This window comes from Rhizobium mulingense (genome assembly GCF_029194105.1).
GTDB lineage: Bacteria > Pseudomonadota > Alphaproteobacteria > Rhizobiales > Rhizobiaceae > Rhizobium > Rhizobium mulingense.
This window is the reverse complement of sequence record NZ_JARFVE010000015.1, coordinates 1-56,037: the sequence shown is the minus strand read 5'-3', so window position 1 is coordinate 56,037 and position 56,037 is coordinate 1. Positions and strand designations below refer to the sequence as shown.

At 61.8% G+C, this 56,037-nt stretch carries 58 protein-coding genes and 2 pseudogenes (1 of these 60 only partly in view); 34 read left to right on the top strand and 26 right to left on the bottom strand.

The genetic code is table 11. The features are described 5' to 3' along the window. Window positions 1-213 carry the 5' portion of a response regulator transcription factor gene (locus PYR71_RS26895; protein WP_275621559.1) on the bottom strand. It extends 705 nt beyond the left edge of the window, so the window shows 213 of its 918 coding nt (coding positions 1-213); its start codon is at window positions 211-213; its stop codon lies beyond the left edge, outside the window. After that, a complete protein-coding gene (locus PYR71_RS26890) occupies window positions 206-3,589 on the bottom strand; it encodes a hybrid sensor histidine kinase/response regulator (RefSeq protein ID WP_275621558.1) in 3,384 nt (1,127 codons plus the stop codon). The genes PYR71_RS26895 and PYR71_RS26890 overlap by 8 nt, the downstream gene beginning before the upstream one ends. Before the next feature lie 178 nt (window positions 3,590-3,767). Here PYR71_RS26890 and PYR71_RS26885 point away from each other — a divergent pair. From PYR71_RS26885 to ureG, 18 genes and pseudogenes are all read left to right on the top strand, one after another. Continuing rightward, window positions 3,768-5,673 (top strand): annotated as a pseudogene (locus PYR71_RS26885) (acid phosphatase). A 185-nt stretch (window positions 5,674-5,858) separates the two neighbouring features. Beyond that, window positions 5,859-7,151 (top strand): urea ABC transporter substrate-binding protein, encoded by a 1,293-nt coding sequence (gene urtA, locus PYR71_RS26880; RefSeq protein ID WP_275621557.1) that lies wholly within the window; start codon window positions 5,859-5,861, stop codon window positions 7,149-7,151. A gap of 116 nt (window positions 7,152-7,267) precedes the next feature. Then, a complete protein-coding gene (gene urtB, locus PYR71_RS26875; RefSeq protein ID WP_275621556.1) occupies window positions 7,268-8,920 on the top strand; it encodes an urea ABC transporter permease subunit UrtB in 1,653 nt (550 codons plus the stop codon). Next, the gene (urtC, locus tag PYR71_RS26870; RefSeq protein ID WP_183911982.1) at window positions 8,917-10,080 is read left to right on the top strand and encodes an urea ABC transporter permease subunit UrtC; all 1,164 of its coding nucleotides are present in this window, start codon (window positions 8,917-8,919) and stop codon (window positions 10,078-10,080) included. The genes urtB and urtC overlap by 4 nt, the downstream gene beginning before the upstream one ends. Before the next feature lie 5 nt (window positions 10,081-10,085). After that, window positions 10,086-10,841, top strand: coding sequence for an urea ABC transporter ATP-binding protein UrtD (urtD, locus tag PYR71_RS26865; protein WP_275621555.1), 756 nt, complete (start codon window positions 10,086-10,088; stop codon window positions 10,839-10,841). A 75-nt stretch (window positions 10,842-10,916) separates the two neighbouring features. Continuing rightward, window positions 10,917-11,435, top strand: coding sequence for a hypothetical protein (locus PYR71_RS26860; RefSeq protein ID WP_323115750.1), 519 nt, complete (start codon window positions 10,917-10,919; stop codon window positions 11,433-11,435). Between the two features lie 18 nt (window positions 11,436-11,453). After that, a complete protein-coding gene (gene urtE / locus PYR71_RS26855) occupies window positions 11,454-12,149 on the top strand; it encodes an urea ABC transporter ATP-binding subunit UrtE (RefSeq protein ID WP_275621553.1) in 696 nt (231 codons plus the stop codon). Window positions 12,150-12,297: 148 nt separating this feature from the next. Then, on the top strand, window positions 12,298-13,119 hold the full coding sequence (locus tag PYR71_RS26850) for an urease accessory protein UreD (RefSeq protein WP_275621552.1): 822 nt from the start codon (window positions 12,298-12,300) through the stop codon (window positions 13,117-13,119). Between the two features lie 28 nt (window positions 13,120-13,147). Next, window positions 13,148-13,450, top strand: coding sequence for an urease subunit gamma (locus PYR71_RS26845; RefSeq protein ID WP_003561955.1), 303 nt, complete (start codon window positions 13,148-13,150; stop codon window positions 13,448-13,450). Between the two features lie 9 nt (window positions 13,451-13,459). Then, entirely contained in the window at window positions 13,460-13,711 is a 252-nt protein-coding gene (locus tag PYR71_RS26840; protein ID WP_183911990.1) for a DUF1272 domain-containing protein, read from the top strand. Window positions 13,712-13,722: 11 nt separating this feature from the next. Continuing rightward, on the top strand, window positions 13,723-14,028 hold the full coding sequence (locus PYR71_RS26835; protein WP_183911992.1) for an urease subunit beta: 306 nt from the start codon (window positions 13,723-13,725) through the stop codon (window positions 14,026-14,028). 12 nt (window positions 14,029-14,040) lie between these two features. Then, window positions 14,041-14,448 carry a lysozyme inhibitor LprI family protein gene (locus tag PYR71_RS26830; protein ID WP_275621551.1) on the top strand — a complete coding sequence of 136 codons (408 nt, stop codon included), beginning with the start codon at window positions 14,041-14,043 and terminating at the stop codon, window positions 14,446-14,448. Window positions 14,449-14,464: 16 nt separating this feature from the next. Further along, window positions 14,465-15,088 (top strand): Urease operon accessory protein, encoded by a 624-nt coding sequence (locus PYR71_RS26825; protein WP_275621620.1) that lies wholly within the window; start codon window positions 14,465-14,467, stop codon window positions 15,086-15,088. A gap of 3 nt (window positions 15,089-15,091) precedes the next feature. After that, window positions 15,092-16,804 carry an urease subunit alpha gene (ureC, locus tag PYR71_RS26820; protein WP_183911996.1) on the top strand — a complete coding sequence of 571 codons (1,713 nt, stop codon included), beginning with the start codon at window positions 15,092-15,094 and terminating at the stop codon, window positions 16,802-16,804. Between the two features lie 33 nt (window positions 16,805-16,837). Further along, entirely contained in the window at window positions 16,838-17,509 is a 672-nt protein-coding gene (locus PYR71_RS26815; protein ID WP_275621550.1) for a TIGR02117 family protein, read from the top strand. Window positions 17,510-17,649: 140 nt separating this feature from the next. Further along, window positions 17,650-18,243 (top strand): urease accessory protein UreE, encoded by a 594-nt coding sequence (locus PYR71_RS26810; RefSeq protein WP_275621549.1) that lies wholly within the window; start codon window positions 17,650-17,652, stop codon window positions 18,241-18,243. A 6-nt stretch (window positions 18,244-18,249) separates the two neighbouring features. Then, a complete protein-coding gene (locus PYR71_RS26805; protein WP_275621548.1) occupies window positions 18,250-18,921 on the top strand; it encodes an urease accessory protein UreF in 672 nt (223 codons plus the stop codon). An 89-nt stretch (window positions 18,922-19,010) separates the two neighbouring features. Then, entirely contained in the window at window positions 19,011-19,622 is a 612-nt protein-coding gene (gene ureG, locus PYR71_RS26800) for an urease accessory protein UreG (protein WP_183912004.1), read from the top strand. 106 nt (window positions 19,623-19,728) lie between these two features. Here the strand turns inward: ureG and PYR71_RS26795 are convergent, their stop codons facing one another. The 6 genes from PYR71_RS26795 to PYR71_RS26770 form a co-directional block, all read right to left on the bottom strand. Further along, entirely contained in the window at window positions 19,729-23,058 is a 3,330-nt protein-coding gene (locus tag PYR71_RS26795) for an efflux RND transporter permease subunit (RefSeq protein WP_275621547.1), read from the bottom strand. A 12-nt stretch (window positions 23,059-23,070) separates the two neighbouring features. Beyond that, window positions 23,071-24,261 (bottom strand): efflux RND transporter periplasmic adaptor subunit, encoded by a 1,191-nt coding sequence (locus tag PYR71_RS26790; RefSeq protein ID WP_275621546.1) that lies wholly within the window; start codon window positions 24,259-24,261, stop codon window positions 23,071-23,073. Between the two features lie 395 nt (window positions 24,262-24,656). After that, window positions 24,657-25,628, bottom strand: a complete 972-nt coding sequence (locus PYR71_RS26785; protein ID WP_275621545.1) for an ABC transporter substrate-binding protein — start codon at window positions 25,626-25,628, stop codon at window positions 24,657-24,659. A gap of 59 nt (window positions 25,629-25,687) precedes the next feature. Further along, window positions 25,688-26,815 carry an ABC transporter permease gene (locus PYR71_RS26780; protein ID WP_275621544.1) on the bottom strand — a complete coding sequence of 376 codons (1,128 nt, stop codon included), beginning with the start codon at window positions 26,813-26,815 and terminating at the stop codon, window positions 25,688-25,690. After that, window positions 26,812-27,741 carry an ABC transporter permease gene (locus PYR71_RS26775; protein ID WP_183912014.1) on the bottom strand — a complete coding sequence of 310 codons (930 nt, stop codon included), beginning with the start codon at window positions 27,739-27,741 and terminating at the stop codon, window positions 26,812-26,814. The genes PYR71_RS26780 and PYR71_RS26775 overlap by 4 nt, the downstream gene beginning before the upstream one ends. Before the next feature lie 66 nt (window positions 27,742-27,807). Further along, complete coding sequence (locus PYR71_RS26770) at window positions 27,808-28,593, bottom strand: ABC transporter ATP-binding protein (RefSeq protein ID WP_275621543.1); 786 nt, start codon at window positions 28,591-28,593, stop codon at window positions 27,808-27,810. A 94-nt stretch (window positions 28,594-28,687) separates the two neighbouring features. On the opposite strand from PYR71_RS26770, the gene PYR71_RS26765 reads away from it, so the two are divergent. Then, entirely contained in the window at window positions 28,688-29,101 is a 414-nt protein-coding gene (locus PYR71_RS26765) for a cupin domain-containing protein (RefSeq protein WP_183912018.1), read from the top strand. A 58-nt stretch (window positions 29,102-29,159) separates the two neighbouring features. Here the strand turns inward: PYR71_RS26765 and hydA are convergent, their stop codons facing one another. The 3 genes from hydA to PYR71_RS26750 are packed head-to-tail and all read right to left on the bottom strand — an operon-like array spanning window position 29,160 to window position 32,454. Further along, window positions 29,160-30,614, bottom strand: a complete 1,455-nt coding sequence (gene hydA, locus PYR71_RS26760) for a dihydropyrimidinase (RefSeq protein WP_275621542.1) — start codon at window positions 30,612-30,614, stop codon at window positions 29,160-29,162. Next, window positions 30,611-31,201, bottom strand: a complete 591-nt coding sequence (locus PYR71_RS26755) for an endonuclease domain-containing protein (RefSeq protein WP_275621541.1) — start codon at window positions 31,199-31,201, stop codon at window positions 30,611-30,613. The genes hydA and PYR71_RS26755 overlap by 4 nt, the downstream gene beginning before the upstream one ends. Next, window positions 31,201-32,454, bottom strand: coding sequence for a Zn-dependent hydrolase (locus PYR71_RS26750; RefSeq protein ID WP_275621540.1), 1,254 nt, complete (start codon window positions 32,452-32,454; stop codon window positions 31,201-31,203). The genes PYR71_RS26755 and PYR71_RS26750 overlap by 1 nt, the downstream gene beginning before the upstream one ends. 270 nt (window positions 32,455-32,724) lie before the next feature. Between PYR71_RS26750 and PYR71_RS26745 the strand changes: the two genes are divergently transcribed. Next, window positions 32,725-33,402 (top strand): TetR family transcriptional regulator C-terminal domain-containing protein, encoded by a 678-nt coding sequence (locus tag PYR71_RS26745; protein WP_275621539.1) that lies wholly within the window; start codon window positions 32,725-32,727, stop codon window positions 33,400-33,402. A gap of 133 nt (window positions 33,403-33,535) precedes the next feature. Here PYR71_RS26745 and PYR71_RS26740 read toward each other — a convergent pair whose 3' ends face one another. Next, entirely contained in the window at window positions 33,536-34,435 is a 900-nt protein-coding gene (locus tag PYR71_RS26740) for a LysR family transcriptional regulator (protein WP_183912028.1), read from the bottom strand. Window positions 34,436-34,537: 102 nt separating this feature from the next. Between PYR71_RS26740 and PYR71_RS26735 the strand changes: the two genes are divergently transcribed. Beyond that, window positions 34,538-35,560: a zinc-dependent alcohol dehydrogenase family protein gene (locus tag PYR71_RS26735; RefSeq protein WP_275621538.1), complete on the top strand. Its 1,023-nt coding sequence runs from the start codon at window positions 34,538-34,540 to the stop codon at window positions 35,558-35,560. A 39-nt stretch (window positions 35,561-35,599) separates the two neighbouring features. Here PYR71_RS26735 and PYR71_RS26730 read toward each other — a convergent pair whose 3' ends face one another. Beyond that, window positions 35,600-36,010, bottom strand: a complete 411-nt coding sequence (locus PYR71_RS26730) for a rhodanese-like domain-containing protein (protein WP_275621537.1) — start codon at window positions 36,008-36,010, stop codon at window positions 35,600-35,602. Between the two features lie 72 nt (window positions 36,011-36,082). Between PYR71_RS26730 and ftrA the strand changes: the two genes are divergently transcribed. The 3 genes from ftrA (at window position 36,083) to PYR71_RS26715 (ending at window position 38,903) form a co-directional block, all read left to right on the top strand. Next, complete coding sequence (gene ftrA / locus PYR71_RS26725; protein WP_275621536.1) at window positions 36,083-37,084, top strand: transcriptional regulator FtrA; 1,002 nt, start codon at window positions 36,083-36,085, stop codon at window positions 37,082-37,084. Window positions 37,085-37,230: 146 nt separating this feature from the next. Beyond that, window positions 37,231-37,743: a hypothetical protein gene (locus tag PYR71_RS26720; RefSeq protein ID WP_275621535.1), complete on the top strand. Its 513-nt coding sequence runs from the start codon at window positions 37,231-37,233 to the stop codon at window positions 37,741-37,743. Window positions 37,744-38,468: 725 nt separating this feature from the next. Beyond that, window positions 38,469-38,903 (top strand): DUF6766 family protein, encoded by a 435-nt coding sequence (locus PYR71_RS26715; protein WP_275621534.1) that lies wholly within the window; start codon window positions 38,469-38,471, stop codon window positions 38,901-38,903. Between the two features lie 93 nt (window positions 38,904-38,996). Here the strand turns inward: PYR71_RS26715 and preA are convergent, their stop codons facing one another. The 4 genes from preA to PYR71_RS26695 all read right to left on the bottom strand — a co-directional run bounded on the left by preA (window position 38,997) and on the right by PYR71_RS26695 (window position 44,081). Next, window positions 38,997-40,310, bottom strand: a complete 1,314-nt coding sequence (gene preA, locus PYR71_RS26710) for an NAD-dependent dihydropyrimidine dehydrogenase subunit PreA (RefSeq protein WP_275621533.1) — start codon at window positions 40,308-40,310, stop codon at window positions 38,997-38,999. A 15-nt stretch (window positions 40,311-40,325) separates the two neighbouring features. Further along, a complete protein-coding gene (locus tag PYR71_RS26705; protein WP_275621532.1) occupies window positions 40,326-41,687 on the bottom strand; it encodes an NAD(P)-dependent oxidoreductase in 1,362 nt (453 codons plus the stop codon). 412 nt (window positions 41,688-42,099) lie between these two features. Beyond that, a complete protein-coding gene (locus PYR71_RS26700; RefSeq protein WP_275621619.1) occupies window positions 42,100-43,095 on the bottom strand; it encodes a sensor histidine kinase in 996 nt (331 codons plus the stop codon). Window positions 43,096-43,286: 191 nt separating this feature from the next. Then, a complete protein-coding gene (locus PYR71_RS26695) occupies window positions 43,287-44,081 on the bottom strand; it encodes a response regulator (protein WP_020922074.1) in 795 nt (264 codons plus the stop codon). A gap of 256 nt (window positions 44,082-44,337) precedes the next feature. Here PYR71_RS26695 and PYR71_RS26690 point away from each other — a divergent pair, with 256 nt between their 5' ends. Together PYR71_RS26690 and PYR71_RS26685 are read left to right on the top strand one after the other, a co-directional pair. Beyond that, complete coding sequence (locus PYR71_RS26690; RefSeq protein ID WP_183912043.1) at window positions 44,338-44,544, top strand: NepR family anti-sigma factor; 207 nt, start codon at window positions 44,338-44,340, stop codon at window positions 44,542-44,544. A gap of 10 nt (window positions 44,545-44,554) precedes the next feature. Continuing rightward, window positions 44,555-45,112 (top strand): RNA polymerase sigma factor, encoded by a 558-nt coding sequence (locus tag PYR71_RS26685; RefSeq protein WP_275621531.1) that lies wholly within the window; start codon window positions 44,555-44,557, stop codon window positions 45,110-45,112. A 288-nt stretch (window positions 45,113-45,400) separates the two neighbouring features. Here the strand turns inward: PYR71_RS26685 and PYR71_RS26680 are convergent, their stop codons facing one another. From PYR71_RS26680 to hemP, 7 genes are all read right to left on the bottom strand, one after another. Continuing rightward, the gene (locus tag PYR71_RS26680; protein WP_183912044.1) at window positions 45,401-45,799 is read right to left on the bottom strand and encodes a hypothetical protein; all 399 of its coding nucleotides are present in this window, start codon (window positions 45,797-45,799) and stop codon (window positions 45,401-45,403) included. 9 nt (window positions 45,800-45,808) lie between these two features. After that, complete coding sequence (locus PYR71_RS26675; RefSeq protein ID WP_275621530.1) at window positions 45,809-46,153, bottom strand: hypothetical protein; 345 nt, start codon at window positions 46,151-46,153, stop codon at window positions 45,809-45,811. A 148-nt stretch (window positions 46,154-46,301) separates the two neighbouring features. Then, the gene (locus tag PYR71_RS26670) at window positions 46,302-47,096 is read right to left on the bottom strand and encodes a heme ABC transporter ATP-binding protein (protein WP_183913827.1); all 795 of its coding nucleotides are present in this window, start codon (window positions 47,094-47,096) and stop codon (window positions 46,302-46,304) included. Between the two features lie 23 nt (window positions 47,097-47,119). Beyond that, window positions 47,120-48,232 carry a FecCD family ABC transporter permease gene (locus tag PYR71_RS26665; RefSeq protein WP_275621529.1) on the bottom strand — a complete coding sequence of 371 codons (1,113 nt, stop codon included), beginning with the start codon at window positions 48,230-48,232 and terminating at the stop codon, window positions 47,120-47,122. 2 nt (window positions 48,233-48,234) lie between these two features. Then, a complete protein-coding gene (locus tag PYR71_RS26660; RefSeq protein ID WP_275621528.1) occupies window positions 48,235-49,164 on the bottom strand; it encodes a heme/hemin ABC transporter substrate-binding protein in 930 nt (309 codons plus the stop codon). An 11-nt stretch (window positions 49,165-49,175) separates the two neighbouring features. Next, a complete protein-coding gene (locus tag PYR71_RS26655; RefSeq protein ID WP_275621527.1) occupies window positions 49,176-50,225 on the bottom strand; it encodes a hemin-degrading factor in 1,050 nt (349 codons plus the stop codon). A 20-nt stretch (window positions 50,226-50,245) separates the two neighbouring features. Beyond that, entirely contained in the window at window positions 50,246-50,428 is a 183-nt protein-coding gene (hemP, locus tag PYR71_RS26650; RefSeq protein WP_275621526.1) for a hemin uptake protein HemP, read from the bottom strand. Window positions 50,429-50,603: 175 nt separating this feature from the next. Between hemP and PYR71_RS26645 the strand changes: the two genes are divergently transcribed. From PYR71_RS26645 to hmuQ, 5 genes are all read left to right on the top strand, one after another. Then, a complete protein-coding gene (locus tag PYR71_RS26645; RefSeq protein ID WP_183912054.1) occupies window positions 50,604-51,029 on the top strand; it encodes a hypothetical protein in 426 nt (141 codons plus the stop codon). Between the two features lie 57 nt (window positions 51,030-51,086). After that, a complete protein-coding gene (locus PYR71_RS26640) occupies window positions 51,087-52,412 on the top strand; it encodes a cell envelope integrity TolA family protein (RefSeq protein ID WP_275621525.1) in 1,326 nt (441 codons plus the stop codon). A 107-nt stretch (window positions 52,413-52,519) separates the two neighbouring features. Beyond that, entirely contained in the window at window positions 52,520-52,927 is a 408-nt protein-coding gene (locus PYR71_RS26635; protein WP_275621524.1) for a DUF2325 domain-containing protein, read from the top strand. Beyond that, window positions 52,924-53,196: a hypothetical protein gene (locus tag PYR71_RS26630; protein ID WP_183912058.1), complete on the top strand. Its 273-nt coding sequence runs from the start codon at window positions 52,924-52,926 to the stop codon at window positions 53,194-53,196. The genes PYR71_RS26635 and PYR71_RS26630 overlap by 4 nt, the downstream gene beginning before the upstream one ends. Before the next feature lie 9 nt (window positions 53,197-53,205). Next, window positions 53,206-53,520 carry a heme-degrading protein HmuQ gene (gene hmuQ, locus PYR71_RS26625; RefSeq protein WP_183912060.1) on the top strand — a complete coding sequence of 105 codons (315 nt, stop codon included), beginning with the start codon at window positions 53,206-53,208 and terminating at the stop codon, window positions 53,518-53,520. A gap of 206 nt (window positions 53,521-53,726) precedes the next feature. On the opposite strand, the gene PYR71_RS26620 is transcribed toward hmuQ, so the two are convergent. Then, window positions 53,727-54,098: a DUF423 domain-containing protein gene (locus PYR71_RS26620; protein WP_275621523.1), complete on the bottom strand. Its 372-nt coding sequence runs from the start codon at window positions 54,096-54,098 to the stop codon at window positions 53,727-53,729. After that, window positions 54,095-54,490 (bottom strand): group II truncated hemoglobin, encoded by a 396-nt coding sequence (locus PYR71_RS26615; RefSeq protein WP_275621522.1) that lies wholly within the window; start codon window positions 54,488-54,490, stop codon window positions 54,095-54,097. Before PYR71_RS26615 ends, PYR71_RS26620 begins: the two co-directional genes overlap by 4 nt. Window positions 54,491-54,652: 162 nt before the next feature. Here PYR71_RS26615 and PYR71_RS26610 point away from each other — a divergent pair, with 162 nt between their 5' ends. The 3 genes and pseudogenes from PYR71_RS26610 to PYR71_RS26600 form a co-directional block, all read left to right on the top strand. Further along, complete coding sequence (locus tag PYR71_RS26610) at window positions 54,653-55,216, top strand: TetR/AcrR family transcriptional regulator (protein WP_275621521.1); 564 nt, start codon at window positions 54,653-54,655, stop codon at window positions 55,214-55,216. A 17-nt stretch (window positions 55,217-55,233) separates the two neighbouring features. Further along, window positions 55,234-55,575 (top strand): SMR family transporter, encoded by a 342-nt coding sequence (locus PYR71_RS26605; RefSeq protein ID WP_275621520.1) that lies wholly within the window; start codon window positions 55,234-55,236, stop codon window positions 55,573-55,575. 193 nt (window positions 55,576-55,768) lie between these two features. Beyond that, window positions 55,769-56,037 (top strand): annotated as a pseudogene (locus tag PYR71_RS26600) (ThuA domain-containing protein); the annotation flags it as partial.

Sequence of the window (56,037 nt, the reverse complement as noted above, 5' to 3'; positions counted from 1 at the left end):
GCAGGTCTCGAAGCCATCCATGGCGGGCATGACGGCGTCGAGCAGGATGAGATCGGGCGTGATGCGCTCGACGATGCCAAGGGCTGCCGCGCCGGAGGTGGCGATCAGCACGGAGAAGCCGGATTGTTCGAGCGCATCGGTCAGGAACCCGAGCGCTTCGGGCGAGTCATCGACAAGCAGAACGATGTCGCGGGGGAGGGCCGGCTCAGCCAATGGATTCCACCTTTTCGTCGAAGTCGTGCAGGAAGGTCATGAAGCCGGCCATATCGAAGGCGGCGACATAGGCGCGAAGCTCCTCCGTGAATGGCCGATTTGCCTCCAGCTTGGCAAGGTCCGAAAGCTTGGCTTCGATGCCTCTGATATAGCCGATCTCCCCGAGCCGCAGCAATTCCTGCACATGGGCCGGGCCAGGACTGAGTATCGGCGCTTCGGTTTTTTCCACAATGGCGTGGGCGTCGTCGGCATAGATCCATTTCAGGCCGAGATGGAGGGCGAGTTTGTCGCGCAGCTGGCGGATATCGACCGGCTTGCCGATCGTATCATTGTGGCTGTCGTCGCTGTCGCTCAGAACGGCGGCATCGCCTATATTGGCCGAAAGCATTACCATCGGCGCCGTCTGGCCGGCCTCGCGCAGGCGCGAGACGAGCTGCCAGCCGTTCATGCCGGGCATCAGGATATCGACGAGGAAGAGATCCGGCATGATGCCGTCGATCAGCGTCAGGCATTCGGTGCCGCCTGCCGCGGTCAGGACAATGAAATCGAGAGGGGCCAGGATTTCGCGCATCATCTCGCGGTGATCCTCATTGTCGTCGACCACAACCACAGTGCGGCGCGAACCGTCATAACCGATGATGCGCTTTTCCTGCGGCGGGGCGGCAGCGCGCATGACGGCCGACAGCATCAGCCGCACGCGAAAGGTCGAACCCACGTCCCTCACGCTCGAGACCGAAATCTCGCCGCCGAGCGTGTTGGTCAGAAGCCGGGTGATGGTGAGACCGAGCCCGAGACCCGGCATCGGCCGCACGCTTTCGGCCTCGCCGCGCTGGAAGGGTTCGTAGATGCGGGGCAGGTCTTTCTCGGTGATGCCGCGGCCGGTATCGGCAACGGTGAAGGTCGCCACCTGGCTGCGATAGCCGACATCGAAGGTGACGCTGCCTTCGTCGGTGAACTTGATGGCATTGGAGAGCAGGTTGACGAGGATCTGGCGCAGCCGTTTTTCGTCCGTGCGGACGAATTGCGGCAGGGACGGCGAGCGATCGTGAGCGAAGGCAAGCCCCTTTGCCTGCGCCTGCGGACGGAACATCTCGACGATCTGGTCGAGGAAATCCTGGATGTTGATCTCGTTCGAGTAGACCTGCAGGCGGCCGGCCTCGATCTTCGAAATGTCGAGCAGGCCGTCGATCAACCCGGAAAGATGCTCGGCGCTGCGGCGGATGACCTTGATCGAGGATTGGCGCGGCGGAGGAATGGTTTCGTCGCGCTCGAGGATCTGGGCATAGCCGAGCACGGCATTCAACGGCGTGCGAAGCTCATGGCTGAGGCCGACGACATAGCGGCTCTTGGCGCGGTTGGCGGCCTCGGCCATCTCCTTGGCGTTCTGCAAGGCGGCATCGGTCTTCTTGTGGGCGGCGATTTCCTTGAGCAGCAAGGTGTTCTGGCGCGACGATTCCTCCTCGGCGACGACGCGGCTATCATGGGCGAGCACGTAGAACCAGCAGACGACGCCCGATATCACCGAAAAGACGAAGAAGACGACCAGGATGGTGCGGTTGACCACTTCGGCCGTCTCGGGGGAGGCGGCGGCGACCTGATGGGCAATCATCGCCAGGATCGCGCCGATGGCGGCCAATGCCAGAACGACGGCGATGCCGTAGCGGCCGAGGCGCGTCGCCAGTTTGCCCAGGATGGTTTCCGGCAGCAGAACCTTGGCGACGGCGCCGACCTGCGCGTTGAAGCGGGCGGTCGGCTTGCACATGTCGTGGCAGCGGCTGTCGAGCGAGCAGCAGAGCGAACAGATCGGCGCGGCATAGGCCGGGCACCACGCCATATCCTCCGGCTCGAAAGGGTGCTCGCAGACGGAGCAGGTGATGTTCGTCAGGTTCTTCCAGCTCTGGCGCGGCTTGCGGGCGAGATAGAACTTGCCTTTCGTCGCCCAGGCGAGTGCCGGCGAGGCGACGAGCGCGACGACGAGCGTGATATAGGGGGCAAGTGAGGCGGCGAGCGGGCCGAAGGCGCCGAAATGAGCGATCAGCGACACCGTTGCCGACAGCGCCATGGCGCCGATGCCGACCGGATTGATGTCGTAGAGGTGAGCACGCTTGAACTCGATGCCGGGGGGAGCGAGCCCCAGGGGCTTGTTGATGAAAAGATCGGCGAAGATCGTGCAGAGCCAGGCCATGGCGACGATCGAGAAGATGCCGAGCGTCTCCTCCAGCAGCCGGTAGATGCCAAGTTCCATCAGCAAGAGGGCGATCGCAACGTTGAAGACCAGCCAGATGACGCGGCCGGGGTGGCTGTGGGTCAACCGCGAGAAGAAGTTCGACCAGGCGAGCGAGCCGGCGTAGGCGTTCATCACGTTGATCTTCAACTGCGAGACGACGACAAAGGCCACCATTAACAACAGCGCGGCATTATGCCAGGGGACCATGTAGCCGAAGGCGGTCAGATACATCTGCGCCGGGTCGGCGGCGCGATCGACCGGCACGCCCGAGGCCAGCGTCAGCACGACCAAGAAGGAACCGGCAAGCAGCTTCGGTGCGCCAATGACAACCCAGCCGGGTCCGGCAAGGAAGACGGCGAGGCGATGGCGCCACTTGCCCCGCGGCTCCGGCGGCAGGAAGCGCAGGAAGTCGGCCTGTTCGCCGATCTGCGACATCAGGGCGAGGATAACGGCGGAGGCGGCGCCGAACTCCACCAGATCGAAATCGGCGACGGTGCCGGGCGGGCCCGAGGCATGTCGGATGCCGGCAAAGGCGCGCCAGAGATCGAATTTCTCCCAGTCCATGAAGGCGATGAAGAGGAAGGGCAGGATATTCAGCACGATCCAGAAGGGCTGGGTCATCAGCTGGAACTTGCTGATCAGCCGCACGCCGTGCGTCACCAGCGGGATCACCATGACGGCGCTGACGACATAGCCGATCCAGAGGGGAATGCCGAGCGCCAGTTCCAACGCGCCGGACATGATCGAGGCCTCGATCGCAAACAGCATGAAGGTGAAGCCCGCATAGATCAGCGAGGTGATGGTCGAGCCGATGTAGCCGAAACCGGCGCCACGCGTCAGCAGATCGATATCGACGCCGTGGCGGATAGCGTATCGGCTGATCGGCAGACCGATCGCCAGCATGGCGAGCGAGGCGACGATGATGGCGTAGAAGGCGTTGGTGGTGCCGTAGGAGAGGGTGATGGCGCCGCCGATCGCCTCGAGCGCCAGGAAGGAGATCGCGCCGATCGCCGTCTGTGCGATGCGCTGGGAGGAGAAATGGCGGGCGCTCTTTGCGGTAAAGCGCAGCGCGTAATCTTCCAGCGTCTGGTTGGCGACCCAGCGATTATACTCGCGTCTTACCGGAATGATGCGTTGGCGTGCTGCCATGTCTTCCTTCCGGCATTCCGGTTGGCCTATCGTTTCAAAACAGTGTTGGCAGGATAGATGAGAAAGGCAAGGGGCGGAGCACTGGCAGATTCACGGAACCGCCATATTTTTGAAGCCGGTCTGTCACACAAGCCCTCTAACTCTCCCGCCATTCGTTCAACCATTTCAGGTATCACCCATGTCTGTTTCAAGCCTTTTCCGCCTGAGCACCGCCCTCGTCTGCCTTGTTTCGATCGTCCCGCCGCTTGCCGTCGCCGAGCAGGACACGGCGGCGAAAGCGCCTTATGTCGAGACCGGAAACACCAACAAACGCGGTGATGCCTGCTTCTCGACGGTGGACACCAATGCCGCCGTTCATCTCCTCTCCGGGTTCCTCGAAATCTGGACCCCGCGCACGCCTTTCGTCGATGCCGGTGTCGAAGCCCCGGCCAAGGACAATTGCCGGGCGGTCGCCAAGACGGATTGGGACGGCATTCCCTTCAGCAAGACCGACGGCCAGATCATTAACAAGCTCGTCCATGACGCCAACATCGCCTATGTCGTCAAGGCGACGCGGGCGCGGACGGCCGAGCAGGCAGTTGCCGCCTATCTCGACGACCGACGCGGCAAGAACGCCAGCATCGTCGACGGCCTCGGCCCGCTGACGGAAGCCTGGAAGGCCGGCTCCAAGCAGACTACCACGATCACCGAGGTGGCGGCCGACGCGACGACGGTCAAATATGACGACAAGGGCAACAACCGCGGCGCCGGCAGCAAGCCGGACACCGAAAACAAGACCGACGCCAACCCGGACATGGGGCTTGCGATCGACTTCATCAACGCCGCAAGCGCTGACGGCTCGACGGAACCCGCCAAGCGCTATTTCAAATATGGCCGCCCCTACCGCTGGAGCCAGGACGTGTCGGTTGTCCCGACCCTGGTGCCCGCCAAGAGCGGCAAGCCGGTCGAGGATGGCGGTTTCCCGAGCGGGCATACGGCGGAAGCCTGGCGGGATGCGCTCGCCATGGCCTATCTCGTACCGCAGCGCTTTCAGGAAAATGATCGCCCGCGCCAGCGAACTGGGTGAGGATCGCATCCTTTCCGGCATGCATTCTCCGCTCGACGTGATGGGCGGCCGCATGCTCGGCACCGCGACGGTCGTCTACAATCTGAACAAGACCGGCAATGCTGCGCTGAAGCGCGACGCTTACGCCCAGGCGCAATCGTGGCTGATCGCCAAATCAGGCGTTGCCGATGCGGGTGCGCTCGAAGTCGCCGCTCATAGAGTGCCGCTCGCCGCGGACCGCTTTGCCGATCACGACGCCAATCGCGCTAACGTGCTGCAGCGTCTGAGCTACGGCCTGCCGGCGATCCATGCGACCGATCAGCCGGCCCGCGTGCCGCAGGGCGCCGAAGCGCTGCTCGAAACGCGTCTGCCCTATCTTAACGGCGAACAGCGCCGCGAGGTTCTGAGGACGACGGAAATCGCTTCCGGCTATCCGCTCCTCGACGACGCGGAAGGTTACGGCCGCCTCAACCTGTTTACTGCCGCCGACGGTTATGGTGCCTTCGACCAGGATGTGACCGTGACGATGGATGCGGCCAAGGGCGGCTTCAGTGCATTCGACACCTGGCGCAACGACATCGGCGGCAAGGGCAGGCTGGTGAAGAGCGGCAGCGGCATCCTCGGCCTGTCAGGCGCCAACAGCTATGCGGGCGGCACCGTTCTGGAAGAAGGCGTGCTGGTCGCCGGTTCCTCGTCGGCCTTCGGCACCGGCGGGCTGACGGTGAATGGCGGTTCGCTGGTTCTGGCCGCCGCCAAGCCGCTGATCGTGGGCGGCGATTATCAACAGATCGCCAAAGCTGCGGCAAAGCTTGCACTCGGCGCGAACGGTGCCGGCACCCTTGCAGTCAACGGCAAGGCGGAACTCGCCGGCGATCTCGACGTGACTCTCTCCGACGGCTTCACCCCGACGCCCGGAACGAAAATCGAGATCCTGAAAGCGGGCAACGTCACCGGCAGCTTCGGCAAGTTCACTATTTCCGGCCATAAGGCGAGCCTCTCCTACGGCCCGACATCGGTTATGCTGACGATCGACGGCTGATTTCCGTCTCACAGATGGAGGGCGTCCTCGGCTGCGGGGATGCCCTTGCTTCCCGCCTGCCCATTTACCCCCTGCGTCTACGTCATTTTGCGTATGTGTTTTTGCGATGCGGCACCCGATAGTCCCCGCGGCAACAGTTAACTCCGTTTCCGGCCTGTTGCGGAACAAGAGAGGGGATCAACCAAATGAATCTCAAATCCATTATCACCGGTGCTGCACTCGGCACCGTCATGGCGGCGTCGGCCACGTTAAATGGCGCGGTCGCTGCCGATGACACCATCAAGGTCGGCGTGCTGCATTCGCTCTCCGGCACGATGGCGATTTCCGAAACCACGCTGAAAGACGCCATGCTGATGCTCATCGACGAGCAGAACAAGAAGGGCGGTCTTCTCGGCAAGAAACTCGAGGCCGTCGTCGTCGATCCGGCTTCCGATTGGCCGCTGTTTGCGGAAAAGGCCCGCGAGCTGATCCAGAAGGATAAGGTTGCCGCCGTCTTCGGTTGCTGGACGTCCTCGTCGCGCAAGTCGGTTCTGCCGGTGTTCGAAGAGCTGAATTCGCTGCTCTTCTACCCCGTGCAGTATGAAGGCGAAGAATCCTCGCGCAACATCTTCTACACCGGTGCTGCTCCGAACCAGCAGGCAATTCCGGCCGTCGACTACCTGATGGAAAAAGAAGGCGTCAAGCGTTTCGTGCTCGAAGGCACCGACTACGTCTATCCGCGCACGACCAACAAGATTCTCGAGGCATACCTGATTTCGAAGGGTATTCCGAAGGAAGACATCATGACCAACTACACGCCGTTCGGCTTCTCCGACTGGCAGACCGAAGTTGCCAAGATCAAGGAATTCGGTTCGGCCGGCAAGAAGACCGCCGTCGTCTCGACGATCAACGGCGACGCCAACGTTCCGTTCTACAAGGAACTGGGAAACAAGGGCATCAAGGCGACCGACATTCCCGTCGTCGCCTTCTCGGTCGGTGAAGAAGAACTTGCCGGTCTCGACACGAAGCCGCTTGTCGGCCATCTCGCTGCCTGGAACTATTTCGAGTCAGTCGAAAGCCCGGCCAACAAGAAGTTCATCAAGGACTGGCACGCTTACACCAAGAACGACAAGCGCGTGACGAACGACCCGATGGAAGCCGCCTATATCGGCTTCAACGCGTGGGTTAAGGCCGTCCAGGCTGCCGGCACGACCGATACCGACAAGGTTCTCGACTCCATCATCGGCGTCAGCGTACCAAACCTCTCCGGCGGTTATGCGACCGTCATGCCGAACCATCACATCACCAAGCCGGTGCTGATCGGTGAAATCCAGGCCAACGGCCAGTTCGAAATCGTCCAGCAGACGCCCGCCGTCGTCGGCGACGAATGGTCCGATTACCTGCCTGATTCCAAGGACCTGATCTCCGATTGGCGTAAGCCGATGTCCTGCGGCAACTTCAACGTTGCCACAGGCAAGTGCGGCGGCAAGGGTTCCTGAGTACGACCCCCAATCAGATGATTGCTTGAAGACTTCCGTCCGGGTTCGATCCCGGGCGGAAGCTCCGTCCCAGCGATTACGCCGCGAGGCCAACACTATCCAGGGCGAGAAAGCCGATGTATCGCGCTATAAAGATTTTCCTCTTCACGCTCTGCCTGACATTCGCGGGCCTGACATTTTCCGGCCCCGCATTTCTGGGCTTGGCAACATCGAGCGAAGTTCGGGCAGAGGACGATATCCACGTCCTCATCGATGCGCTCGGCGTCGGCGACTTCCCGGAACGCGAGGCGGCCATCAAGGCGCTGGTCGCATCCAAGGACCCGCATGTCAGCCAGATCCTGCAGCACTTGAGCGACGGCCTTCTCTACGTCAATTCCGATGGCGGCCCGGTGCTTCTCCAAGGCGGCACCGATGACGAGCCGACCTATTCCGATCCGATCACCGGCGAAGCCGCTGCCGATGTCGATCCTGACATGATGACCAAGGTCAAGATCAACAATGCACTTCGCGGCGTCATCAGCGCCGCCACCAGCCAGCTGACGCTGATGAGCCCGGACCGTTCGGCGCGTCTTGCCGCGGCACAGGGCCTGCTGAAAGACGCCGATCCCGCCAATCTCGATCTTCTGAATGCGGCGCTTGCGGCTGAAAACGACGCCGAGATCAAGAATATGATGGAAGCAGCGCGCGCAGTGCTGCTGCTGAAGACGGATGCGAGCGTCGAAGACAAGAAGGCTGCGATCGATACGATCGCGGCTCGCGGCAATCGTGATGCACTGAACATCCTCACGACCACACTCGAAACCGCGCCTGATGACCTGAAGCCAGCGATCCAGGCAGATATCAGCACCATCAATCGCAGCCTGGCGATGTGGGATATCGTCCAGAACGTCTGGTACGGATTGTCGCTCGGCTCGGTGCTCCTGCTTGCGGCGATCGGCCTTGCAATCACCTTTGGCGTTATGGGCGTGATCAACATGGCACATGGCGAAATGGTGATGATCGGCGCCTATGCAACCTATGTGGTGCAGGAAACGATTACCTCGGCCTATCCCTCGCTTGCCGATTATTCGCTGGCCTTTGCGGTGCCGGTCGCCTTCGTCTTCACCGGCCTCGTCGGACTCGTAATCGAGCGCGCCGTCATCCGCTATCTCTACGGCCGGCCGCTCGAAACACTGCTCGCCACCTGGGGTGTGTCGCTGATCCTGCAGCAGGCCGTGCGCAGCATCTTCGGCCCCACGAACCGCGAGGTTCGCAATCCGACCTGGATGTCCGGCGTTTTCGATCTCGGCGGGCTCTCCATCACCTGGAACCGATTGTGGATCATCGTCTTTTCGATGGTTGTCTTCGTGGCGCTGCTTCTGCTGCTCAAGCGGTCAGCTTTCGGTCTGCAGATGCGCGCCGTCACGCAGAACCGCCGCATGGCATCGTCGATGGGCATCCGCACCGGTTGGGTGGACGCCTTCACCTTCGCGCTCGGTTCGGGAATTGCCGGTATTGCCGGCGTGGCGCTCAGCCAGATCGACAACGTCTCGCCAAATCTCGGTCAATCCTACATCATCGACAGCTTCATGGTCGTCGTCTTCGGCGGTGTCGGCAATCTCTGGGGCACACTGGTCGGCGCCTTGTCGCTCGGCGTCGTCAACAAGTTCCTCGAGCCCTTCGCCGGCGCCGTGCTCGGCAAAATCCTGGTGCTCGTCCTCATCATTCTTTTCATCCAGAAGCGTCCGCGCGGGCTCTTCGCACTCAAAGGAAGGGCGGTGGAAGCATGATAACGGCCTTCCTTCTCCGGTCTCTCGATCGCAGGATTTCGGTCGCCGTGGCGCTGCTGCTGGCGATCGCCATCCTCGTGCCGATCTTGAACCTTGCGACCGGCCCGAGCCACCCGCTGCACATCCCGACCTACATCATGGCGCTGTTCGGCAAGTATCTGACCTATGCGCTGCTGGCGCTGGCGCTCGATCTCGTCTGGGGTTTCTGCGGCATCCTCTCGCTCGGCCACGGCGCCTTCTTCGCGCTCGGCGGTTATGCGATGGGTATGTATCTGATGCGCCAGATCGGCTCGCGCGGCGTCTATGGCGATCCTGTTCTGCCCGACTTCATGGTGTTCCTGAACTGGAAGGAGCTGCCCTGGTTCTGGTACGGTTTCGACCAGTTCTGGTTCGCGGCGCTGATGGTGCTGGCCGTGCCGGGCCTGCTCGCCTTCGTCTTCGGCTGGTTCGCCTTCCGCTCCCGCGTCAACGGCGTTTACCTCTCGATCATCACCCAGGCGATGACCTATGCTCTGTTGCTTGCCTTCTTCCGCAATGACATGGGGTTCGGCGGCAATAACGGCATGACCGACTTCAAGGATATCCTCGGCTTCAACATTCAGGCGGACGGCACGCGCGCCAGCCTCTTTTCCGCGACGGCGATCTTCCTGGCGCTGTCGCTGACGATCGCCTCGGCAATCGTGCGATCGAAGTTCGGCAAGGTGCTGGTCGGCGTGCGCGATGCCGAAAGCCGCACCCGCTTCCTCGGCTACCGCGTCGAGCATTTCAAGCTCTTCACCTTCGTCGTCTCGGCGATGATGGCGGGCATAGCAGGCGCGCTCTACGTGCCGCAAGTCGGCATCATCAATCCCGGCGAATTCGCACCGGCCAATTCCATCGAAGTCGTCATCTGGACGGCGGTCGGCGGGCGAGGGACGCTGATTGGGCCGATCATCGGTGCGATCCTGGTCAATGGCGGCAAGACGATCTTCACCGGCCTCTTTCCGGAATTCTGGCTGTTTGCGCTCGGCGGTCTTTTCGTCGCCGTCACGTTGTTCCTGCCGAAGGGCGTCGTCGGCACGGTTTCGCACTATTTCGCCAAGCGGAAAAGTGTTGCCGAGGCTGCGCCGCCGGCGGTGCAGGAAGATGGCGTCGAGCCGAAAATCCAGGCAGCGGAGTGAAGGTCATGATCCCCGACGTCAAACCCACCAGCGTGCTTTATCTCAGCGGCGTCTCCGTTTCCTTCGATGGTTTCAAGGCGCTGAATTCGCTGTCGATCGTCATCGAACCGGGCGAGCTTCGCGCCATCATCGGCCCGAATGGCGCCGGCAAGACGACGATGATGGATATCATCACCGGCAAGACAAGGCCCGACGAGGGCGAGGTGTTTTTCAACGGCACGATCGATCTCACCAAGAAGGACGAAGCCGATATTGCCCAGCTCGGCATCGGCCGCAAATTTCAGAAGCCGACGGTCTTCGAAAGCCACACGGTCTGGGACAATCTGGAGCTGGCGCTGAACCGCCGCCGCTCGGTCTTTTCGACGCTGTTCTACCGGCTTGCAGGTGAGGACAAGGCGCGGATCGAAGAAATTCTCGAAACGGTGCGGCTGACCCACCGGCGCGACGAGCTGGCAGCCAATCTTTCGCACGGGCAGAAGCAGTGGTTGGAGATCGGCATGCTGCTCGCGCAGGAACCGAAGTTGCTGCTCGTTGACGAGCCCGTTGCCGGCATGACGGATGCGGAGACGGCGGAAACGGCGATCCTCCTCAAGGACATCGCCAAGACCCGTTCGGTCGTTGTCGTCGAACACGATATGGGCTTCATCCGCGACCTCCGCGTCAAGGTGACATGCCTTGCCGAAGGCTCGGTGCTGGCGGAGGGCTCAATCGATTTCGTAAGCTCCGATCCGAAAGTGATCGAGAACTATCTGGGGCGGTGACGAATGCAACTACAGGCTTGAACCCGATGAGAGAACAAGCTCTAAAACGAGCGGGGTTTATCGTGGGGTTTCAACATGGCTTTTCTCGGTATTCTGGTCATGGCGATCAGCGGCGCGGCTGTCTGGTACTGGCGCTTGAAAATGATGCGTGAGGCGGGAAGCGAGATCATCGATTCCGTCGAGCGTATGCGGGGGGCCTTTAAACGCGGAAAGTTGCGCAAGCAGGCCGAGGCAGCGCCACTGGCCTCGATCGCCGATCCGGTGATTGCGGCGGTGGCCTTCTTCTTCTGCCTTGCCAAGGAAAAGCCGATCCATCTCGACGCGGCGAAGGATGTCGTCCGCAACCGCATGAAAGGCATCATCCGTCCGGGCGATATGGAAGAGGTGCTGGTTTTCGGGGAGTGGGCGTCTAAGAACGTCACCAGTCCCGAAGATCCGATCCGCCGGTTCCGGGATATCTGGCTAAAGGCGCTCGACATGCAGGAGCGTCAGCAACTGATCGGCATTGCCGAGGACGTGGCCGCCGCTGGCGGCGAGAGGACGAAAGAACAGGAGTACGCCTTGCAGATGCTGAGGCGCACGCTGATGAACTGATGGGGAATGGGTGAACGGATGCTGACAGTCGAAAACGCAAATCTGCACTATGGCGCGGCGCAGGCGCTGCGCGGCATCTCGATCAAAGCGGAGATGGGCAAGATCACCTGCGTGCTGGGGCGCAACGGCGTCGGCAAGAGTTCGCTTCTGCGCGCGGTCACCGGCCAGCATCCGCTGTCGGCCGGAACCGTCACCTTCAACGATACCAGGTTGAACGGCCTGCCGCCTTTCGCCCGCGCCAAGCAAGGCATCGGCTACGTGCCACAGGGGCGGGAGATTTTCCCGTTGTTGACGGTCAAGGAAAATCTCGAAACCGGCTTTGCCCCGCTTGGCCGGAGCGACCGCAACATACCCGATGATATCTTCAGCCTCTTCCCGGTGCTGAAGTCGATGTTGTCGCGTCGCGGCGGCGATCTCTCTGGCGGGCAGCAGCAACAGCTGGCGATCGGCCGCGCCATGGTGACGCGGCCGAGGATCCTCGTGCTCGACGAGCCGACTGAGGGCATCCAGCCGTCGATCATCAAGGATATCGGCCGGGCAATCCGTTATCTGCGTGATTCCACCGGCATGGCGATCCTGCTCGTCGAACAATATCTCGATTTCTGCCGGGAGCTTGCCGACTACGTTTACATCATGGATCGCGGCGAGATCGTGCATGAAGGACTTGCCGAGACGCTGGACACGCCGGAGGCTCGCCGTCATTTGACCGTTTGACCGGCAGATGCCGTATTTTGCAGCAGCGAGCACGACGTTTTCAGGCCTTCGCCCGTCGCCAAGAGGTCTGTTCGGGACGGCATGGGAATTGCTTTGCTTCCGTCACCCGTGCGATCGAATGAACCGGTAGCGCGACCGAAAGGGACGTATGATGATTGCGGTGGAAGGCACGAGACCGCAAAGAGCGGAGGGGCGCGGACATCTGGCGGCAAAGCTGCTCGGCGGCCGTACACGCATCCGTGAACTCTATCAGGAGGGCGCGGCGAAGATCCGCCTGCCGGATACGTTCGATGCCTCGATGGAAGCCGTCATCATCAACACATCAGGCGGGCTGACTGGCGGCGACCGGATGGACTGGAGCGTCGTCGCCGGCGCCGGCACGAAGATCGACGTCACCACCCAGGCCTGCGAAAAGATTTACAAAGCATCGGCCGGCGTCGCAGAGGTGACGACCCGCATCGAAGCCGGGCCGGGGGCGCGGGTCGACTGGCTGCCGCAGGAAACGATCCTGTTCGACCGGGCGGCGCTCTTCCGCCGGCTCGATGTGGATCTCGACGAGAGCGCCGAATTTCTGGCGGTAGAGGCCGTGCTCCTTGGTCGCAAGGCAATGGGCGAAACGGTAGACACGGGTTTCTTTCGCGACCGCTGGCGCATTCGCCGCTCGGGTCGGCTGATCCATGCCGAGGAGCTCAGGCTATCCGAGGGCGTTGCGGCGCTGGCGGCGCGCCAGGCGGTGCTCGGCGGGCAGGTTGCCTTGGCGACGCTGTTTTATGCGGGGCCGCTGGCCGAAGCCTATCTCGGTCGAGTCCGACCGCTCGTCGAGGAAATGAGTGGCGGTGCGAGCGCCTGGAGCGGTAAGCTGGTCGTTCGCCTTGCGGCGGCCGATGGCTTCACGCTGAGAAAAATCCTGATCCCTGTCATTTCCGTCTTGCGCAACGGTGCGCCTGTGCCGAAAGTCTGGAATCTCTAAAGCTAAGCATCAAGCAGATGGGCAAGCAATGAACCTCACTCCGAGAGAAAAAGACAAGCTGCTGATTTCAATGGCGGCAATGGTGGCGCGGCGGCGGCTCGAGCGCGGCGTCAAGCTGAACTATCCCGAAGCGATCGCGCTGATCAGCGACTTCGTCGTCGAAGGCGCCCGAGACGGCCGTCCGGTCGCCGAGCTGATGGAAGCCGGCGCTCATGTGATCGGCCGCGATCAGGTGATGGAAGGAATTGCCGAGATGATCCACGACGTGCAGGTGGAGGCGACATTCCCGGATGGCACCAAGCTCGTCACCGTTCACGAACCGATCAGGTGAGGAAAAAGAATGCTGGAGCTCAGACCCAATTGCGAATGCTGCGACAAGGATTTGCCGCCGGAAAGCGCCGAGGCGCGGATCTGCACCTATGAATGCACCTTCTGTGCCGATTGCGTGGATCGAGTGCTGAAGGGCGTCTGCCCGAATTGCGGCGGCAATCTCGTCGCAAGACCCATCCGGCCGGCGGCGATGCTCGCCAAACATCCGGCGTCGACGAAACGCGTGTTGAAGGCTGAGGGCTGCGCGCCCAGAGCGGCGTGAGGAGGACGAGAATGATTCCGGGCGAAATCATTGCCGCGAACGGCGACATCGAACTCAATGCCGGCGCACCGACGGTGACGCTGGAGGTTTCCAACACCGGCGATCGGCCGGTGCAGGTCGGCAGCCATTATCATTTCGCCGAGACCAATGCCGGACTTTCTTTCGACCGGGCGGCGGCGCATGGCAAGCGGCTGGATATCCCAGCCGGAACGGCCGTGCGCTTCGAGCCGGGACAGACGCGTTCCGTGACGCTGATCCCGCTTGCCGGCAAGCGCGAGGTCTATGGTTTCCGTCAGCTGGTGATGGGCAAGCTTTAACGGGAGGGATGCATGCGTTTGAACATCTGCCTCGTCGGGGCGGCGATGCTGCTAGCCGCGGGCGGTGCCTCTGCTCAGGACATCGATTGCCAGAATCCTAAGACGCAATCGGACATGACATCCTGCGAGGCGGCGCGCCATGAGACCGCCGACAAAGCTCTGAACGCGCAATACAAGAAGACCCGCGCTGCTCTGGCCGCGATCGACAAGGATCTCGACGGCGACATGAAGGGCGCGGAGCAGGCGCTGGTCAAGGCGCAGCGCGCCTGGATCGATTATCGCGACGCCGAATGCGACGCCTTCGGCTTCCAGGCTCGCGGCGGCACGATGGAGCCGATGCTGGTCGCCGGATGTCTCGCCAACATCACCGACAAACGCACAAAAGAGCTGAAAGAGCTCGAAGACACGATGAGCAACTAGGGTGATTAGCAAGATCGTGATTGTCGGCAATGGCGAGGTCGCAGAGGCGGGAGCAGGCATCATTGATGCCGCCGATTTCGTCATCCGCTTCAACGATTGCCGTTCCTATGGCGCCGGCGGCAGCCGGACGGATGCCGTTGCGGTCTGCAATACCGGCCGGCCGGCAACGGCGATGCTCGGCTCGCGAGAATGGCGCGCCCATCCCGGCGTCGTTTCGGCTCGCGAAATCTGGAGCGTGCGCGATCCGGACAAATTCGCGGCCATGCGGGCGCCGCTTGCCGTCTCGCATCCCGATCTCGACGATTTCTGCGACGACTATACGGAGGCATTCGGCGCTTTCTGCTCGGAGGCCGGCAAGAAGCATGTCGTGATCGACCGATCGATCCACGAAGCCGTTGATGCCTCGCTCTCGGCCTTTGTGCCTGGGGACTATGTCGTCCCCAGCAGCGGTATGATCGTCATCGCCGAAGTGCTGAGCAAATTTCCCGATGCCGAGGTTATTTTGGCCGGGTTCGGTCACGCCGGGTGGGAATGGCACCCGTTTGCCGCCGAACGGCAGCTTGTCGATAGTTACGTCGCCGTGGGCCGCCTCAAGCGGCTCGGCGAAAAAACACTTGTCTCTTCCTCCTACGGAGCCTGATGGATGCCCTATAAGATCTCACGCGCCGCCTATGCCGGCATGTTCGGACCGACCACCGGCGACAAGGTGCGCCTTGCCGATACGGAGCTCTTCATCGAGATCGAGAAGGATTTCACCACCTATGGCGAGGAGGTGAAATTCGGTGGCGGCAAGGTGATCCGCGACGGCATGGGCCAGAGCCAGGTGACGCGGGCGGACGGCGCGGTCGATACTGTCATCACCAATGCAGTGATCGTCGATCACTCCGGCATCTACAAGGCTGATATCGGGCTGAAGAACGGGCGCATCGCTGCGATCGGCAAGGCGGGCAATCCCGATATGCAGCCCGGCGTCAACATCATCGTCGGCCCGGGCACGGAGGCGATTGCCGGCGAGGGGAAGATCGTGACGGCCGGCGGCATGGACAGCCATATTCACTTCATCGCGCCGCAGCAGATCGAGGAGGCGCTGATGTCGGGCATGACCTGCATGCTCGGCGGCGGCACGGGACCGGCGCACGGCACGCTCGCCACCACCTGCACGCCCGGCCCCTGGCATATCGCGCGGATGATCGAAGCGGCCGACGCCTTCCCGATGAACCTCGCTTTTGCCGGCAAGGGCAATGCGTCGCTGCCGGGCGCGCTGACCGAGATGGTGCTGGCCGGCGCGACGTCGCTGAAGCTGCACGAGGACTGGGGCACGACACCTGGTGCCATCGACTGCTGCCTGTCGGTCGCTGACGACTATGACGTGCAGGTGATGATCCACACCGATACGCTGAATGAAAGCGGCTTCGTCGAGGATACGATCGGCGCCATCAAGGGCCGCACCATTCACGCCTTCCACACGGAAGGGGCGGGTGGCGGGCACGCGCCGGATATCATCAAGATCTGCGGCCAGCCGAACGTCATCCCGTCGTCGACCAATCCGACGCGGCCTTATACGGTCAATACCATTGCCGAGCATCTCGACATGCTGATGGTCTGCCATCATTTGTCGCCCTCGATCCCCGAGGATATCGCCTTTGCCGAAAGCCGCATCCGCAAGGAGACGATCGCGGCCGAAGATATCCTGCACGATATCGGCGCCTTCTCGATCATCTCGTCCGACAGCCAGGCCATGGGCCGCGTCGGCGAAGTTGCGATCCGCACCTGGCAGACGGCCGACAAGATGAAGCGCCAGCGCGGTCGGCTGAAAGAAGAGAAGGGCGACAATGACAATTTCCGCGTCCGCCGCTATATCGCCAAATACACGATCAATCCGGCGATCGCGCATGGTCTCAGCCATGAGATCGGCTCGATCGAAATCGGCAAGCGCGCCGACCTAGTGCTGTGGAACCCCGCCTTCTTCGGCGTGAAGCCGGATATGGTGCTGCTCGGCGGGTCGATCGCCGCCGCGCCGATGGGCGATCCGAACGCCTCGATTCCGACGCCGCAGCCGGTGCACTACCGGCCGATGTTTGCCTCCTACGGCAAGAGCCTCACCAATTCCTCGGTCACCTTCGTCAGCCAGGCCTCGCTCGATGCCGGCCTGAAGGGCAGGCTCGGCGTTGCGAAGGAACTGTTGGCGGTGAAGAATACCCGCGGCGGCATCTCCAAGGCATCGATGATCCACAACGACCTGACGCCGGAGATCGAGGTCGATCCGGAGACCTATGAGGTCAGGGCGAATGGCGAGTTGCTGACATGCGAGCCGGCGACGGTGCTGCCGATGGCGCAGCGCTATTTCCTGTTCTAGGACCGCTCGCTCCGTGCGCGCCGGACGGTTCCGATGAAAACAGGCATCCGCTGGCTGTTGCGGATCATATTGCTGGTCGTCGCTCTGGCGACGGCCGGAACCTTCATTCCCCGGCCGCTGATCGCACCGGTCGAAGCATCGTCCGCGGTGGCAACCCACCGGATTCTGCTTCTGTCGGGAGCAATCCATACGGATATTGCGATTCCACTCGACGAGGAGACGCGCGCGGCTTTTTCCTTTCTTGATGACGGCGAATTTCCGCTCGGCCATCCGAATGCGGAATGGCTCGTTGTCGGCTGGGGCGGCCGCGCCTTCTATCTGGAAACGCCGACCTGGTCGGAGCTGAAGCCGATGCCGGTGTTGCGGGCCCTGACGATCGACCGTTCGGTGCTGCACGTGGATCTCGCCGGTCATATTGCCGAGCCGCAGCCGGCCGTTGTGGCCTTCGATATCGGGGACGAACAATTGGCGCGGCTGCGCAATTTCATCTCGGATAGTTTTGTCCGCGACGCGGGCGAGGTGAAGCTGATCTCAAACACAGGTTACGGCGAGATCGACCGGTTCTTCGAGGCGGAGGGATATTTCAACGCCCTCTTCGGCTGCAACACCTGGACGGCTGCCGCGCTCCGCTCGGCGGGACTTCGAACCGGCTTTTGGAACCCGCTTCCACCTTCGTTGCGATTATCCGTTGCTGTCTACAATTGAGACCGCGGGGCAGGCGAGTTGAAAGCGGCAAGTTCAGCAAGCTTCCGGAATACAGAGTCCTCACCTGAGCAAAAGGTCATTGGTGCTTGCATCGGCAAGCGCTATTTTGCATGGTTGTCCTTTCAGCAAACGGACATGTCATGCAGCGCGTCACCTCCTATCTCCCCGCCGGAACCCCTTCCTCCCATCCGACCGCCCAGGTCAAGCTGCCGCATGACCTGCGCCATCTGCGCCGCAAGCTGCTGCATCTCGAAAATGGCGAGATGGTCATGCTCGATCTCAAGGACCCGGTGCTCTTCGCCAATGGCGACCTGCTGGTGCGCGAGGACGGGGAGCTGATCGAGATTCTGGCAGCCGACGAAAAGCTCTTCGAAATTCGAGGACGCGACCGCACGCATCTCGTCGAGCTCGCCTGGCATCTCGGCAACCGTCATCTTGCCGCCCAGATCGAGGAAGACCGCATCGTCATCCTGCGGGACCATGTCATCCGCTCGATGCTGCAGGGCCTCGGCGCCACCGTGCTGGAGATCGACGAACCCTTTCAACCCGCGCGCGGAGCCTATCATTCCCATGGCGGCCATGCGCATGATCACGGCCATGCCGCTCATAACCACGGTCACAACCATGATCATGGGCATGATCACGGTCACGCGCACGGCCATGACCGCCAGCATGATCACAGCTGCGACCACGATCATAACCACGACCATCATCACGGCCACAAGCACGATTGAGGCGCGATGACAGGGGAACACCAACTGCAGGCATTGCTGCGCCTGACGGCGTGGCTGTCGCCGGCCTTTCCCGTCGGTAGCTTCGCCTATTCGGGTGGGCTGGAGCGGGCAGTGGCAGATGAACTCGTTATCGATGCTGCTTCGCTTGCAAACTGGATCGGCACGCTGATCGGCCATGGCGCCGTCTGGAACGATGCGGTGCTTCTGGCCGAGAGCCACAGGCAACAGGCAGATGCCGGGCGCCTTGCCGAAACCGCCGCTCTGGCCGAGGCTCTTGCCGGATCGCGTGAGCGCCATCAGGAGACCATTCTGCTCGGTGACGCCTTCCTCGCGGCGGCGCGGGCTTGGCCGGACGAAGTGTTCGAGAGGTTGTCCAGCAAGACCGCTTATCCCGTCGCGGTAGGCGCGGTTGCTGGTGCGCATGGTATAGGGTCCCAGCAGGTGCTCGCAGTCTTCCTGCACGCCTATGCCTCGCAAGCGGTTTCGTCCGGTATTCGCCTCGGCGTCGCCGGGCAGAGGGACGGTGTTGCCCTGCTGGCCGGCCTAGAAGACCACATTGTGGCGGTTGCCCGACGGGCGGCAGCGTCGTCGCTCGACGATCTCGGTTCGGCGACGGTACAAGCCGATATCGCCAGCCTGCGCCACGAGACGCAGGCGACGCGGTTGTTCCGCTCGTGAGGATATCAATTATCCGCAGAAACTGCGTCATTTGACGGTGGCGCCCGCCGCTGCCGTCGCTATCATCCGGTTCGATTGGAGTGAAACACATGAAATCAAGAAACGGACCTCTGCGCGTCGGCATTGGCGGGCCGGTCGGGTCGGGCAAGACGGCGCTGACGGAAAAGCTCTGCAAGGCGATGCGCGACGACTATTCCGTCGCCGTCGTCACCAACGACATCTATACGACCGAGGATGCCGAGGCGCTGGTGCGCATGCAGGCCCTGCCCTCGGAGCGGATCGTCGGCGTCGAAACCGGCGGCTGCCCGCATACCGCCATCCGCGAGGATGCGACGATCAATCTGCAGGCGATCGCCGGCCTCAACGAGCGCATTCCCGATCTCGACGTCGTCTTCATCGAATCCGGCGGAGACAATCTGGCGGCGACCTTTTCGCCGGATCTTGCCGATGTCACCATCTACGTGATCTCCGTCTGCCAGGGCGAGGAAATCCCGCGCAAGGGCGGGCCCGGCATCACCCGGTCCGATCTGCTTGTCATCAACAAAAAGGATCTGGCGCCCTATGTCGGCGCCGATCTCGAGGTGATGGACCGGGATGCGACGCGCATGCGCGGGAGCCGCCCGTTCGTCTTCTCGGACATGAAGCGCGGCGACGGCATCAGTTCGATCGTCAATTTTCTCAGGGAGCAGGGCGGGCTCTGAGCGGTCGGACCTGCCGCAGCAGATCGATCTCACTGATGGCGGCGAAAACGGCAAAACGAACGGGCCGGGAGTAATCTCCCGGCCCGTTTCATTATCTGGATTTTGCTTATTCCGCTGCGAAAGGCGGCAGCCGTAGAACGTTGGTGTCGTTGCCTTTGGCATTCTTGCGCTTGCCTTCCGGCTTTTCGATCGCCGTAAGGCGCTCGTCCAGCGCATCGATTTCGCTGCGGTTCTCGCGGGTAACGCGGGTGAGATCCTCGCGCGATAGCGGCAGGTCCTCCTCATCCTTCCTGCCGACCAGGCGTCCGAACATCCAGCCAAGCAGACGGGAGAGATCGTCCATGATCAGGAAGAAGGACGGCACGACGACGAGCGAGAGCACCGTCGAAACGATGATGCCGCCGATCACCGCGATCGCCATCGGCGCGCGGAACGAGCCACCTTCGCCGACGCCGAGCGCGGAAGGCAGCATGCCTGCCGACATGGCGATCGAGGTCATGATGATCGGCCGGGCGCGCTTGCGACCGGCTTCGACCATGGCTTCGACACGGGCCATGCCCTGATGGCGCATCTCGATCGCGAAATCGACGAGCAGGATGGCGTTCTTGGTGACGATACCCATCAGCATCAGAATGCCGATCATGACTGGCATGGACAGCGGATTGCTGGTGATGATCAGAGCCGCCGCGACACCGCCGATGGCAAGCGGCAGCGAGAACAGGATGGTGAAGGGCTGGATGACGTCCTTGAAGAGGAGAATCAGCACCGTCAGCACCAGCAACAGGCCCATCAACATGGCGTTGACGAAGCTCTGCTGCATCTCGGTCTGCACCTTGGTATCGCCGCTTTCGGCAAGGTGTACGGAGGCCGGGATGTTGGCCGCCTTGACGATCTCGCGGAAGCGGGCCGAAGCCGTGTCGAGCGCCACGCCCTGCGGCAGATCGGAGCCGATAGAGACGACACGGTTGCGGTTGTTGCGCTTGATCGAGCTAACGCCTTCCGAATAGTCGATGTTGGCGACGCTCGATAGCGGAACGGTGCCGCCGCTGGCGGTCTGGATCTTCAATGCGCGGATGGCGGCAAGGTCGCGGCGCATGTCGACCGCCGCCTGGACCCGGATAGGGATCTGGCGATCGTCGAGCGAGATCTTGGCAAGGGCCGCATCGACATCGCCGATGGTGGCGACGCGGATCGTCTCGGAGATCTGCTGCGGCGTAATGCCGAGGCGGGCTGCCTCGTCCTTGCGCGGGTAGACCTGCAGTTCCGGACGAGGCAGGGCGCCGTCGGCACTGACATTGGCGAGCAGCGGATCGGCGCGGAGCTTCGATTCCAGAATGCCGACGGCGTCGTTCAGGTCCTTCTCGTTCTTGGAGAGGAAGTTGAAGGAGAGGTCGCGTTCGCCGCGATCGTTGAGCTTCAGGATATGAACGTCGGGAATATCGCGCACCTTCGCGAAGACTTCCTTTTCGATATCCCATTGCGGGCGTTCACGGCCGTGGACTTCCACCTTCGGCAGCATCGGACCGATAACCGGGATGTCACCGAGCACGTCGTTGACCACCTTCTTGACCAGCGACTGGTCGAGCTTGTGGAGTGCCAGCGTAATGGTCGCACGGCGCAGTTCGAGATCGCCCTTCGGCGATGCGCCGCCGAGGACGAAGACACTTTCGACGCCGTTGATGTCCTTGACCCTGTCGTAGATCGCGTCCGCCGTCTTCTCGGTATCGTCAAGCCGCGCATTCGGCGGCAGTTCGACGGAGAGAACGATACGCGAGGCGTCTTCCGGCGGTAGGAAGCTGCCGGGCACGAACATGAACAGCGATATGACCGAACCAACCGTGAAGAGGAGGGCCACAATCAGTGTCGTGTAACGCCAATACCACTTGCGAGTCGTACCGGTGACAAGGCGGGTATAGCCCTTCATCAGCAGGCCGTCATTGTCGTGATGGTCGTCAACGCCGTCTTCGGCACGCATCAGATAGGCGGCCATCATCGGAGTGATGAGACGCGCGACCATCAGTGAGAAGAAAACGGAGAAGGCGACGGTCAGGCCGAACTGGATGAAATACTGGCCCGGAATGCCCGGCATGAAGGAAACCGGCACGAAGACGGCGATGATGGTGAAGGTGGTGGCGATGACGGCAAGGCCGATTTCATCCGCCGCCTCGATCGCCGCCCGGTAGGGTGTCTTGCCCATCTTGATGTGGCGGGCGATGTTCTCGATTTCGACGATCGCATCGTCGACAAGGATACCGGTCGCCAGCGTCAGGGCCAGGAAGCTGACGAGGTTCAGCGAGAAGCCCATCATGTCCATGACCCAAAAAGTCGGGATCGCAGACAGCGGCAGGGCGATGGCCGAAATCAGGGTCGCGCGCCAGTTCCGGAGGAACAGCAGGACGACGATGACGGCGAGCAGCGCGCCTTCGAGCAGCGTGTGGATGGCGGCTTCGTAGTTGCCGTAGGTGAAATACACCGAATCGTCGATCATCTCGATCTTCACATTCGGGTTCTCGCTTCTGACCTTGTCGAGGCTCTGCGCTACGGTTTCGGCGACGCTGACCTCGCTGGCACCCTTCGAACGGAAGACGCCGAAGGTGACCACAGGCGTATCGTTGAAGCGCGAGAAGGATTTCGGCTCTTCATAAGTGTCCTTGATGACGCCGAGGTCGGACAGCTTGACGAAACGGCCGTTCGGCAGCGCGATCGTCGTGTCGGCGAGCTCGGCGACATTGCGGGCGTCGCCGAGGACGCGGATCGCCTGTTCGCTACCGGCCACTTGGCCGCGGCCGGAGCCGAGGTCGACGTTGGTGCCGCGCAGCTGCTGGTTGACGCTTGCCGCGGTGATGCCATGGGCATCGAGCTTGGCGGGGGTGAGTTCGATACGCACTTCGCGCTCCGCGCCGCCGTAACGGTCGACGCGGCCGATACCGGCCTGCCCCTGGAGGGCGCGCTTGACGGTATCGTCGACGAACCAGGAGAGTTCTTCGAGCGACATGTCGGGCGAGGAAACGGCAAAGGTCTGGATCGCCTGGCCCTCGACGTCGACCTTGGTGACGATCGGCGTTTCGGCCGTCGCCGGCAGATCGCTGCGGATGCGATCGATCGCGTCCTTGACGTCCTGCACAGCCTGTTCCGTCGGCACTTCCATGCGGAACATGACGTTGGTCTGCGAGCTGCCGTCGGTCACCGTCGACTGGATCTCGTCGATTCCGGTAATCGAGGCGATCGCGTCTTCGATCTCCTTCGTCACCTGCATTTCGAGTTCGGCCGGCGAAGCGCCGCTCTGTGTCACGCTGATCGAAACCAGCGGCACGTCGATGTTCGGGAAGCGCGTGATCGGCAGCGTGTTGAAGGACTGAATGCCGATGAATATCAACAGGCAGAAGGCCAGCAGCGGCGCGATCGGATTTCGAATGGACCAGGCTGAAAAATTCATCGGATGGTCTCTTTAGTTGGAAGCCGAGGGCTGTTCACGCACCGGCGTGATGTGGTCGCCGTCGCGGACATAGGCGCCCGCCTTGGCCACGACCTCATCGCCGCTCTTCAATCCATAAACGATCTCGACATAGGCCCCGTCCTGGATGCCGGTCTCGATCTTGGCGAATTTTACCACACCATCCTCGACCTTGCGGGCCGACGAGCCTTCATTGCCCGTCAGGACCGCAGTCAGGGGAAGCGAGACGCCCTCGGTTTCGCGGACGATGATCTCGGCGCTGCCATACATGCCGGAACGCGCCTTGCTGTCATCGTCGATGGAGATATGGACGAGGCCGAGGCGGGTCACCGGATCGACGGTGGGAGACACCAGGCGCACGGCGCCAGAAAGCTTTTCACGGCTGCCGGAAAGGGAAATGGTCGCCTTCTGGCCGGCCGCGATCCTGACAATGTCGCTTTCGGCGACTTCGGCGACCAACTCGATATCGCCATCGCGAATGATGGTAAACAGCGGATCGCCGTTCCCGGCAGCGATCGCGCCGACCTTGGCATTCTTTGCAGAAACCACGCCGGAAACCGGCGTCTTCACGTCGGTGCGGGCGAGCTTCAGATCGGCGTCGGCGATTTGGCTGTCGAAGACCTTGAGATCGGCTTCGGCGACCTCGATCGCCTGTTCGGCGGAGACGACGCGGGCATTGGCGGCAGCGGCGGTCGCATCGGCCTGCTCGACCTGGGCGGTGGAAACGGTGCCCTTCTTGACCATTTCCTGGGCGCGGGCCTGCTGCTGCCTTGCCTGTTCGGCATTGGCCTGCGCCTCGATGAGCTGGGCGCGCAGCTGGGCGAGGCTGGCCTCACCCTTGGCCTTGGTCGCCATCATCTGGCTCTTCTCCAGAACCAGCGCGTCGTCGTTCAGCGTCGCCAGGGTGCTTTCGGCCCGAACCTTGTCGCCGATATCGGCTTTCAGCGTGCGGATCGAAAGACCCTCCACTTGCGGCTGGATATAGACTTCCTCCACGGGCTTGAGTGTTCCGGTGCCGATGACACGGTCGACGAGGGTGCGATTGACAGCTGTGGTGACGACGATCGCCGGCAGGTTCTGCTGCGGCTTTGCGACCGGCGTTTCCTGCGAAAAGGCGGTGGTTGCAGCCACCGCCGCTGCAAAAAAGGTGGATACGCTTAAAATTCCAGTCGGCTTGCGTGCCATGCGTTTTCGTCCAATCTCATCAGAAGGTTAGCCGAACTCGCGCGTTTGCCATTGAGCTCGCGACTAGGCCACTGCCTTTCCAGCATTCTCAGGGGTATCCACACATCATTTGCCGTCTTCATCCCTCCCGGCAAATCGGCTTCTAGTTGGTATCGATTTGCTCGAAATGCAAGCCCGGCAGAAAACAATTCCCCATGAGCCGATAATAATTACCATCAGAACCTGAATCAATCATCGTAGGGTTATGCGAACATAACGATGATTGATCCTGCTTCTCCCCGAATGACGTTTGACGCCATCTAAATGCGACAGCTGCAAGGCGTTTTTTTCGGTGCGGGAAAAACGAAACGCGCGGGAAAATGTCCCCCGCGCGGTTGCCTCAAATGCTGCAGTCCTTACTTGGATGCGGCGTCGGTGATCTCGTGCGTCCAGGCACCCGATGGCTCTTTGCTGATGATCTTCTGATCGAGCAGCGCCTTTGCCGTGCGGGCATAGAGTGCCTCGTCCAGTTTGCCGGAGCCGTCGCCGACGAGCTTGGCGACTTCGCCCATCATGCGCTTCTGGTGGTTTTCGTCTTGGCCGCCATTGTCCACGACGATCTCTGCCGCCTCATCCGGGTTCTCAGTCGCATATTTCCAGCCCTTCATCGAGGCGCGGACGAATTTGACCATCTTCTCCTTGAAGGCTGGGTCCTTCAGCTTGTCTTCCATGACGTAAAGACCATCCTCGAGCAGGTCGTTGCCCATCTGCGTATAGTTGAAGACTGTCAGTTCTTCCGGCTTGAAACCGGCATCGATCGCCTGCCAATATTCGTTATAGGTCATGACGGAGATGCAGTCGGCCTGCTTCTGCACGAGCGGCTGCACGTCGAAGCTCTGCTTCAGCACGGTGACGCCGTTCGGGCCGCCTTCGGTGGACAGGCCGAGCTTGTTCATCCAGGCGAAGAAGGGATACTCGTTGCCGAAGAACCAGACACCGAGCGTATGCCCCTTGAAGTCGGCCTCGGTTTTAACAGGGCCATCCTTGCGGCAGACCATTTCCAGGCCGGATTTCTGATAGGGCTGGGCAATGTTGACGAGCGGAACGCCCTTTTCGCGAGCAACCAAAGCGCCGCCCATCCAGTCGACGATGACATCGGCGCCGCCGCCGGCGATCACCTGCTCGGGGGCGATATCGGGGCCACCCGGCTTGATCTCGACGTCGAGGCCTTCCTCCTTGTAGAAGCCCTTGTCCTTGGCAACGTAATAACCGCCGAACTGGCTCTGCGTGACCCATTTCAGCTGCAGAACCACCTTATCGGCGGCCATCGCGTGGGCCGCTGCAAGCGACATGGCGCTCGCCATCATTGCAACCATCAACTTTTTCATTTTCTTGTCCTTACCCTCTGAAGTTATGCCCGGATCTCATTTGCGAAGCCCGCGCGCGCCTAGCCACCACGGATAGACGGATGCCAGAACGTCACCGCCCGTTCCGTCAGGGCGATGATGCCATAGAAAATCGAGCCGGCCAGCGCCGCAACGGCGATTTCCGCCCAGACCATGTCGACATTCATGCGGCCGATCTCGGTGGAGATGCGGAAGCCCATGCCGACGATCGGCGTCCCGAAGAATTCCGCAACGATGGCACCAATCAGCGCCAGCGTCGAGTTGATCTTCAGTGCGTTGAAAATGAAGGGCATGGCTGCCGGCAGCTTGAGCTTGAACAGCGTCTGCCAGTCGCTCGAGGCATAGGTGCGCATCAGGTCGCGCTCCATGCTGCCGGAGGCGGCGAGGCCGGCGACGGTATTCACCAGCATCGGGAAGAAGGTCATGATGATGACGACGGCGGCCTTTGACGGCCAGTCGAAGCCGAACCACATGACCATGATGGGCGCGATGCCGATAATCGGCAGGGCCGATACCATGTTGCCGATTGGCAAGAGGCCGCGGCGCAGGAAAGAGACGCGGTCGGCCAGCACCGCGACGACGAACCCGCTGAGGCAGCCGATGACATAACCGATCAGTACCGCCTTGAAGATCGTCTGCCTGACATCCGCACCGAGAATTGGCAAGGAGGTCATGATGCGGGCGCCAATGGCACTCGGCGGCGGCAACAGGATGAAGGGGATGCCGGCACCGCGCGTGATCGCCTCCCAAAGAATGAGAATCCAGGCGCCGAAGATCGCCGGAATCAGCAGCTGGAGCGTCGATTTGCCGAAAGTGGTGACAGGCTGCAGCTTCGAAAGCTCGGTGACACAGCGCCAGGCAAGCAGCCAGGAGGCAAAGAGCAGCAGGAAGAAAGCCCGCGTAGCCGTCGCCTGATTGCCGGAAAGAGCAGAAAGCAGCATCCAGGCGGCGCCATGAGCGCCGATGAACAGCCCAGTGGCGCGGTAGGCCGGCGGCTGCGGCGCGAAAGACAGGAGAGCGGCCGCGGCGACGATGATGAGGATGAGGCTCGCCGTCCCATCGCTCAAGGGTCGCGACGCACCGTCGGCCAACAGCGGCAGGCTCATCAGTGCCAAAAGGCAGAGGAGGAGGGCGACGATGCCCTGCCAGGAGAAGCTCAGATGTCTCATGCCAGTCTCCCGCCCATGGCGCGATCAACCATCTTGCCTGCAAGACCGACGATCGCGACAAGGATTCCCGCCAGCAGCGATCCGGCAACGAGAGCTGCCCAGATATCGATGGTCTGACTGTAATAGGAGCCGGCAAGCAGTTTGGAGCCGATGCCGGCGGTCGCACCGGTCGGCAGTTCGCCGACGATGGCGCCGACGAGGCTTGCGGCGATGGCGACCTTCATCGAGGTGAAAAGGAAGGGAATCGAGGCAGGGACGCGCAGTTTCCAGAAGGTCTGGATCGGGCTGGCATTATAGGTGCGCATCAGGTCGAGATACATGATTTCGGGCGAGCGCAGCCCCTTCACCATGCCGACGGCGACCGGGAAGAAGGAGAGGTAGGTGGAGATCAGTGCCTTGGAGACGAGGCGGGAGGCGTCGGAATCGAGATTCAGCAGATGCGCCAGTGCATTGTCACCTGTCAGCACGTTGTAGGAGATGATGACAATCATCGGCGCGATGGCGAGGATCGGTATCGTCTGGCTGGCTACCAGCCAAGGCATCAGTGAGCGGTCCATGGCGCGGTTGTGCACGATCAGCACGGCAAGAAGAATGCCGAGCAGCATGCCGAAGCCAAACCCGAGGAGGGTGGAGGAGAGCGTCACCCAGCTGTGATAGACGAGGCTGCGGTTGCTCGAGAGGCTGCGCAGGACGGTGTTCTCATAGACGTTCTGGGCCACCTGATGCGGCGCCGGCAAGATCGGCTTCGGCTGCGACAGCGTCTTGCCGATGAATTCCATCGTGGTCGGTGTTACGCCGGCGCGGCTATCCATGTCGCGCTGGAATGGCGCATTCATGAGAATGGCGGCGACATACCAGATGGCGATGAGGGCGAGCAGAATGGCGGTGACCGGGATGACCTTGTTCTTGAGGGTGTCGGGTCTCATAACGACTGCCCCCATTTTTGGACGCCCGATGCGCAGCCGCCTCCTCTAGCTTCGGAGTGCAATCGCCTAAACCTCATGGCTATGCCCCGTCCTCAGCCCCTCGCGGACGCGGTGGGCGATTTGCAGGAATTCCGGGGTGTCGCGGATGTCGAGCGGGCGTTCGGCCGGAAGGGTGGAGTCGATCACGTCGGTCACGCGGCCAGGGCGCGGCGACATCACCACGATCTTGGTCGAGAGATAGACGGCCTCCGGGATGGAGTGGGTGACGAAGCAGATCGTCTTGTTGGTGCGGGCCCAGAGTTTCAGCAGTTCTTCGTTCAGATGATCGCGGACGATCTCATCCAGGGCTCCGAAGGGTTCGTCCATCAAGAGCAGGTCGGCATCGAACGCGAGTGCGCGAGCGATCGAGGCGCGTTGCTGCATGCCGCCGGAAAGCTGCCAGGGAAATTTCTTTTCGAAGCCGGAGAGACCGACGAGGTCGAGCGCCTCGGCGATCCGCCTTGTCCGGTCAGCGCCCCCATAACCCATGATCTCCAACGGCAGGGCGATGTTGTTTTCGATGGTGCGCCAGGGATAGAGCGCCGGTGCCTGGAAGACATAGCCGTAGGCGCGGGCCCTGCGGGCCTGCTCCGGCGTCATGCCGTTGATCGAGATCTCGCCCGACGTGCTCTTCTCGAGATCGGCGATGACACGCAGGAAAGTCGTCTTGCCGCAGCCCGACGGGCCGATGAAAGAGACGAAGTCGCCCTTACGGACATCGAGATTGACGTCGCTCAGCGCCCGCACCGGGCCGTCATTCGCCTGGTAGGTGAGACAGAGGTCCTTGGCGGATACGACGGAGGGTGCTTGCATCAATGCGACCGATCTTGTTTTCCCCGCCGGAAGGCGGTTTGCATGTTACCATAGCTGCCAGCTCTGCCGGCGGCGCAATTGTTGGAGGAAGAAAATGGACGCGACATCAAAACCCACCTGCCACATCGTTCGGCCGAACCATGCCTATGATGGCAAGCAGGGGCTCAGCTATTTCGAAGGGATAGCGGCCGAGACCGTCGGCGCCAAAGGCATCTGCATGCATCTCCTGACGATCCCGCCCGGCGTGCGTGCTAAAGCGCATCTGCACGAGGCGCATGAGACGGCGATCTATGTGCTCTCCGGCGAAGCCCATACTTGGTACGGCGACCGGCTGGAGCATCATGTCATCACCCATGCCGGCGAGCTCTTCTACATCCCGGCCGGTGTGCCGCATCTGCCGGCGAACCTCAGCAGCACGCCCTGCACGGCGGTCATCGCCCGCACCGATCCCCACGAGCAGGAAAGCGTCATGCTTCTGCCGGAACTGGACGCGCTGGTGCCGGCGTAAGCTTATCCGCATGGAGGCGTCGGTTCCCGGTTGATGGCCGTGTCGGAGGTGATCATCGTCATACGCCGGTTGCCGGGATGCCGCTGCGTTCCACCTTGCGCGGAGAGGTGATCTCCTTCCAGGTGGACAGTGCTTTGCTGACAGCTGTGACCGGTTCACGCCTCACGAACTCGCCGTGACCCTCGCGGGTCTTGATCGTGCTTTCCTCGATCGCCACCACACCGCGCGTCAGCGTGTAGCGCGGCAGGCCGGTCACTTCCTTGCCCTCGAAGACGTTGTAGTCGATCGCCGACTGCTGGGTCTTGGACGAGATAACCTTCGAACGGTTCGGGTCCCAGACGACGATATCGGCATCGGCGCCGACTAGGATTGCGCCCTTCTTCGGATAGATGTTGAGGATCTTGGCGATGTTGGTCGAGGTGACGGCGACGAATTCGTTCATCGTCAGCCGGCCGGTATTGACGCCGTGGGTCCAGAGCATTGGCATGCGGTCTTCAAGACCGCCGGTACCGTTCGGGATCTTGGTGAAGTCGCCGACGCCGAAGCGCTTCTGCGCCGTCGTGAAGGCGCAATGGTCGGTCGCAACCACCTGCAGCGAACCGGAGGCAAGCCCGGCCCAGAGACTGTCCTGATGCTGCTTGCTGCGGAAGGGGGGCGACATGACGCGGCGGGCGGCATGATCCCAGTCGGGGTTGGAATATTCGCTCTCGTCGAGCGTCAGGTGCTGGATCAGCGGTTCGCCATAGACGCGCATGCCCTTGGCGCGGGCCCGGCGGATTGCCTCGTGCGCCTGTTCGCAGGAGGTATGGACGATATAAACCGGGCAGCCGGCCATGTCGGCGATCATGATGGCGCGGTTGGTGGCCTCGCCCTCGACTTCGGCGGGGCGGGAATAGGCGTGCGCCTCTGGGCCGTTATTGCCCTCGGCGAGCAACTTTGCCGACATCGAAGCGACGACGTCGCCATTCTCGGCATGCACCAGCGGCAGCGCGCCGAGTTCGGCGCAGCGTTGGAACGAAGCGAACATCTCGTCATCGTCGACCATCAGCGCGCCTTTGTAGGCCATGAAATGCTTGAAGGTGTTGATGCCCTTGTCGCGGACGATGGTCTCCATCTCCTTGAAGACCTGCTCACTCCACCAGGTAACCGCCATGTGGAAGGAATAGTCGCAATTGGCGCGGGTCGATTTGTTGTCCCACATGGTCAGCGCTTCGAGCAGCGATTGGCCCGGGGCGGGAAGAGCAAAATCGACCACCATGGTCGTGCCGCCGGAAAGGGCGGCCCGCGTGCCGCTCTCGAAATCGTCGGAGGAATAGGTGCCCATGAAGGGCATTTCCAGATGGGTATGCGGATCGATGCCACCAGGCATGACGTAACAGCCGGAGGCGTCGAGCGTTTCGTCGCCCGAGAGGTTCGGAGCGATCTCGACGATTTTGCCGCCGTCGATCTTGACGTCCGCCTTATAGGTGAGGTCGGCCGTGACGATGGTGCCGTTCTTGATGACTGTGGTCATGATCGTTGCCTATCCTTATTTGTGAATGCGGCTGGCGAATAGAAGCCGGGCGGTTCGGGACTGAATTCGAGCCGCCCCCGCAAGGCCGCAAGGATCGTTTCGAGTACGGAGCGCCGCTCGCGCGAGATTTCCTGATTCCAGAAGCGCAGTACCGAATAGCCATTGGCATTGAGCCATTCGGTTCGGCGTTGATCCGTCGCGCTGTCGGCGTGCTGGAAGTCATCGACTTCGACGATCAGCCGTTCCTCACGACAGAGGAAATCGACGATGAATGGGCCAAGCGGAACTTGTCGAGTGAACTTATAACCGTTGAGGCGACGGGCGCGCAGATCGCTCCAAAGGTGGTATTCTTCTTCGGTTTCGTTTTGGCGAAGCTGGCGGGCTTGTGCGGTTTTCGCGGGACGATGCTTGCGTATATCCTGTTTGATAATTTTAGTCGCGCCCGGAGCCCCCTCATCCGCCCTTCGGGCCCCTTCTCCCCGAGGGGAGAAGGGGGAAGCCGCGACGTCCACCAATCCCTTCTCCCCAGCGGGGAAAAGGTGGCCCGAAGGGTCGGATGAGGGGGCTCCGGGCGCTACATTGGACATCACGCCACGATCTCCGCCGTCTCGACCACCGCATGGAACAGCACATCGGCGCCCGCCGTCGCCCATTCCTTGGAAATCTCTTCCGCCTCGTTGTGGCTGAGCCCGCCGACGCAGGGGCACATGACCATGGTCGCAGGCGCGACCTTGGCGGCCCAGCAGGCGTCGTGGCCGGCGCCGGAGATGAGGTTCATATGGGTGTAACCGAGGCGCTCGGCGGCGGAGCGGACTGCAGTGACGAGCTTTTCGTCGAAGGTGACGGGCGCAAAATGGCCGATCGCCTCGACGGAACAGCCGACACCCAGCGCGTCGCAGATGCCAGGCGCTTCCGCCTCGATCTTTGCCCGCATGCGGTCGAGCTTGGCTTTATCGGGCGAACGGATGTCGACGGTGAAGACCACTTTGCCCGGCAGCACGTTGCGGGAGTTCGGGGAGAAGAAGACTTGGCCGACGCCGCCGACGGCACCCGGCTGCTCGCCCACCGCCACGCCCTGCACCATTTCCAGGATGCGTGACATGGCAAGGCCGGCATTGACGCGCATGTTCATCGGCGTCGAGCCGGTATGGGCTTCCTTGCCGGTCAGCGTGAATTCCAGCCACCACAGGCCCTGACAGTGGGTGACGACGCCGATCTGCTTGTCCTCGGCCTCGAGGATCGGGCCCTGTTCGATGTGATATTCGAAATAGGCGTGCATCTTGCGGGCGCCGACCTCTTCGTCGCCGACCCAGCCGATGCGCTTCAACTCGTCGCCGAACAGATTGCCCTCGGGATCGCGGCGATTATAGGCAAAGTCGAGGCTGTGGACGCCGGCAAAAACGCCCGAGGCCAGCATCGCCGGGGCAAAACGCGCGCCCTCCTCGTTCGTCCAGTTGGTGACGACAACAGGATGCTTGGTCTTGATGCCGAGATCATTCATCGTGCGCACAACTTCGAGGGCTGCGAGCACGCCGAGCACGCCGTCATATTTGCCGCCGGTCGGCTGGGTGTCGAGATGCGAGCCGACATAGACGGGCAGGGCATCGGGATCGGTGCCGGCGCGAGTGGCGAACATCGTGCCCATGCGGTCGACGCCCATGGTCAGGCCGGCCTCGTCGCACCATTTTTTGAAGAGGCTGCGGCCCTCAGCATCCGAATCCGTCAGCGTCTGGCGATTGTTGCCGCCGGCAATGCCGGGTCCGATCTTCGCCATGTCCATCAGACTGTCCCAGAGACGGTCGCCATTGACGCGCATGTTCTCGCCTGGTGCTGCCACCATTTTTATGCCCTCACCCGTTTGCGGCAGTCATGCAAGGGGCATGCCCGCCTGTTCCCGTGGTCTATTCCGCGCTCTTATTGGTTTTATCGAGCGCCGGAAAATCGCCAGTTGCCTTTGTTTTTCATCTGGCGGATAATTTGACCGATTGGTAAACATTACAACTTCCACCGCCGGGCTCAAGACGAAAATCACGAAAATTGCCGATAAAAATACGGGCAGTTGCTCAAGAAAGCGGCCGGTGTGCCTCCAGCCGAAACTTGAGCGAAGAAGTTGAATTTCAAGGGGGAACGACAGTCTGTGACCATACCGAGAGCAGCGAAAACCCTGAGGCGGACGCGAATCCAGGAGGAGAAGGAAGAGCAGATCCTGGAAGCGGCGCTCGACGTGTTTTCGGCAAGCGGCTTCCGCGGCTCGACCATCGACCAGATCGCCGAAGTGGCCGGCATGTCGAAACCGAACCTGCTCTACTATTTCCGCACGAAGGAAGCCATGCATCGGGCGCTGATCGACCGGGTGCTTTACACCTGGCTGGAGCCGCTGCGCGCCTTCGATGCCGACGGCAATCCGGAAGAGGAAATCCGCAGCTATATCAGACGCAAGCTGGAAATGGCGCGCGACTTTCCGCGTGAAAGCCGGCTCTTTGCCAATGAGGTGCTGCAGGGCGCGCCACATATCGAGGACGAGCTGAAGGGTCCGCTGAAGGAACTGGTCGACGAGAAGGCTGAGGTCATCCGCGCCTGGGCGAAATCGGGCAAGATCGTCAAATGCGACCCCTACCATCTGATCTTCTCCATCTGGTCGACGACCCAGCATTATGCGGATTTCGACGTGCAGGTGCGCGCGGTGCTTGGACAGGACCATGCCGGCGAAGGCCGCTTCGAGGATGCGGCGCGGTTTCTGGAACAGCTCTTTATTGGCGGGCTGCGGCCGGATCCCTCCGAGAGCTGACGTTATTGCCTTTTCGGCAGCGGTATGCGGGCGAGAGTATCCGTTACGCCTTCCATCGTATAGGGCTTTTGCAACATGGGCGCGTCCGCTGTTTGCCTGGGTGATGCCTTCGGCACCCCTTACGGCGCGCTTTTCAATCCATCAGGCGAGGCAGATTTGCCGCCAATATATTGATGGCGAGGCGCACCTTCGGCAGCATCACCGGCGATCTCGGCCACACGGCATAGGCTTCGAAAATGGTGGACGGCATATCGGTCAGAACCCGCACGAGTTCACCTGACAGGACCCTGTCCCGCACCAGCCAGCAGGTCAGCCAGGCAAGCCCCCGGCCTTCGACGGCGGCGTCCGCTATCGAGGCGAGATCGTCGAGGCGCAGCCGCGATTTCGGCAGAACTTCGCGCGGGGGACCGGCGGCGGCCGGGAAGATCCAGGCCCTGTCATTGTCACCCCTGCGATAGACGATACCCTGATGGCGGGTGAGGTCGTCGAGCGTTTGCGGCACGCCATATTTTTCCAGATAGGCAGGCGAGGCGCAGACCGTCATGGATTGCCGGGCGATCGCCCGCGCCATCAGGTCGGGATTATCCTTCAGCGGGCCGTTGCGGACGGCAAGATCGAAGCCGTCCTCCAGGAGGTCGACGACGCGATCGCTGAAGGAGAAGTCGAGTTCGAGATCCGGGTGATCGTCGAGCAGGCGGGTTAGGATCGGGACGGCGCAATGGCGTCCGAACAGCACCGGCATCGATACCCGCAGCCTGCCGCGGACCTCGCGCCTGCCCGATTCGAGCTGGGCCTCACCGATCCGGATTTCCTCGATGGCTCTCAGACAGCGCTCATAGAAGAACCGGCCTTCGTCGGTCAGGCTTTGGGTCCGGGTTGTGCGGTTGAAGAGCCGGACGCCGAGCCGCTGTTCGAGCCTTGCGATCGTCTTGCTGACTGCCGAACGGGTAAGATGGAGCCGTTCGGCAGCGGCTGAGAAACCGCCGGCTTCTGCCGTCTGGACGAAGATCGAAATTCCCTTTAGCTGCTCCAAATTTGTTTCCATTGCGGCACCATTCTGTCGATTTATTATCGCAACAGAGGACGAATTTTCAACGATATATCTGCTGCTCCTCAATCGAGAAGGAGCAGAAAGATGCAGACGACAAGGCAGTGGCAGACCGAGGCAATTGGACCGGAAGCAGATCTGAAGATCGGTGAAGCCGGAATTCCCGAGGTATCAGGCACGATGGTCCGGGTGCGGACGCAGGCCGTTTCCCTCAATTTCCGCGACAGGCTGGTCCTGGAGAGCGGCATGGGGCTGCGGCTGCAGTTTCCCTTCGTGCCGGCCTCGGATATGGCGGGCGTGGTCGAGGCCGTCGGGCCGGATGTCACGCGCTTCAAACCCGGCGACCGGGTGATCTCCACCTTTTCCCCGGACTGGATCGAGGGCCGGGGGCCGGGCACGGCCCGCACGCCGCATTACCAGACACGGGGCGGCTTCTATCCGGGCGTGCTGTCCGAACATACAGTGCTCTCCGAGCAGTGGTTCACGCTTGCGCCGGCAACGCTCGATGCCGCCGAAGCAAGCACGTTGCCCTGCGCCGGCCTGACCGCCTGGTTCGCCCTCATTGAATGCGGCAGGCTCAAGGCCGGCGACAAGGTGTTGGTGCAGGGAACCGGCGGTGTCGCGCTCTTCGGCTTGCAGATCGCCAAAGCGCATGGCGCCGAGGTCTTCATTACGTCAGGCAGCACCGAAAAGCTCGAGCGGGCGTCCGCCCTCGGCGCCGATCATCTGATCAACCGGCACGAAGGCGACTGGGTGGAGCAGCTCTATCACTTGACCGGTGATTACGGCGCCGACCACGTGTTGGAAATCGTCGGCGGGCCGCATCTCGGCCAGGCTCTGAAGGCCGTGGCGGTCAACGGCCGCATCTCGGTGATCGGCGTGTTCGAGGGGTTCGACGTCTCGGGGCCTGCGGCACCCTTGCTTCTGAAGGCGCCCATCGTACAGGGAATTTCGGTCGGTCACCGCCGGGCGCTGGAAGATCTGGTGCGCGCTGTCGACCGGACCGGGCTGAAGCCTGTTATCGACAAGCGCTACGCCTTCGAGGAACTGCCGCAGGCGTTCGATCATCTCTATCGCGGCCCGTTCGGCAAGGTCGTCATCGAGTTTTGAAACACGCGCTCCCCTCGCGTCGTGGAGGGGAGCTTGCGGCTAATCGGCAGCGACGGTCTCGCTTTCGAAGGCGAAACCTTCGTCGGCCCAGCCGGTCATGCCGCCGATCATCAGCTTCACCCTCAGGCCGAGCTTGGCGAGGCGGAGAGCGGCCTTATCTGCGCCGTTGCAGTGGGGGCCGGCGCAATAGACGACGAACAGCGTGTTCCTTGCCCATTCCGACATGCGGTGCGCAGTCATCTTGCCGTGCGGCAGGTTCATCGCACCCGGCACGTGGGATTGCGCAAACAGGGCCGGCGAGCGCACGTCGAGGAGAACGAAATCGACCTTGGCGCCGGCAAGGGCGGCATGGACATCCGAGCAATCGGTTTCGAAAGCGAGCTTGGCGGCATAGTGGGCGGCGGCGAGATCGGGCTCGGCGGCTGGTATTTCGGCGACGGGGCTTGGCATCTGTCTTTCCTTTTCCGTGTTGGAATTGCAGTTTGGTATCGCCGATGGTAGAGCTTTGCGAAATTGGCCATCATGACTGATAGCGTAAAGATCATGCCAAACACGTCGCCGCATCAGACGAAAGGGCCGCTGGTCGCAGCCCTTGCCTATGACGGGCTTTGCACCTTCGAATTCGGCATCGCCTACGAGGTCTTCGGCCTGCCGCGTCCGGAGATGGGCGATAGCTGGTATCGCTTCTCCGTCTGCGGCATCGAGCCGGGGCCGCTGTGCGCCGCCGGCGGGTTGACGGTCGCCGTCGACAAGGGACTGGAGGTGCTTGAGGCGGCGGACCTGATCGTCGTGCCGGGCTGGCGGGCGATCGATGCGCCGGTGCCTGCGCCGCTCGCCGCAGCACTTAGAGCAGCCCATCAGCGCGGCGCGCGCATCATGTCGCTGTGCTCCGGTGTCGCGGTTCTGGCCGGATCAGGGCTGCTTGCCAATCGCAGGGCGACTACGCATTGGCGCTACGTCGCCTCGATCGCCGCGCTTTATCCCGACATCACCCTTGACGCCGATGTTCTCTACGTGGACGAGGGCAGCGTGCTGACCGCGGCGGGCAGTGCGGCTGGCATCGATCTCTGCCTGCATGTGGTGCGCAGCGATTTCGGCCCGGATGCCGCCAACAGCGTGGCGCGACGGCTCGTTGTTCCGCCGCATCGTGAGGGCGGGCAGGCGCAGTTCATCGCGGCGCCCGTGCCGGAAGAGCGCGAGGGCATCCGTCTCGGGCCGCTGATCGAATGGATGCGGGAAAGCCTATCCGAGGAGCAGCCGATCAATCTGCTCGCCAAAAGAGCGGGCATGAGCATGCGCACCTTTCAACGCCGCTTCGAAGCCGCAACGGGTGAGAGTGTCGGCGAGTGGCTGCTGAAGGAGCGGCTGCGCCATGCGCGCGATCTGCTGGAGAAGGAGCTTGCGGTGTCGCTCGACGACATCGCGATATCAAGCGGCTTCGGCACGCTCGCGACCATGCGGCATCATTTTCATCGGAGGCTGGGGACGAGCCCGAGCGCCTATCGGAAATCATTCTGCGGTTAGCGCGCCTCATGCTTGCAATTTCATCTGACTTCGCCTAAACGGGCACTCTCTATTGTTCTGGAAAAAGGGAGCGCCACGATGACGAATATCTCCGCACGCCCCGAGAGGGTTTCGGCTTAAGTCGGCCAAGAGGCTGACGATGCCGGTTGAACATCGCCGTTTCCGGTGATGAAGACCACTCATATCCAGAGTTCATTGTCATGGGCAATTCTATCGGGAGCGGAAGCTCCCCGATGGCCTCGGCGTCGAATCCGGCGGTCATCAGTCATTTCTTTTCCAGTTCTGCCTGGATCGAAGGCGCCGCCTTGGACCAGCTCGACGACATGTCGCGACTGCCGGGTGTTTCGGAAATCGCCGGCAAGGAGGGCGCAACCATGAGCGCCATTGATCTTCTCGTGACGTCGGGCAACGACCCGCTGGAATGCCGCATGGCGCTCTCCGCACTTCTGCCATCCTCGAGCCTGACGCGATCGGGTTTGGCTGCACCTTCGAGAAGAGCCTCGGCCCGTTGCGTCAGGTCGAGGCTGAAAAGCAGGAGGCGGCCAAATCCGGTCGCTTCATCGCCAACCGACCATCGAGCGAGGCAACGAGGTCAAGGCTTTCAAGCTGTGATCCGGCATATCGGTCCGACCGCAACGATAAACGGCGACCTTCGATGAAGGGCGCCGCTCCTTTCAGTTATGGTCTCTGAAAATAGTGATTCCGTTCGATGCCGTCATAGCGGCCGGATTGCAGGCAGCAGTTCTTGAAACCGCCTCCTGGAACCGCAGGGGCAGGGATCGGCGCGGCCGAGTTTTTCGATCAGTTCGACGTTGCCATGAACGATCTGCGACCCGGTCTTGACCCGGGCTTCGGACGGGAAGGATTTACGCCGTTTCGACGTGACCTCAAAAGCTGAAGTCGGTGAGGTGTTTGCGAGCCATGGCTGCCTCCTCTTCGTTGACACGCTGCGTCGTGCAGCATGCGCGTCATAAGTCTATGGCCGGTTCAGCGCAATGTTGCGGATCGAACTTTGCCGCAGCGTTGCAAACCCGTCACTCGGCCGTCCCGGCGGGGCGCTGACAGGACTGTCTCGCAGCCTCACCTGGACATTATCCGAAAGCCTCCTCCGGAGCGGAGCGGTTTCGAGGAACCCCGCCCTTCCAGAACCGTTAGAGGTTTCCAGTAGGGACTGTTCACAATGTCGGGCGCAATCAGCGCGCTTCATCGACGTCTTTGGACGTGAAGTACCTTAATTCACGACCGGCGCGCCGATTTCTTCATCCGCGGTCTCCGGGCCGGATCGCGTGAAGGGCAAGCCCGGGATCGGCTGTATGGATCTCGACAAATGCTGCTGGTCGCGACCGCCGGCACTCGAAGAGGGAAGTCTTCCAAAGGAGGTATCATGTTCAAGAAGTACGCCTATGCGTGGATCACCGTCGCCTTCTTTCTGTTTTCGCTCGCCGGCCATTGGATGTTCGGTTGGTTCGCCTTTGTCGGCGAGCAGCAGAGCCACGGGCAAGCGCCTAATATCAATGCCTATCTCATGGAAATGAGCAGAGACACCTTTGAAAACTGGCAGTCCGAATTCCTGCAATTACTCTGGCAGGTCGTTGGTCTTGCCTATTTTCTTTATATCGGCTCTCCGTCTTCAAAAGAAAACGATGACCGCACGGAAGCAAAACTCGATGCTCTCATCCGGCTAAATGCCGGAGAGAACGGTGAAACGATCATCGCCGAGATCGATAAGCACTTCATGAGAACCGGAGGACATGCGGGACCATACGAGCATGAGTTGGAGATGCGCAGGGGGCCTCGCAGGACCGGCGGCGCCACTTGAGCCAGTCCCGGCCAGGCGACTGCGCAGTTTGCGCCACAGCTCCAGCGATCCGCAGCACGCCGCGGGCGACATTCGCCGCGGCGTTGCCATTCGTCACTCCGCCGCCTGGCGGGCCATCGGATTGTTCGGGTGGGTCGTCCAATTGGCATAGTTCGGATCGACGACGCGGCCGGTGCGCTTGTCGAGGGTGCCGGCAGCCAGCGGTTCCATCGTGATGCAATTCTCGATCGGACAGACGTTGACGCAGAGATTGCAGCCGACGCATTCCTCTTCGATCACCTCGAAATGGCGCAGCCCATTGACGACGCTAGTGATCGCCTGGTGCGAGGTGTCCTCGCAGGCGATGTGGCAGCGGCCGCATTTGATGCAGGCATCCTGGTCGATCTTCGCCTTGGCGACGTAGTTGAGGTTCAAATATTGCCAGTCGGTGACATTGGGCACGGCGCGGCCGGTGATGTCGTCGAGAGTGCGATGGCCCTTTTCGTCCATCCAGTCGGAGAGGCCCGAAATCATCTCGTCTACGATCTTGAAGCCGTAGGTCATCGCCGCGGTGCAGACCTGGACGTTGCCGGCGCCGAGAACGAGGAATTCGGCGGCGTCGCGCCAGGTGGTGATGCCGCCGATACCCGAGATCGGCAGGCCGTAGGTTTCCGGATCACGGGCGATTTCGGCCACCATGTTGAGGGCGATCGGCTTGACTGCCGGGCCGCAATAACCACCATGGCTGCCCTTGCCGCCGACCGTCGGGTTGGGGGCGAAATTGTCAAGGTCGACGGAGACGATCGAATTGATCGTGTTGATCAGCGAGACGGCATCGGTGCCGCCGGCCTTGGCGGCGCGGGCGGGACGGCGAATATCGGTGATGTTGGGCGTCAGCTTGGTGATGACGGGCATGCGGGTGTACTGCTTGCACCAGCGCACCACCATTTCGATATATTCCGGCACCTGGCCGACGGCCGATCCCATGCCGCGTTCCGACATGCCGTGCGGACAGCCGAAATTGAGCTCGACGCCATCGGCGCCGGTCTCTTCGACCAGCGGCAGGATCGACTTCCAGGCCTGCTCCTCGCAAGGCACCATGATCGAGGCGATCAGCGCCCGGTCCGGCCAGTTCATCTTGACCTGCTTCATTTCCCGCAGGTTCGTATAGAGGTCGCGATCGGTGATGAGCTCGATATTGTTGAGTCCGAGCAGCCGGCGGTCGGCGCCCCAGATCGCGCCGTAGCGCGGGCCGTTGACGTTGACGACGGGTGGGCCTTCCTCGCCGAGCGTCTTCCAGACCACGCCGCCCCAGCCGGCCTTGAAGGCGCGCTCGACGTTGTAGGCCTTGTCGGTCGGCGGCGCTGACGCTAGCCAGAACGGGTTGGGGGATTTGATGCCGACGAAATTATTACGGAGATCAGCCATTGTTCATTCTCCCCTTCAAGCAACCGCGACAGCCGGAGCGGCTGCTGCGGAGAGGGTGCGATGGATGGATTCAGCCGCGTCGCGGCCGTGCGCGACGGCGGAAACGGTAAGATCCTCGCCGCCGAAGACGCAGTCGCCGCCGGCCCAGACGCCGTCGAGGGAGGTGCGGCCCTCGACGTCGACCGCGATGCGACCGGATTCCATGCGAAGCGAACCGAGGCCGGAGGCGTCAAAGGTCTGGCCGATCGCCTTGAAGATCTGGTCGGCGGCAATCACGCCGGTTTCGCCGGTGCCGACGAGGCGGCCTTCGACGAGCTTGGTGTATTCCACTTCGATGGCGGCGACCTTGCCGTCCTGAGCCAGGATCGACTTCGGCGCCAGCCAATGGCGGATGATGACGCCTTTGGAGCTTGCCAGATCCTGCTCGTATTCCGAGGCGTTCATATGCTCCTTGCCGCGGCGGTAACAGATCGTCACCTCTTCGGCACCGAGCAGCTTTGCCTGCACGGCAGCGTCGATCGCCGTCATGCCGCCGCCGAGAACGACGACGCGGCGGCCGATGGCGATATCGCTCTTGTCGTCAGCCTGACGCAGTGCGGCGATGAAATCGACGGCATCGTCGACGCCCGCAAGGCTCTCGCCCTCGATGCGCAGCGCGTTGACGCCGGCAAGGCCGATGCCGAGGAAAACGGCATCATATTGAGCCTGCAGATCGGCAAGCGAAAAGTCGCGGCCGAGAAGGGCGCCGTGGCGCACTTCGATACCGCCGATCGAGAGCACGTAATCGACTTCCTGCTGAGCGAAGTCGTCGACGGTCTTATAGGTGGCGATGCCGTATTCGTTGAGGCCGCCAGATTTTTCCCTGGCATCGTAGATGGTGACGGAGTGGCCTTTGACCGCCAGGCGGTGCGCAGCGGCCAGGCCTGCCGGGCCGGCGCCGACGATGGCGACATTCTTTCCTGATGCTTCGGCCCTGATATAGAACTGCTTGCCGGCCTGCATGGCGGCATCGGTCGCGTAACGCTGCAGGCGACCGATCTCGACAGGCCGTTCTTCCGCCGTGTTGCGCACGCAGGCCTGTTCGCAGAGCTCTTCGGTGGGACAGACGCGGGCGCACATGCCGCCGAGGATATTCTGATCGAAGATCGTCTTCGCCGAGCCGAGCGGATTGCCGGTCGAAATCTGCCGAATGAAGAGCGGAATGTCGATCGAGGTGGGACAGGCCGTCATGCACGGCGCGTCATAACAGAAATAGCAGCGGTCGGCGGCGACCAGCGCCTCGTGATGGTCGAGGCGTGGATGCAGATCGGAAAAATTAGCTTCATACTCGGCAGGCGATAGCCGGCCGGCATGAATCCCAGTTTCCAGTCGTTCCATTGAAGTTCCCTCATTATTGGTAAACGGCCTGTGAGGGAAAGCGTAACTCAGGTTTAAAAATTTATCAAACGGTAAAATTTTGACGGTTCGCCCCCTTTGGACGTCCTCGCAATCCACTGTTTTCGCGTAAGAAACAATGCCGCCTTGGGTCCGAGAAATATTTCTGCGTTCAGTCCAAAAGGGCCGTCCGAAAAAAGATTCAAAAAAGTGGAATTTATTTACGATCGCAGGGAACCAAATTTGGACGTCATCGTTATCGCGATATCCGGATGGTGATCGCATCGACCCAACATGCGCGCCCCCAACCCACTATCCGGACGTACTCACGGTCCCCTCCCGGTGAGTGAAGACAGCCGGTGCGCCGCCCTCGCACCGGCTGTTTTTCTGTTTTCGCTCGACTTTATTTCCCACCTCAGATGCGTTTGAAGATTTCGAATTCGGTCTCCGGAATGGTCAGCCGATATTCGATGCGGCCGGGCACAAGATTCAGTTCCGCCTTGCCGTTGACCGACGAGGGCACGACACGCTCCAACACGGTGCGGCCGAAGCTGTTGTCACTGAATTCGTGGACTTCCGACTGATCCTGCAGCACTTCCGCCCAGGCGATCTCGATCGCTCTTCTGTCGCCGATCGCAGCTTCCCGGCAGTTGAGCGTGATGGAGGCAGCGCCGCCGGCAATTGCGCCATAGGAGGCGGAGTTGACGATGAGTTCGTGGAGGGCAAGCCCCAGATGCACGGCGGCATTCGGCGTCAGATGCGCGTTAATGCCGTAGATCGGCATGGAGCCTGATGTTTCCGGCCAGTAGGGGGCGAACTGTTTTTCGGCGAGTTCGAAAAGATAGGCGCCGCGCCAGCTCGAATCCGTGATCAGGTCTTGGGAATTGGAAAGCGATTGCAGCCTCCCGCGGAACTTCAGGAGGAAACTGTCGAGAGAGAGCGTGTTGCGCGCCGTCTGCGTGGCAATGCCCTGGATGATGGCAAGAAGGTTCTTCGAGCGGTGCGAGAGTTCGCGCAGCAGCGATTTCAGTACTTTTTCACGGTGCCGGCTTTCGGTGACCTCGGTCATGACGGACAGAAGCCCATGCGTGCCGCGTTCACTGGTGCGCTGGATTTTCAGTTCATAGGTGCGCATTTCGCCGTCGACGTCGATCTCGACCTCGGCATTGTTGGGGATGCCGGTCTCCAGCACCTTGTGTTTCAGCGCTGTCAGATACTGCCCATGGATATCGCCGAAAAGGCCAGCATCAGTGCTGCCGGGCATGAAGCGCGCCGCGAAATACGGCGGCAGATTTTCGGCGTAGAAAATCGAAAGCCGGGCGTCCTGGCAGAGTATTGAAATACCGGCGCTGCCGAGCGCCCGTTCCATCATTGCGGCTTTGCCTTCGAAGGTGAAAGGCGTGCCCGACAATGGTTCAGTCGTATTCACTCGGCCGCCTTTCCTTGTGACGTCTTGAACGTCGCTGGAGGGAACGCCCTCCAGAAACCGCCTGCCGACTTTAGAACAAAGCGCTGCAAAAACCGTTAAGGCCTTCGGCGCGTCCCGGCAGCACCGGAACGCCTGTTTCGACGGATTGGTTCCGAAGGCCGGAAAATTGCGTCTCAGGCGGCTACCTTGGTCGATTCATTGAAGAAAAGCGCCTGGCTGATCAGTGCCTTGACCATGTCGGGGTTGAAAGGTTTGGTAACGAGGAAAGTCGGTTCGGGGCGCTCGCCGGTCAGGAGCCGTTCCGGGAAAGCGGTGATGAAGATCACCGGCACGCTCGACGTCTTGAGAATGTCGTTGACGGCATCGATGCCGGAACTGCCGTCGGCAAGCTGGATGTCGGCGAGCACCATGCTTGGCTTGGTCTTGTTGTAAAGCGCGACGGCTTCGGCATGGGTGCGGGCGATGCCGGTGACGCGGTGGCCGAGACTTTCGACCATCTGTTCGATATCCATGGCGATCAGCGGTTCGTCCTCGATGATCATGATGTCGGTTGCCACCTGGCGGGAAATCTCCTGCGAAGCCTTGTCGAGCAGCTGCATGACATCCTGTTCGTCGAGCTCGAGAATTTCTGCGATTTCAGCGACGCGGAAATTCTCCACGGAAGCGAGCAGAAAGGCCTGACGGGCGCCTGGCGAAACTTTGGACAGATTGAGGGTCGCGCGCTGTTCCCACGCATATGGCGAGGTCGGCTCTGGAATCTGGACTGCAGTGGAACCAAACAGTTGCGTAAACAGTTTGTAGAGGGCGACCCGGTCATTCGCCGTATCCGGGAAAATCGACAGATCCGCGATGATGGCTTCAAGAACGGCGGCGACATAGGCGTCGCCCGAAGTCTGAGTGCCGGTCAGTGCGCGGGAATAGCGACGCAGATAAGGCAGGTGCGGCGCAATTCGAGTAGAAAGTGTCATATATGGCTCCTGTATACAGGCCGGCATTGGCTTCAATGACCGATTAACGTCATCTTGATAAAAAAGTTCCGGAACGGCAGGAACTTTTTTTGCCGCGCCGCATTATTCCAGCCGACATAGAAAGGGCGTAACATTTTGAGCCACGCAGCGGCAAACCTCGGCGACATCGATGATCGAAAGCCTCGGTCTCGCTGGTTGAAGTCGTGATGATGCCGTGCACGCCCCTAGAATAGACAACCGGCGAGAAGACGAATTGATGACCACACGCAAGAAAGAAGCGGCCGATCAGCGACAGCTGGAGCTGCGGGCAAGCGATATCCTGGACCCGAACAATCAGATCGGCGTCAAATTGCGGTCGCTCTATGCAGCCGTACAGGATGAAGCGATCCCCGATCGTTTTCTCGATCTTCTCGAAAAGCTCGACCATGCCGAGATGATGGCTTCCGCCAAGATGGCCGAATAGGATCGCCCGCATGGAAGATAAAATGCAACCCGGCTTCAAGCGGGAACTGCTGGCGGCGCTGCCCAGTCTTCGCGCCTTCGCGATCTCGCTCATCGGACGCCACGACCGTGCCGACGATCTCGTCCAGGATACGATCATGAAAGCCTGGGCCAAGCAGGATCATTTCGAGATGGGCACCAATATGAAGGCCTGGCTCTTCACGATCCTGCGCAACGAGCTCTACAGCCAGATGCGGAAAAGCGGCCGCGAGGTGCAGGACAGCGACGGCTTGTTCACCGAATCGATGGCGATGCACCCCTCGCAATATGGCGCGCTCGATCTGCAGGACTTCAAGAAGGCGCTCGATCAGCTGCCGCCGGACCAGCGCGAAGCGATCATCCTCGTCGGCGCCTCGGGCTTTTCCTACGAGGAGGCCGCCGAAATCTGCGGCTGCGCCGTCGGCACCATCAAGAGCCGCGTCAACCGCGCCCGCCAACGCCTGCAGGAATTGCTGCAGATCTCAGGCGAAGCCGATTTCGGCCCCGACGCCACCTCGGCGCCGCTGACCTCGAAGGCATTTGCGTTCTGACGAGGTTGTGATGGGAGAACGGCCGGCTGCCCCTGAGACGCCGGCTTTTTGGGCTGCCGGGAGCGCGAGGGTGCCGCGTGTGTATTGCGGGCGCTAGCCTCTCCACCCTCATCACCGGAATCCAGGGCGCCGCTCGAAGTCCTTGGCGCGGAACACTTTTTCGTTACGATTTGGTTCATTCACGGCGCCGACGCGCCGTGGCTGGATTCCTGCGGCAGGCACAGGAATGAGGGAGGAAAGGTGGGGCTCCACCTCTTAGACGTCCGGGAGGCGGGCGATGCAAAGAATTCAATCCTCCCGCTTCGACCCCACCAGATTGGCCGCGACGATTGCCGCCAGCACGCCAGCGGTCAGCAGCGGCTGGGCGCGGACGAGGCCGAGGCCGACTGCCGCCAGCGATTCCAACGCTGCGCGGCGCTCGCGGGCGCGGCGTTTCTCCCGGGCATTGGCGATCGCCATCGCGGCGAGCAGGATTATGCCGATCAACAGCGCACCGACGGCCATGAAGAGAACGGCGGCGAACGGACCGTAGATGCCGGCAAGCCAGATGGCTCCGGCGGCAACCGCCAGCGCATAGGCTGTGAGGAGGAAGAGCAGCGCGAGCGCGATGAAGATGCTGGTGCGCTTGGCGCGCGTGATGGTCCGGTGCACGCTTGCGCCTGTCAGCAGGCTGAGGATCGATAGCATCGCGCGTCCTCAGCGCCGCGCGAGGTAGGCGATAGCCAGGCCGAAGGCTGCTGCGGCGCCGATCGTGGCCAGCGGATGCTTGCGCACGGTCTTGCGCATCTCGGTCGCGCCGCGCTCGTAGCCATGCTGCAATTCGCGTAAGAGATCCTCGCTGCGGCTGAGCAGTTCCTCATAGCCCGCACTTGCCTGGCTGCGCATCTTATCGCCCTGATGGCGCGAACTCTTGCCGACCAAGCGCGTCAGTTCCGCAAGCTCATCGCGCAGCGCCTCGATCTGTTCCTCGATGCCGGATTCGAAATTGTGGAAGGTGCCGTTGCGGCGGCTGCGGCCGGAGTGAAAGATGGAATAGGTCATGGCTGTCTCCAATGGCTGGGGCGCGCGCAAGCCCGCCTGTTCTGCACCGGGTCACCACCGTTCGTTGCATAGATGAGACCGCGCGGCATTGACCCAAATCACTGCCGACAACGTCCCGGGCGGTCAAAAGTTCCGCCGGGCTCGGCGGTTAGCCTTGGGAAACGGCGCTGTGGGCGAGCACGAAAGGCGTGCCGTCGGCAGGCACCTGATTGATGCGCAGCGCGCAGCCGAATACCGAGAGCATGGTCTCATCGGTCAACACCTCATCGATACAGCCGGCGGCGGCGAGGCGGCCGGATTTCATCAGCACGAGGCGGTCGGCAAAGAGCGCCGTCAGGTTGATGTCGTGCATGACGGCGATGACGCCGCCGCCGCGTTCGCAGAAATCGCGGGCAAGCGACATGATGGTCAGCTGATGGCTGATGTCGAGGCTGGAGACCGGCTCGTCGAGCAGCAGCCAGCGGGACTTGCCGTCGACGACGGGCTCGGCGATCTGGCAAAGCACGCGGGCAAGCTGCACGCGCTGCTGCTCGCCCCCGGAGAGTTCCTGGTAGAAGCGGCCTTCGAAGCCGGTCAGATCGACCGACGCGAGGGCGGCGGCCGCCGTCTCGTCCGCCTTTTCGGGATTGAGATTGAGGCCGGATGTCAGGCCCATGCGGACAATCTCGCGCACGGTGAAGGGAAACGAGATGGTACTTGCCTGCGGCAGCACCCCACGAATGGCGGCAAGCTGCCAGGGCTTCAGCCCCTTCACCTCGTCGCCGCCGATGCGCACCAAGCCATCATAAACAAGCTCGCCGGAGATCGCCTTCATCGTAGTCGTCTTGCCGGAGCCGTTGGGACCAGCAATCGCGGTCAGCTCGCCGGCCTTTGCGGTGAAAGCGACGTCGCTGATGATTGATTTGCCTGACAGGCGCACGGAGAGGCCGGAAACTTCGATCATCTGTACGTCACTCACAATCGCCCTCAAAGGGCAAGGCGTGAACGCTGCCTCAGCAGGATCCACAGGAAGAACGGCCCACCGACCGCCGCGGTGATGATGCCGATCGGCAGTTCGGCCGGGGCGACCAGGGTGCGCGCCAGCACGTCTGCGAAGATCAGCAGCGATCCGCCGAGAAGGGCTGCGGCCGGCAGCAGGAAACGGTGATCCGGCCCGATTGCCATGCGCAGGATGTGCGGCACGACAATACCGACGAAACCGATGCCGCCGCTGACGGCGACGGAAGCGCCGGTCGCCGCGGCGACGCCGACGATTGCGACATTCTTCAGCCGCTGCACCGGTACGCCCATATGAAAAGCGGCTGCCTCGCCGAGCGTGATGGCGTTGAGGCCGCGGGCCATGAAGGGCAGGGCGGTGAAGGACAGCAGGATGATCGGGCCGGCGGCGGCGATCTTCGTCCATGTGGCGCCGGCAAGCGAGCCCATGCTCCAGAAGGTCAGGTCGCGCAGCTGCTGGTCGTTGGCGACGTAGATCAGCAGGCCGGTCAGGGCGAGGGTGAGCGCGCCGAGCGCGATGCCGGCAAGTAGCATCGTCGCCACCGAGGTCTGGCCGTGACGGGTGGCGATCCTGTAAAGCAGCAGCGTCGTGACCAGACCGCCGCCGAAGGCTGCCACCGGCAAGGCGTAGATGCCGAAGAACGCCTGGAACGGCGCCGCGAGGCCGCTGCCGAGCACGATCATGGCGACCGCGCCGAGGCTTGCGCCGGAGGAGACGCCGACAAGGCCCGGATCGGCGAGCGGATTGCGGAACAGGCCCTGCATCACCGTGCCGGAGACCGCCAGCGAGGCGCCGATCAGAAAGCCGAGGATCGTGCGGGGAAGGCGGATATCGAAGATGATGATCCGGTCACGGGCGCTCAGCGCCCCCTCCGACCCGGTCACATTGCCGATGACCTCGAGGATCGAGGCATCCGAGGTGCCTGTCGTCACCGAAAACAGCATTGCGAAGGCGGAGCCGGCGACAAGCAGCGCGATCGCCAGCACGGCGAGCCGCGTTCTGTCGCCCGCCCGCGTCGTTTCGCCGATCTCTGCCATCGCAAAGCGTCGCCCTGGTTGCGTCATGGCTTGCGGCAGGGCCATGATCAGCCCCCGTAGATCGCCGCGTTGAGCTCGCGCGCGGCGGCGGCCGTGCGCGGGCCGAAGCCGAGCAGGTAGATGCCGTCCATCCGGACGATCGCCTTCTTCTCGCCGGCCGGCGTCAGCGCGATCGCCGGCTGGGCCAGCAGGTCCTCGTTCCTGGTACCGGCGCCGTCGCCGCGGTTCATCATCACGATGATGTCGGGCTTGGCTTCGATGATCGCCTCGTCCGTCAGCGGCTTATAACCGGGGAATGCGCCGACGGCATTGACGGCGCCGGCAAGCTTGACGATGCCGTCGGCCGCCGTGCCGGTGCCCGAGGCCATGATCCGGCCGTTCTGGGCGCTGAGGATGAAGAGAACGCGCTTGCGCTCGGTCTCCGGGCGCTTTTCGGCGTCGGCGATTGCTGCGTCGAGATCGGCCGCGACCTTTTCTTCAAGTGCTTTCGCCTTGTCGGGCACGCCAAGCAGCGCGCCGACGCGATCGATCTTGGCGATGATGCCATCGCGGGTAAAGGTGTTCGGCACGGTTTCGAAAGGCACGCTGGCATTCTTCAGCACGGCCAGCGCCTCTACCGGGCCCGAACCCTCGACGGCGATGATCGCCGTCGGGTTCATGGCGAGGATGCCTTCCGGTGAGAGCGCACGCATATAACCGACATTGGGCAGCTCCAGCGCGGCTTCCGGATAGGTGCTTGTCGTGTCGCGGGCGATCAGCCGGCTTTCCTCGGCGAGCGCATAGACGATCTCGGTAACATCGCCGCCGACCGAAACCAGGCGCGACGTGTCCAGCTTCCTGTCCTCGGCGCGGGCGGCACGGACAAAGGCGATGCCCTTGACCGCCGGCGCCGGGGGGATCAGCGGCAGCGCCATGACGGCCGCCGTCAGCGCCAGTTGCCAGGGACGGATTCGGCGCACATTGTTAGGCATCGTCATCGTTGCGATCCTTATGCGGCGACACTTGCTGCCCGCGGCAGGTTTTCGATGATCTCGCGCCATTCGGCGCGTTCGTCAGAGCCTTCCTTGCGCTTGCCGAAGAACTGGATGATCATCTCGCCGTCGGCATTGTAAGCCTCGAGCGAAGTGACGTGGCCGTCCTTTGTCGGCTTGCGCACGGCCCAGGTCTCGGCGATGTGATCCTGGCGCAGATGCAGGTGGAATGTCGGGTCCATGATATTGATCCACGGGCCCATGGTCTGCACGTTGACGATCGGGCCGGAATGGATCTGGACGATGCCGTTATTGGCGACGAAGCACATGATCGGGAGGCCCGATTTCACCGAGGCATGCATCATCTCCGCCGTCGCGCCGTTGTCGAGCTTCCAGGCATAGTCGTCGCCGACGCTGCGGATGGCCGCCCGGCGGCCGATCTTCAGGCGCTTCAGCATGCCGAAGAACTCATGCGTGTCGGTGAGTTTGCTCCAGTTGTCGCGCAGCTCGTCGCGGTTGACATCTGCGGCCTCATCGGCGGCATTCGAGATCTCCGCCTCGACGAATTCCTGCGACTGGTCTTCGAGCTTTAGTTCGGCGACGATCGCGTGATAGGCCTCGACATTCGAATTCGGTCGCAGATGCACCTTGTGCACGGCGTAGCCCGCCTTGTCGAAATATTGCAGGCTGAGACGCTCCTGGTCGCCATCCTTTTTGGAGACGGCGAAGCCATGCTCCCAGTGGCTCGGGAAGATGCGCAGGTCGATGTTCTCGCCGAGCGCGATCGCGCTCTGCATGCCCATCTTGATGTTTTCGAAGACGCCGATCTTCTCGTGCACGGCGCTTTCGTTGCGCGACAGCGCCATCACTTCGCCGAGGCCGGCGACGCGTTCCAGAAGCTTCAGCGCGCTGCCATTGATGCGGGTCACGCTGATGCCGGTTTCGGCGGCGACGAGGGCTGCCTCGGAAATCTTCAGCCGGGCGGCGATATCGCGCTCGCGCATCTTTGGATTTTCGGCGCGAAACGCACGGATTTCGGCCGGCGCCGGTCTTTTCTGTTCAGTCATGTCTTACCTACTTATTGGCCCTATTTATTAAGAATGAGCTTGCCCTGGCGGGTGATTTTCAGGCGGTAGATCAGCCCGTCGTGTCTGATCACGATCTCGTTCGTGCCGCGGAAAAGATCCGCGCTGTCGACGATCCGCTGTTGCACCGCCGGCTCGCTGGGCAACGGCGCATGCTTAAAGCTGTCTGGCTTTTCAACCATCATTTCGGTTGGCAATTCCGTGAAGCCGGGGATCGGTGGTCCCCGGTGTGGTGACAATTAACTTGACTGTCTTACTCATAGTTTTTTAAAGACGCAATAGGAGACTAACGTAGTCAAGTTTTTGAGATTGCTGATTTGCTGCCGCCTGCCGGCGGCCTGCGACATGGCGGAGAAGATCATGACGGGTAGGTTTGCGGCCATTGCGGCCGGCTGGGTGATGGCGGTTGCGAGCGTATGCCAGGCACAGGAGACGGCACGGGCAGCCTCTCTCAATGTCGAGCTCAACGCGCTGGCCCCCTCGCAGAAGGGCTGCATGATGACCTTCGTCGCGCTCAACCAGCTGCCCGCCGCCATCAACAAGGTGTCCTTCGAACTTGCCTTCTTCAACGACAAGAATGCCGTCGACCGCATCACCGTGCTCGATTTCCGCGATCTGCCGCAGGGCAAGAAGCGCGTGCGTCAGTTCGACATGCCGAATGTCAAATGCGAGAGCGTGACCCGCATCCTCATCAACGACACGCCGGTCTGCGACGGGCCGGCTGCCGGCGAATGCATGAAGGGCCTCGTCGCCCGCTCGCAGATTTCCGTTCCCTTCGAGGGATAAGAAGACGCCGGGCATGATCCCCGGCGGGCATGTTTCAGGCTGTCCGAGGCATAGACAATGGCGATTTCAGCGAAAACCAGATCGAGACAGGTGCTCATCGGGGAGGCGGACGCCGGCGGCAGCCTGAATGATAATACGCCCGGAATGCACCCCGGCCACGAGCTTCCCGAATTGCGCAACGCGCAGCGGCAGCCGGCCGGCGAAACGGTGATCCATTACACGCGTTTCGCGCAGATTTCATCCTTCCCGGATCATCCGGAAACTGCGCCGGCAGCTCGCGTTTCCGCGCCGCCGATGGACGCGGCGGTGGAAAAACAGGATGACAAGAAGACACCAGTGCGACGGCGGGTGGCGCTGAGTTGCGTCGGTTCAGCCTTTTTCCATGCTGCGTTGGCCGCCACGCTGCTTATTATGATGCCTGCGCCCTCGGATGAAACGCTGATGGAAGCCGGCGAGGCGATCAGCGTGGTCATGCTCGGCAGTTCCGACGCCGATCAGAGCGCAGCCGGCGACACTGAGGTGACCATTCAGGAAGAAGTGGTCCCAGAGGCTGTTGAGCCCGATACAGTTAAGCCAGTCGAGACAGCCGAGGTGCAGGCGGAGGTCGTTCAGCCGGAAACCGTGCAGCCCGCGGACGCAGAGCCGGTCGAAACCGTCCAGCCTGTGCAGGAGGTTACACGTCAATCAGCGCAGACGATTGCGGCTTCGGAACCTGAAGTCCTGGTATCCGAAACCCCTGCCGAAACTTCTGTCGCGCAGCCGATGTCGGCGGTGGTGCCGGAGCAGCCGGTGATGTCTAGCGAACCCCCAACGGCAACCGCAATGCAGTCCGAACCCGAAGAGATCAAGCCTGTCGAGGTACCTCCCGTTTCTCCCGAGCCGGAGCCGCCGACTGAGGTGGTCACTCCGCAGCCGAAGCCGAAGCTGGAAAAGCCTGTAGAAAAGAAGACGGTGGAAAGAAAGCAGCCGCCAAGGAAAGCACAGGGTTCGGAGGGCGATGCCAAGCAGGAGTCGCGCCGGGGTGCTGCAGACGGACAGGCAGACGCCAATTCGAACGATAATTCGCGCACATCCGGTGGACGGAATGGAGCGGGCGGTGCGTCGGAAGCCAATTACAAAGGCAAGCTTGTCGCGCGGTTGTTCCGTTGCGTAGACCGGATGGAGTCTCGGTATCGTACGGCTCCGGCCACCTTGACCGTTCGCATCACCGTCAATCGCAGAGGCGATATCACCGCGTCAAGTGTTGTCCGTGGCTCGGGGCTCCCCGAGGTTGATAGCGCGGCTCTTGCCAGGGTAGCCTCTTGCAACCTGCCGGCGATGCCAGACACGATCGCGGCATCCTCGCGTACCTACGCCTTCCCCGTCGAGGTCACTCCGCGATAATATGATTACGATAATCAACTTTATACTTTACTCTGAAAATCAAGTTTAATAAGAGTCCGTTCGCACACGCAGGAATCGTGTGACGACAACGAGCGAACGGGTGGTAAATGGCTCGCAAGGGCAAGAAGGGTTCGAACCGGGAGGTCCGCGGAAGCGCGGGCGAGGACGCAAGTCAGGCATCCCCCGGACGGTCCAAACTGGATGGCCGCAGTTTCCTCTATGTCGGCGGGCGCGACTGCCAGGTGGCGCATCTTCGCCAAATCTGCAGCAATTTCGGCGCCGAGCTCATTCATCACGACGGCGGCCTGCGCGAAGCGGTGTCCCGCATCGATACCGTGCTTCCCTCGGTCGACTGCGTCTTCTGCCCGATCGACTGTATCAGCCACGATGCCTGCCTTCGGGTGAAGACCGGCTGCAAGAAGTTCGGCAAGGCCTTCATCCCGCTGCGCAACGGCAGCAAATCCAGCCTGGAGCGTGCGCTGCAGACGATGAACGAACGAGACAATTCCCGATGAACGACCAGCACCCCGACGGCTTCACCATGATCGGCCTGCACAAGCTCGCCGCGCAGAGCGGCGACGGCCTCGTGCCCGAACTCTACGAACTTTTTCAGCAGCATGCCGAACGCCAGCGGATCTATCAGAATGTGACGCTGTTCCCGACCTGGGAGGCGCGCATGCCTGGAGAAGCGACAACGAGAGCACTTGGCCCGGCGGCGGCAAACGGCAATAATGTTCTTGCCTTTCCCTCGCATGCCGCAAAGATGGGCAAGAGGAAGGCGTAAGGAGATTTCATGTATATCGCGATGAACCGCTTCCAGGTCGTCACGGGGACCGAGGGCGATTTCGAGACTGTCTGGCGCAATCGCGATTCCAGCCTGGCCGAAGTGCCCGGTTTCGTCGAATTCCGGCTGCTGCGCGGCAAGCTCAACGAAGAGGCGGGCTATACGCTCTATTCTTCGCACACGGTCTGGAAGAGCGAAGAGGATTTTCAGAACTGGACGAAGTCCGAGAATTTCCGCGCTGCGCATCGCAATGCCGGCGACCGCAAGGCGATGTATAAGGGACCGCCGGTGTTTGAGGGCTTCAATGTGGTCGATGGGATTTAGCTGCTGACAGTTAGCTTGGCGCCCGTAGCCCCCTCATCCCCCTGGACACCTTCTCCCCGAGGGTAGAAGGGACGTGCCGCAGCGCTGATTTTCCCTTCTCCCCTCGGGGAGAAGGTGGCCCGAAGGGTCGGATGAGGGAGCTGCACGGCACGCGCTTCATGCGACTCCTAGTTTGCTCTCGCGCAACCGGCAGCGATTGCCAAACTCTACGCCCGAACCCGCGAGATCGCGCCCGCCGCAACGGCCAGCCAGCCAAGCATCATCGCACAGCCGCCGGTCGGGGCGGCATAGGGGAAAAGGCCGGAACCGGCAAAACGCAGCGAGACCAGGTCGCCGGCAAAGAGCAGCGTTCCGGCGATCATCAGAAAACCGGCCAGCCAGGCGGTTTTGAGCCTTGCGGTGCCGAGAGCCAATGCCAGCAGGGCAGGGGCGTGCGTCAGGCACATGGCGGATGCCGATGCGACCAGGTTCGCTTGCCCGCCGCCATGGGCGGCAAGAGCGGCAAGCGCGACGCCGGCCACGCCGAACAGGCCGGCAAAGAGATATAGCACCGGCTCCAGACGCGCGTTCAGGCTCATGGTTGTTCCTTGTTCTGCATGTGGTAGGCGAGGCGCTCGACCGGCGCCCAGATGAGATCGCGCAACGCCTGGCTTTCGATCGTCTCGTCGAGGGCGCGGCGGAAGCAGAGCAGCCATTCGTCGCGCTCGACAGGGCCGATCTCGGCGACGAAATGGCGGCTGCGCAGGCGCGGATGGCCGCGTTTGTCGGTATAGAGCGGCGGGCCGCCGAGATAACCGCTCAAATATTCGTAGAATTTCTCTTCGCTCTCCTGAAGGCTCGGCGGGTGCACGGCGCGCACGTTGCTTGCCTCCGGCAGCCTATCCATCAGCTCATAGAAACGGCGCGTCAGCGCCCTGACGGCGGGATCGCCTCCGATCGCTTGATATAGAGTGGTGACCTTCTCCGTCACGAAACCATCCCAAATGTCTTTCCACGGCCCCTTCATGCACCGGGCGGAAAATGATCGCAACTGTCATCAAGCTGCCGCGGCATTTTGCGCATAACGCCGGCGCCGCAGGGGTTCCAACCGATTCTTCTTGACAAAACCGTCCGGACGGTATCTTTATATCGCATGTCGAACGCTCATCACCGCAAGAAACAACCGGCTCTCGTGCGCCAGCAATTGCTGGATGTCGCGGCACGTCTTGCCGCCAGCGAAGGCATGGCCGCGGTCACGCTCGATGCGGTGTCGGCCGCCTCCAGCGTCAGCAAGGGCGGGCTGCTGCACCATTTCCCGACGAAGAATGCGTTGCTCGATGCCCTGTTCGAGAGCCTTCTGGAAACATTCGACGGCGATATCGAGGAGCTGATGCGGGGTGATCCGCTCCCGCAGGGCCGTTTCACCCGCGCTTATGTCATGGCAGTATCCGGTCTCAAGGACCGTCCCGACGATTCCAGAAACTGGACGCAGGTAACGATCACGCTGCTTGCCGAACCCCGGCTGCGTCTGCGCTGGCGCCAGTGGGTGCAGGCGCGGGCAGAGGAATATGTCGGCACCGACTCCTCGCTCGACGCCCAGATCGTGCGGTTTGCCGCCGACGGGCTTTGGTTCGCGGACACGCTGGAAAGCCACGATATCGACGGTGCCCTGAGGCGGGACCTCATCGGCCGCCTCGTCGAGCTGACCGGCAAGTAATCCGAAGGGAATTCGTCATGAGCCAGGCCGCCGTTTACGGGCTGCTTTTTGCCGCCATCGTGCTCGAAGTCATCGGCACCACCGCGCTGCAATTGTCGCAGCAGTTCACCCGCATCGGGCCAACGGTGCTCGTCGTCGCCTGTTATGCAGCGGCCTTCTATTGCCTGTCGCTGACGCTGAAGAGCATTCCCGTCGGCATTGCGTACGCGATTTGGAGCGCTTTGGGAATCGTGCTGATTTCCTCTGTGGGCCTCGTCTTCTTCAAGCAGCGCCTCGACCTGCCGGCGATCATCGGCTTGGGGCTGATCATATCCGGCGTCGTCGTCGTCAACCTGTTTTCGAAATCCGTTTCGCACTGATTTTACTATGATATTTTAAATGCTTCCTCCGAGGTTCGCGCGACAAATTTTCCCCTTTGTCAAATTCCTGACAAAGGGCTATGTGTTGCTTGGACGTGGAGGAGATCGAGGCGCACCCAGCGCCTTTTTCCAAAGCGCTTTGAATTCTGCTTTCCCGCCTGCTCGATACTTCCAGCTTCCAGAGGAGCACATCATGGCCATACGCACCGTCGTCTGGGGAGAGAATATTCACGAGACCACCAATGAGATCGTTCGCGGCATCTATCCCGAGGGCATGCATACGACGATCGCCAATGCGCTGAATGCCGATCCCGCCATCTCGGCGACGACGGCGACGCTGCAGGAACCGGAACATGGCCTCAGCGAAGCCCGGCTTGCCGAAACCGATGTGCTGACCTGGTGGGGCCACAAGGATCACGGTGCGGTCTCCGACGTCGTCGTCGAACGCGTCGCCAAGCGCGT

Coding starts and splice junctions, on each gene's coding strand:
- ureC (WP_183911996.1), top strand. CDS start 15,092: ATGCCCTATAAGATCTCACGCGCCGCCTATGCCGGCATGTTCGGACCG.
- PYR71_RS26605 (WP_275621520.1), top strand. CDS start 55,234: ATGAGCCAGGCCGCCGTTTACGGGCTGCTTTTTGCCGCCATCGTGCTC.
- PYR71_RS26835 (WP_183911992.1), top strand. CDS start 13,723: ATGATTCCGGGCGAAATCATTGCCGCGAACGGCGACATCGAACTCAAT.
- ftrA (WP_275621536.1), top strand. CDS start 36,083: ATGACTGATAGCGTAAAGATCATGCCAAACACGTCGCCGCATCAGACG.
- PYR71_RS26830 (WP_275621551.1), top strand. CDS start 14,041: ATGCGTTTGAACATCTGCCTCGTCGGGGCGGCGATGCTGCTAGCCGCG.
- PYR71_RS26775 (WP_183912014.1), bottom strand. CDS start 27,741: ATGAGACCCGACACCCTCAAGAACAAGGTCATCCCGGTCACCGCCATT.
- PYR71_RS26840 (WP_183911990.1), top strand. CDS start 13,460: ATGCTGGAGCTCAGACCCAATTGCGAATGCTGCGACAAGGATTTGCCG.
- PYR71_RS26680 (WP_183912044.1), bottom strand. CDS start 45,799: ATGCTATCGATCCTCAGCCTGCTGACAGGCGCAAGCGTGCACCGGACC.
- PYR71_RS26890 (WP_275621558.1), bottom strand. CDS start 3,589: ATGGCAGCACGCCAACGCATCATTCCGGTAAGACGCGAGTATAATCGC.
- hmuQ (WP_183912060.1), top strand. CDS start 53,206: ATGTATATCGCGATGAACCGCTTCCAGGTCGTCACGGGGACCGAGGGC.
- PYR71_RS26645 (WP_183912054.1), top strand. CDS start 50,604: ATGACGGGTAGGTTTGCGGCCATTGCGGCCGGCTGGGTGATGGCGGTT.
- PYR71_RS26675 (WP_275621530.1), bottom strand. CDS start 46,153: ATGACCTATTCCATCTTTCACTCCGGCCGCAGCCGCCGCAACGGCACC.
- urtC (WP_183911982.1), top strand. CDS start 8,917: ATGATAACGGCCTTCCTTCTCCGGTCTCTCGATCGCAGGATTTCGGTC.
- PYR71_RS26810 (WP_275621549.1), top strand. CDS start 17,650: ATGCAGCGCGTCACCTCCTATCTCCCCGCCGGAACCCCTTCCTCCCAT.
- preA (WP_275621533.1), bottom strand. CDS start 40,310: ATGGCTGATCTCCGTAATAATTTCGTCGGCATCAAATCCCCCAACCCG.
- PYR71_RS26640 (WP_275621525.1), top strand. CDS start 51,087: ATGGCGATTTCAGCGAAAACCAGATCGAGACAGGTGCTCATCGGGGAG.
- PYR71_RS26685 (WP_275621531.1), top strand. CDS start 44,555: ATGGAAGATAAAATGCAACCCGGCTTCAAGCGGGAACTGCTGGCGGCG.
- urtE (WP_275621553.1), top strand. CDS start 11,454: ATGCTGACAGTCGAAAACGCAAATCTGCACTATGGCGCGGCGCAGGCG.
- urtA (WP_275621557.1), top strand. CDS start 5,859: ATGAATCTCAAATCCATTATCACCGGTGCTGCACTCGGCACCGTCATG.
- PYR71_RS26730 (WP_275621537.1), bottom strand. CDS start 36,010: ATGCCAAGCCCCGTCGCCGAAATACCAGCCGCCGAGCCCGATCTCGCC.
- PYR71_RS26665 (WP_275621529.1), bottom strand. CDS start 48,232: ATGGCCCTGCCGCAAGCCATGACGCAACCAGGGCGACGCTTTGCGATG.
- PYR71_RS26770 (WP_275621543.1), bottom strand. CDS start 28,593: ATGCAAGCACCCTCCGTCGTATCCGCCAAGGACCTCTGTCTCACCTAC.
- hydA (WP_275621542.1), bottom strand. CDS start 30,614: ATGACCACAGTCATCAAGAACGGCACCATCGTCACGGCCGACCTCACC.
- PYR71_RS26795 (WP_275621547.1), bottom strand. CDS start 23,058: ATGAATTTTTCAGCCTGGTCCATTCGAAATCCGATCGCGCCGCTGCTG.
- PYR71_RS26670 (WP_183913827.1), bottom strand. CDS start 47,096: ATGATCGAAGTTTCCGGCCTCTCCGTGCGCCTGTCAGGCAAATCAATC.
- PYR71_RS26860 (WP_323115750.1), top strand. CDS start 10,917: ATGGCTTTTCTCGGTATTCTGGTCATGGCGATCAGCGGCGCGGCTGTC.
- PYR71_RS26655 (WP_275621527.1), bottom strand. CDS start 50,225: ATGACTGAACAGAAAAGACCGGCGCCGGCCGAAATCCGTGCGTTTCGC.
- PYR71_RS26660 (WP_275621528.1), bottom strand. CDS start 49,164: ATGACGATGCCTAACAATGTGCGCCGAATCCGTCCCTGGCAACTGGCG.
- PYR71_RS26610 (WP_275621521.1), top strand. CDS start 54,653: ATGTCGAACGCTCATCACCGCAAGAAACAACCGGCTCTCGTGCGCCAG.
- PYR71_RS26635 (WP_275621524.1), top strand. CDS start 52,520: ATGGCTCGCAAGGGCAAGAAGGGTTCGAACCGGGAGGTCCGCGGAAGC.
- PYR71_RS26815 (WP_275621550.1), top strand. CDS start 16,838: ATGAAAACAGGCATCCGCTGGCTGTTGCGGATCATATTGCTGGTCGTC.
- PYR71_RS26620 (WP_275621523.1), bottom strand. CDS start 54,098: ATGAGCCTGAACGCGCGTCTGGAGCCGGTGCTATATCTCTTTGCCGGC.
- PYR71_RS26695 (WP_020922074.1), bottom strand. CDS start 44,081: ATGACACTTTCTACTCGAATTGCGCCGCACCTGCCTTATCTGCGTCGC.
- PYR71_RS26845 (WP_003561955.1), top strand. CDS start 13,148: ATGAACCTCACTCCGAGAGAAAAAGACAAGCTGCTGATTTCAATGGCG.
- PYR71_RS26805 (WP_275621548.1), top strand. CDS start 18,250: ATGACAGGGGAACACCAACTGCAGGCATTGCTGCGCCTGACGGCGTGG.
- PYR71_RS26765 (WP_183912018.1), top strand. CDS start 28,688: ATGGACGCGACATCAAAACCCACCTGCCACATCGTTCGGCCGAACCAT.
- PYR71_RS26715 (WP_275621534.1), top strand. CDS start 38,469: ATGTTCAAGAAGTACGCCTATGCGTGGATCACCGTCGCCTTCTTTCTG.
- PYR71_RS26785 (WP_275621545.1), bottom strand. CDS start 25,628: ATGAAAAAGTTGATGGTTGCAATGATGGCGAGCGCCATGTCGCTTGCA.
- urtD (WP_275621555.1), top strand. CDS start 10,086: ATGATCCCCGACGTCAAACCCACCAGCGTGCTTTATCTCAGCGGCGTC.
- PYR71_RS26755 (WP_275621541.1), bottom strand. CDS start 31,201: ATGTCCAATGTAGCGCCCGGAGCCCCCTCATCCGACCCTTCGGGCCAC.
- PYR71_RS26735 (WP_275621538.1), top strand. CDS start 34,538: ATGCAGACGACAAGGCAGTGGCAGACCGAGGCAATTGGACCGGAAGCA.
- PYR71_RS26750 (WP_275621540.1), bottom strand. CDS start 32,454: ATGGTGGCAGCACCAGGCGAGAACATGCGCGTCAATGGCGACCGTCTC.
- PYR71_RS26780 (WP_275621544.1), bottom strand. CDS start 26,815: ATGAGACATCTGAGCTTCTCCTGGCAGGGCATCGTCGCCCTCCTCCTC.
- hemP (WP_275621526.1), bottom strand. CDS start 50,428: ATGATGGTTGAAAAGCCAGACAGCTTTAAGCATGCGCCGTTGCCCAGC.
- PYR71_RS26630 (WP_183912058.1), top strand. CDS start 52,924: ATGAACGACCAGCACCCCGACGGCTTCACCATGATCGGCCTGCACAAG.
- PYR71_RS26850 (WP_275621552.1), top strand. CDS start 12,298: ATGATGATTGCGGTGGAAGGCACGAGACCGCAAAGAGCGGAGGGGCGC.
- ureG (WP_183912004.1), top strand. CDS start 19,011: ATGAAATCAAGAAACGGACCTCTGCGCGTCGGCATTGGCGGGCCGGTC.
- PYR71_RS26690 (WP_183912043.1), top strand. CDS start 44,338: ATGACCACACGCAAGAAAGAAGCGGCCGATCAGCGACAGCTGGAGCTG.
- urtB (WP_275621556.1), top strand. CDS start 7,268: ATGTATCGCGCTATAAAGATTTTCCTCTTCACGCTCTGCCTGACATTC.
- PYR71_RS26790 (WP_275621546.1), bottom strand. CDS start 24,261: ATGGCACGCAAGCCGACTGGAATTTTAAGCGTATCCACCTTTTTTGCA.
- PYR71_RS26705 (WP_275621532.1), bottom strand. CDS start 41,687: ATGGAACGACTGGAAACTGGGATTCATGCCGGCCGGCTATCGCCTGCC.